48 protein-coding genes and 1 tRNA gene (2 of these 49 running past the window's edge) are annotated in these 57671 nt (G+C 56.8%); 22 read left to right on the top strand and 27 right to left on the bottom strand.

All coding sequences use genetic code 11. The features are described 5' to 3' along the window. Together AC2FIC_RS05500 and AC2FIC_RS05495 are read left to right on the top strand one after the other, a co-directional pair. Window positions 1-468, top strand: the end of a protein-coding gene (locus AC2FIC_RS05500) for a multiheme c-type cytochrome (protein WP_496692289.1). 1476 nt of this gene lie to the left of the window's left edge; the window shows 468 of its 1944 coding nt (coding positions 1477-1944); its start codon lies off the left edge, out of view; its stop codon occupies window positions 466-468. A 271-nt stretch (window positions 469-739) separates the two neighbouring features. Then, on the top strand, window positions 740-1090 hold the full coding sequence (locus AC2FIC_RS05495; protein WP_496692288.1) for a hypothetical protein: 351 nt from the start codon (window positions 740-742) through the stop codon (window positions 1088-1090). 988 nt (window positions 1091-2078) lie between these two features. Here the strand turns inward: AC2FIC_RS05495 and AC2FIC_RS05490 are convergent. From AC2FIC_RS05490 to AC2FIC_RS05465, 6 genes are all read right to left on the bottom strand, one after another. Beyond that, entirely contained in the window at window positions 2079-3257 is a 1179-nt protein-coding gene (locus AC2FIC_RS05490; protein WP_074738250.1) for an acyl-CoA dehydrogenase family protein, read from the bottom strand. 194 nt (window positions 3258-3451) lie between these two features. Beyond that, the gene (locus tag AC2FIC_RS05485) at window positions 3452-4471 is read right to left on the bottom strand and encodes an AraC family transcriptional regulator (RefSeq protein ID WP_074738248.1); all 1020 of its coding nucleotides are present in this window, start codon (window positions 4469-4471) and stop codon (window positions 3452-3454) included. A 129-nt stretch (window positions 4472-4600) separates the two neighbouring features. Continuing rightward, window positions 4601-5785 (bottom strand): acetyl-CoA C-acyltransferase, encoded by a 1185-nt coding sequence (locus tag AC2FIC_RS05480; protein WP_496692287.1) that lies wholly within the window; start codon window positions 5783-5785, stop codon window positions 4601-4603. After that, window positions 5782-7902 (bottom strand): 3-hydroxyacyl-CoA dehydrogenase NAD-binding domain-containing protein, encoded by a 2121-nt coding sequence (locus tag AC2FIC_RS05475; RefSeq protein WP_496692286.1) that lies wholly within the window; start codon window positions 7900-7902, stop codon window positions 5782-5784. The genes AC2FIC_RS05480 and AC2FIC_RS05475 overlap by 4 nt, the downstream gene beginning before the upstream one ends. Before the next feature lie 11 nt (window positions 7903-7913). Beyond that, a complete protein-coding gene (locus AC2FIC_RS05470; RefSeq protein ID WP_496692285.1) occupies window positions 7914-8600 on the bottom strand; it encodes a dimethylsulfonioproprionate lyase family protein in 687 nt (228 codons plus the stop codon). Next, entirely contained in the window at window positions 8597-10201 is a 1605-nt protein-coding gene (locus AC2FIC_RS05465; protein WP_496692284.1) for a fatty acid--CoA ligase, read from the bottom strand. The genes AC2FIC_RS05470 and AC2FIC_RS05465 overlap by 4 nt, the downstream gene beginning before the upstream one ends. Window positions 10202-10438: 237 nt before the next feature. Between AC2FIC_RS05465 and AC2FIC_RS05460 the strand changes: the two genes are divergently transcribed. Then, window positions 10439-11362 carry a LysR substrate-binding domain-containing protein gene (locus tag AC2FIC_RS05460; protein ID WP_496692283.1) on the top strand — a complete coding sequence of 308 codons (924 nt, stop codon included), beginning with the start codon at window positions 10439-10441 and terminating at the stop codon, window positions 11360-11362. A gap of 33 nt (window positions 11363-11395) precedes the next feature. On the opposite strand, the gene AC2FIC_RS05455 is transcribed toward AC2FIC_RS05460, so the two are convergent. The 4 genes from AC2FIC_RS05455 to AC2FIC_RS05440 form a co-directional block, all read right to left on the bottom strand. Next, window positions 11396-12454 (bottom strand): quaternary amine ABC transporter ATP-binding protein, encoded by a 1059-nt coding sequence (locus AC2FIC_RS05455; RefSeq protein ID WP_074738238.1) that lies wholly within the window; start codon window positions 12452-12454, stop codon window positions 11396-11398. A gap of 12 nt (window positions 12455-12466) precedes the next feature. Next, a complete protein-coding gene (locus tag AC2FIC_RS05450) occupies window positions 12467-13495 on the bottom strand; it encodes an ABC transporter permease (RefSeq protein WP_074738236.1) in 1029 nt (342 codons plus the stop codon). Window positions 13496-13562: 67 nt separating this feature from the next. Continuing rightward, complete coding sequence (locus AC2FIC_RS05445; protein WP_496692282.1) at window positions 13563-14534, bottom strand: ABC transporter substrate-binding protein; 972 nt, start codon at window positions 14532-14534, stop codon at window positions 13563-13565. A 582-nt stretch (window positions 14535-15116) separates the two neighbouring features. Continuing rightward, on the bottom strand, window positions 15117-17399 hold the full coding sequence (locus AC2FIC_RS05440) for an adenosylcobalamin-dependent ribonucleoside-diphosphate reductase (RefSeq protein ID WP_496692281.1): 2283 nt from the start codon (window positions 17397-17399) through the stop codon (window positions 15117-15119). A 128-nt stretch (window positions 17400-17527) separates the two neighbouring features. On the opposite strand from AC2FIC_RS05440, the gene AC2FIC_RS05435 reads away from it, so the two are divergent. Beyond that, a complete protein-coding gene (locus AC2FIC_RS05435) occupies window positions 17528-17959 on the top strand; it encodes a DUF1489 family protein (RefSeq protein WP_496692280.1) in 432 nt (143 codons plus the stop codon). Here AC2FIC_RS05435 and hisG read toward each other — a convergent pair whose 3' ends face one another. The 3 genes from hisG to hisS are packed head-to-tail and all read right to left on the bottom strand — an operon-like array spanning window position 17960 to window position 21264. Continuing rightward, entirely contained in the window at window positions 17960-18649 is a 690-nt protein-coding gene (gene hisG / locus AC2FIC_RS05430; RefSeq protein WP_496692279.1) for an ATP phosphoribosyltransferase, read from the bottom strand. Beyond that, on the bottom strand, window positions 18646-19734 hold the full coding sequence (locus AC2FIC_RS05425; RefSeq protein ID WP_142638892.1) for an ATP phosphoribosyltransferase regulatory subunit: 1089 nt from the start codon (window positions 19732-19734) through the stop codon (window positions 18646-18648). The genes hisG and AC2FIC_RS05425 overlap by 4 nt, the downstream gene beginning before the upstream one ends. 3 nt (window positions 19735-19737) lie before the next feature. Then, entirely contained in the window at window positions 19738-21264 is a 1527-nt protein-coding gene (gene hisS, locus AC2FIC_RS05420) for a histidine--tRNA ligase (RefSeq protein WP_496692278.1), read from the bottom strand. A 128-nt stretch (window positions 21265-21392) separates the two neighbouring features. On the opposite strand from hisS, the gene AC2FIC_RS05415 reads away from it, so the two are divergent. Beyond that, complete coding sequence (locus AC2FIC_RS05415; RefSeq protein ID WP_142638896.1) at window positions 21393-21587, top strand: SlyX family protein; 195 nt, start codon at window positions 21393-21395, stop codon at window positions 21585-21587. A 4-nt stretch (window positions 21588-21591) separates the two neighbouring features. Here the strand turns inward: AC2FIC_RS05415 and AC2FIC_RS05410 are convergent, their stop codons facing one another. The 3 genes from AC2FIC_RS05410 to dnaE all read right to left on the bottom strand — a co-directional run bounded on the left by AC2FIC_RS05410 (window position 21592) and on the right by dnaE (window position 25768). Then, window positions 21592-21945, bottom strand: a complete 354-nt coding sequence (locus tag AC2FIC_RS05410) for a hypothetical protein (RefSeq protein ID WP_496692277.1) — start codon at window positions 21943-21945, stop codon at window positions 21592-21594. A gap of 20 nt (window positions 21946-21965) precedes the next feature. After that, window positions 21966-22178, bottom strand: coding sequence for a YMGG-like glycine zipper-containing protein (locus AC2FIC_RS05405; RefSeq protein WP_282022354.1), 213 nt, complete (start codon window positions 22176-22178; stop codon window positions 21966-21968). A gap of 89 nt (window positions 22179-22267) precedes the next feature. Next, window positions 22268-25768, bottom strand: coding sequence for a DNA polymerase III subunit alpha (dnaE, locus tag AC2FIC_RS05400; RefSeq protein ID WP_496692276.1), 3501 nt, complete (start codon window positions 25766-25768; stop codon window positions 22268-22270). A 343-nt stretch (window positions 25769-26111) separates the two neighbouring features. On the opposite strand from dnaE, the gene xdhA reads away from it, so the two are divergent. The 8 genes from xdhA (at window position 26112) to AC2FIC_RS05360 (ending at window position 36296) form a co-directional block, all read left to right on the top strand. Further along, window positions 26112-27473: a xanthine dehydrogenase small subunit gene (gene xdhA / locus AC2FIC_RS05395; protein ID WP_496692275.1), complete on the top strand. Its 1362-nt coding sequence runs from the start codon at window positions 26112-26114 to the stop codon at window positions 27471-27473. Next, window positions 27470-29794, top strand: coding sequence for a xanthine dehydrogenase molybdopterin binding subunit (gene xdhB / locus AC2FIC_RS05390; protein ID WP_496692274.1), 2325 nt, complete (start codon window positions 27470-27472; stop codon window positions 29792-29794). The genes xdhA and xdhB overlap by 4 nt, the downstream gene beginning before the upstream one ends. Next, entirely contained in the window at window positions 29794-30729 is a 936-nt protein-coding gene (gene xdhC, locus AC2FIC_RS05385; RefSeq protein WP_496692273.1) for a xanthine dehydrogenase accessory protein XdhC, read from the top strand. The genes xdhB and xdhC overlap by 1 nt, the downstream gene beginning before the upstream one ends. Beyond that, on the top strand, window positions 30726-32243 hold the full coding sequence (locus AC2FIC_RS05380; protein WP_496692272.1) for an ABC transporter ATP-binding protein: 1518 nt from the start codon (window positions 30726-30728) through the stop codon (window positions 32241-32243). The genes xdhC and AC2FIC_RS05380 overlap by 4 nt, the downstream gene beginning before the upstream one ends. Before the next feature lie 35 nt (window positions 32244-32278). Next, window positions 32279-33361 (top strand): ABC transporter permease, encoded by a 1083-nt coding sequence (locus tag AC2FIC_RS05375; RefSeq protein ID WP_142638948.1) that lies wholly within the window; start codon window positions 32279-32281, stop codon window positions 33359-33361. Window positions 33362-33363: 2 nt separating this feature from the next. Next, window positions 33364-34284: an ABC transporter permease gene (locus tag AC2FIC_RS05370; RefSeq protein ID WP_142638949.1), complete on the top strand. Its 921-nt coding sequence runs from the start codon at window positions 33364-33366 to the stop codon at window positions 34282-34284. A gap of 34 nt (window positions 34285-34318) precedes the next feature. Continuing rightward, on the top strand, window positions 34319-35392 hold the full coding sequence (locus AC2FIC_RS05365) for a BMP family ABC transporter substrate-binding protein (RefSeq protein WP_496692271.1): 1074 nt from the start codon (window positions 34319-34321) through the stop codon (window positions 35390-35392). 145 nt (window positions 35393-35537) lie between these two features. Further along, window positions 35538-36296 (top strand): nuclear transport factor 2 family protein, encoded by a 759-nt coding sequence (locus AC2FIC_RS05360; protein ID WP_496692270.1) that lies wholly within the window; start codon window positions 35538-35540, stop codon window positions 36294-36296. A 15-nt stretch (window positions 36297-36311) separates the two neighbouring features. On the opposite strand, the gene AC2FIC_RS05355 is transcribed toward AC2FIC_RS05360, so the two are convergent. Next, window positions 36312-37544, bottom strand: coding sequence for an HlyD family secretion protein (locus tag AC2FIC_RS05355; protein ID WP_496692269.1), 1233 nt, complete (start codon window positions 37542-37544; stop codon window positions 36312-36314). Window positions 37545-37547: 3 nt separating this feature from the next. Further along, window positions 37548-37952: a hypothetical protein gene (locus AC2FIC_RS05350; RefSeq protein ID WP_496692268.1), complete on the bottom strand. Its 405-nt coding sequence runs from the start codon at window positions 37950-37952 to the stop codon at window positions 37548-37550. A gap of 145 nt (window positions 37953-38097) precedes the next feature. Here AC2FIC_RS05350 and AC2FIC_RS05345 point away from each other — a divergent pair, with 145 nt between their 5' ends. The 3 genes from AC2FIC_RS05345 to AC2FIC_RS05335 all read left to right on the top strand — a co-directional run bounded on the left by AC2FIC_RS05345 (window position 38098) and on the right by AC2FIC_RS05335 (window position 40219). Continuing rightward, window positions 38098-39165 carry an NAD(P)/FAD-dependent oxidoreductase gene (locus AC2FIC_RS05345; protein ID WP_496692267.1) on the top strand — a complete coding sequence of 356 codons (1068 nt, stop codon included), beginning with the start codon at window positions 38098-38100 and terminating at the stop codon, window positions 39163-39165. After that, window positions 39162-39815: a DUF938 domain-containing protein gene (locus AC2FIC_RS05340; protein WP_496692266.1), complete on the top strand. Its 654-nt coding sequence runs from the start codon at window positions 39162-39164 to the stop codon at window positions 39813-39815. The genes AC2FIC_RS05345 and AC2FIC_RS05340 overlap by 4 nt, the downstream gene beginning before the upstream one ends. A 68-nt stretch (window positions 39816-39883) precedes the next feature. Then, window positions 39884-40219: a carboxymuconolactone decarboxylase family protein gene (locus tag AC2FIC_RS05335; protein ID WP_496692265.1), complete on the top strand. Its 336-nt coding sequence runs from the start codon at window positions 39884-39886 to the stop codon at window positions 40217-40219. A 65-nt stretch (window positions 40220-40284) separates the two neighbouring features. Here AC2FIC_RS05335 and AC2FIC_RS05330 read toward each other — a convergent pair whose 3' ends face one another. The 5 genes from AC2FIC_RS05330 to AC2FIC_RS05310 all read right to left on the bottom strand — a co-directional run bounded on the left by AC2FIC_RS05330 (window position 40285) and on the right by AC2FIC_RS05310 (window position 48649). Continuing rightward, window positions 40285-42792, bottom strand: coding sequence for a GcvT family protein (locus tag AC2FIC_RS05330; RefSeq protein WP_496692264.1), 2508 nt, complete (start codon window positions 42790-42792; stop codon window positions 40285-40287). 141 nt (window positions 42793-42933) lie between these two features. Beyond that, on the bottom strand, window positions 42934-44280 hold the full coding sequence (locus AC2FIC_RS05325; protein ID WP_496692263.1) for a hypothetical protein: 1347 nt from the start codon (window positions 44278-44280) through the stop codon (window positions 42934-42936). A 97-nt stretch (window positions 44281-44377) separates the two neighbouring features. Continuing rightward, the gene (locus tag AC2FIC_RS05320; RefSeq protein ID WP_496692262.1) at window positions 44378-45790 is read right to left on the bottom strand and encodes an FAD-binding oxidoreductase; all 1413 of its coding nucleotides are present in this window, start codon (window positions 45788-45790) and stop codon (window positions 44378-44380) included. Between the two features lie 27 nt (window positions 45791-45817). Further along, the gene (ggt, locus tag AC2FIC_RS05315; RefSeq protein WP_496692261.1) at window positions 45818-47611 is read right to left on the bottom strand and encodes a gamma-glutamyltransferase; all 1794 of its coding nucleotides are present in this window, start codon (window positions 47609-47611) and stop codon (window positions 45818-45820) included. A 51-nt stretch (window positions 47612-47662) separates the two neighbouring features. Next, window positions 47663-48649 carry a 2-hydroxyacid dehydrogenase gene (locus tag AC2FIC_RS05310; RefSeq protein WP_281973630.1) on the bottom strand — a complete coding sequence of 329 codons (987 nt, stop codon included), beginning with the start codon at window positions 48647-48649 and terminating at the stop codon, window positions 47663-47665. 191 nt (window positions 48650-48840) lie between these two features. Between AC2FIC_RS05310 and AC2FIC_RS05305 the strand changes: the two genes are divergently transcribed. Both AC2FIC_RS05305 and AC2FIC_RS05300 read left to right on the top strand, forming a co-directional pair. Next, the gene (locus tag AC2FIC_RS05305; RefSeq protein WP_282022367.1) at window positions 48841-49308 is read left to right on the top strand and encodes an SH3 domain-containing protein; all 468 of its coding nucleotides are present in this window, start codon (window positions 48841-48843) and stop codon (window positions 49306-49308) included. Between the two features lie 437 nt (window positions 49309-49745). After that, window positions 49746-49820, top strand: a tRNA-Gln gene (locus tag AC2FIC_RS05300). Between the two features lie 187 nt (window positions 49821-50007). Here AC2FIC_RS05300 and AC2FIC_RS05295 read toward each other — a convergent pair. Together AC2FIC_RS05295 and AC2FIC_RS05290 are read right to left on the bottom strand one after the other, a co-directional pair. Then, window positions 50008-50211 (bottom strand): hypothetical protein, encoded by a 204-nt coding sequence (locus tag AC2FIC_RS05295; protein WP_496692260.1) that lies wholly within the window; start codon window positions 50209-50211, stop codon window positions 50008-50010. 508 nt (window positions 50212-50719) lie between these two features. Continuing rightward, window positions 50720-52315, bottom strand: coding sequence for a GMC family oxidoreductase (locus AC2FIC_RS05290; RefSeq protein ID WP_496692259.1), 1596 nt, complete (start codon window positions 52313-52315; stop codon window positions 50720-50722). Between the two features lie 109 nt (window positions 52316-52424). On the opposite strand from AC2FIC_RS05290, the gene AC2FIC_RS05285 reads away from it, so the two are divergent. The 4 genes from AC2FIC_RS05285 (at window position 52425) to AC2FIC_RS05270 (ending at window position 56543) form a co-directional block, all read left to right on the top strand. Beyond that, window positions 52425-53663 carry a TRAP transporter substrate-binding protein gene (locus AC2FIC_RS05285; protein ID WP_142638251.1) on the top strand — a complete coding sequence of 413 codons (1239 nt, stop codon included), beginning with the start codon at window positions 52425-52427 and terminating at the stop codon, window positions 53661-53663. 65 nt (window positions 53664-53728) lie between these two features. Then, on the top strand, window positions 53729-54394 hold the full coding sequence (locus tag AC2FIC_RS05280; RefSeq protein WP_496692258.1) for a TRAP transporter small permease: 666 nt from the start codon (window positions 53729-53731) through the stop codon (window positions 54392-54394). Further along, the gene (locus AC2FIC_RS05275) at window positions 54394-55752 is read left to right on the top strand and encodes a TRAP transporter large permease (RefSeq protein WP_496692257.1); all 1359 of its coding nucleotides are present in this window, start codon (window positions 54394-54396) and stop codon (window positions 55750-55752) included. The genes AC2FIC_RS05280 and AC2FIC_RS05275 overlap by 1 nt, the downstream gene beginning before the upstream one ends. Window positions 55753-55763: 11 nt before the next feature. After that, entirely contained in the window at window positions 55764-56543 is a 780-nt protein-coding gene (locus AC2FIC_RS05270) for an IclR family transcriptional regulator (RefSeq protein ID WP_496678596.1), read from the top strand. 712 nt (window positions 56544-57255) lie between these two features. Here the strand turns inward: AC2FIC_RS05270 and AC2FIC_RS05265 are convergent. After that, complete coding sequence (locus AC2FIC_RS05265) at window positions 57256-57507, bottom strand: DUF1194 domain-containing protein (protein WP_496692342.1); 252 nt, start codon at window positions 57505-57507, stop codon at window positions 57256-57258. 46 nt (window positions 57508-57553) lie between these two features. After that, a protein-coding gene (locus AC2FIC_RS05260; protein ID WP_496692256.1) for a hypothetical protein crosses the window boundary here: on the bottom strand, window positions 57554-57671 show its end. Its footprint extends 653 nt past the window's final position; only the last 118 of its 771 coding nucleotides appear in the window; the start codon falls outside the window, past its right edge — the gene reads right to left on this strand; the stop codon is at window positions 57554-57556.

Below are 57671 nucleotides of genomic sequence, written 5' to 3'. Positions count from 1 at the left end.
CTGCAGCGCCTTGCACCGCTTCAGGAAAGGGGCAAGCGCCTGGCCGATGTCTTTGCCGACCCTGCCCGCAATGTGCGCATGGCCGCTGCCCGCGCGATGCTGGGTGATACGGAGAACGGCCTCCAGAATGGAACCGCCAGAGAGCTGCAAGCCGCCATGGCTGAATGGCAGTATGCCATGGCAAACCGGCTCGATTTTCCTGAAACCCACCTCCAACTGGGCGGTGTGGCACTGACCATGCGCAACATGGGCATGGCCACATCCGCGTTCCGTGAGGTGGTGCGGCTGGATCCGCAACGGCTGGATGCATGGATGATGCTGGCCAGGATCACAGCGGCAACCCAAGGACGCGTTGCTGCCGCCGCGGTTGTGGCAGAAGCTCTGTCAGCCAATCCGGAACATCCCACACTTCTGGCCACACAGGCAGAGCTGGAAGGAAAACCTGCGCCGCAAGGAGATAGCGAGTGACTGCTCTTGCCAGAATCCGGAACCTCAGAGCGGACCGCTGAGCTGCTCAGCTTCTGCTATCTCTGAAGCCACCCGGCACACAATGAAATGTTAGCTCAAAAGGCACTGCCTATGAAAACGATCTTGACCGCAATCGTGCCGGCAGTTGCCGGCATCCGGGCCCGCGTCTGCTCAGAATACTGACTGGAACTACGAGGCAACGATCTACCTGTTCGCGCCCGAGACCAAAACCGCAATCGATACACCCTCAGGGCAGATCAAGGGCGCACTCATGTTTGGCGACGCGCTTGAGAATCTGGACTTTGCCTTTATGGGAGCCTTTGCCGCCAGTAACGGGAAATGGAGCTTTCTCACCGACTATATGTACACGGACCTGTCCTTCGGCAACGAGATTGTATCTTTGGTACTAGAGATGCGCCGCAACGCGTGCCAGCCCTCATTGGTGGCGGCAGACATCCACGGCATTTCTTCATGTAAAGAAGATACTGTCTCGTCCACCCAGTGCTCGCCTCTCGGCTCCACCAAGCGAACCTCATTCATTAGTGGGCGCAGTCGTTGGATTTCTTTCTCCGAGAGATGCCCAAGACCTGAGGCTTCAGCCCTGTGTTGTGGGATGCGCTGAACTAGATTTTTGATGCGCCGCTTGTCATCTCAAGTTAGCGCGACACTATCCGATAGTTCGCGAGCAACTTTATCGAAATCATCTCCGCCGAGATCGACCGAATGTTCATCGTCTCCGATGAATTCTCTGGCCAGCCGCGTTTTGCGCTATTTCTTCAAATATTCAGTGAATCGATGCGTGAGTGCACGATTTTCAAAGTTGGGATCCGTGGCAAGTAGGAGTTTGATGGTCTTCATAGCAGTTCCCTCATCTATCCAGTGAGACAAACCGACCGAAAACGAGCGCAAAAGAAGATAAATTATCAGCAGCTACCGGTCGGCCCTAACAGGGGCAGATCAGAAAAATCGTATGAGAAAGATATGCTGTGATGTCGTCATAGAATGAAACAGCCCTATTGCCGGACGCACGCTAATACCTTCGTACTATTGATACTGGCTGAGAAAGCATCTGTTAAGAAACATCAAACGCTTTCCCGCCCCTATGATAACAAGGGGATTTTGATACTTGGGCGACAAAGACCTTGTCTTTGGGCGAAAAAATCGCTGATTTGGGTCTCAATTGCTTGGTGTATCAACAACTGTGGCGCTCCATCTGACATTACCTATCCACACATGATAAACCTTTTTAATTCAAATCACTCATATCACAGCGGCACGGTATACTGACCAAAAAATTCGTAATGAACTACCTTCTTTTCATGGAGCGACCGATTGCCTCGTCGCACCCCTTTAAAGGCAAATCCCCACTCGGTTGCTCAAGAGACCGAACCGACAATCTGAATAGAAGCGCCTTATCAATGATCCGGCGAGCCGCCGTTCGACAAAACATTACTAAAAGTCAGCTGCGCGGACAAAGGGTGAATTCGCTGCAGTGGCACCAAGGTATGCAATCTCGAGTAACCGGCCGCATATGCGCGGCCGGTGTTTCGATTTTACCGATCTCTGAGGAGATTTTCAGGTCGGCTCCGCTTCACCGGTGGGTGGGATGTTCAGCCGGCCTCACCAAATCCTTTCGGTACTGGCAGATCAGACAATGTCGCTGCTCGTTTTTGTAGGGCCCGCCCGATGACCACGCGGCTGATTTCTGTCGTCCCGTCCACAATCCGCAGCATTTGTGCAAGACGGGACAAACGATCCAGTCCATAAGGCTGCAACAGCCCCATGCCGCCCAACACTTGCGTGCAGGTGTTCGCAGCCTTCACGGCGGCATCTGGCACAAACCGTTTGGCATGAGCGGCCATCAGAGGGCCTTCGGGTGTGCCAAGGGATTCTGCCGCTTTGCGATAAAGCAGCTTGGAGGCTTCAAGATCGGTTGCAACCTCGCCCAGCATCCACTGGATCCCGTCCAGATCGAGGTTCTTGCCGCCAAACATCTTGCGGTTCTTGGAATAGGACAGAGCCGTATCCAAGGCAGCTTGCATCAATCCACAGCATCCTGACGCAATCGACACACGGGCGATATCGATCGCCATGAGCGAGCCTTGCAAGCCCTGACCGATTGGCAGGATGATGTTGTCTTCGCTCACCACGACCTTGTCCATGTACATCTCGGCCAGAGGCAGGAAGTTGTAGGATGGGGTATCGTAGAGCGGACCAAAGCTGAGGCCCGGAGTGTCGGCCGGGATGGCAATCATCGCCATATCCTTGTGGCCGGGTGTGTCACTGGTTTTGACCACGGTGAAATAGATGTCAGCCTCGGTCGCCAAGCTGACCCATGCCTTCGCACCGCTGATCGTCCAAGTGCCGTCATCATTGATCACGGCGCGCGAATACATGTTTGTTGCGTCCGACCCCGATTGCGGTTCGGTCAGTGCAAAGTTCGCCAGCTTGCGGCCCGAGGTCAGATCCCGCGCCCATGTTTCCTTGAAGGTATCTGTGCCATAGCCGCAGCCCGCGAAGGTACAGATGTTATGCATCGACAGGGCAAAGGCATAGGCGCCATCGCCCAGTCCCAGTTGTTCATAGACCTGAATACCTTCTGACAGCAGCAAGCCCTGACCACCAAACTCCTCGGGGGCGTAGAGCCCCGTCAGGCCAGCGGCTCCGGCCTTGTCAGACGCATCACGGGGCCACTTCTTTGCGGCGTTCCAGGCGTCCACATTGGGCAAGATGACCTGCTCGGCATGGTCACGTGCGGCTTGGAGTATGGTGGCGAGTTTGTCTGACATTGGTCGGTCCTTTTGTGAGCGGCTCTTTTCACATGACGCCACACATCAGCAGCTGCTGAGCAGGCAGCGGGTCAAGCTTCTAGAGGAGAACCAGGTGAGAACGCCATGTATTGCGCAATATTTAGCAGGAGAAACTTCTTCACTCTATCTCGCGTGGTGACAGGGTATTGTCCAAAAGTGACAAAAAGCGCGTCTCAGATATTCGTCCTGCGATACGAACTGGGGGTGCTGCCGGTCCAGCGTTGAAAGGCCCGGTGAAAATTGGCTGCCGAGGAAAATCCGACATCAAGTGCGATGGCCTCAACGCTTTTGCGCCCCGCCTGCAGGTCGCGGATTGCGATGTCGCGCCGCAGGGCATCCTTTATGGCCTGAAACGACGTGCCATCCGAGTGTAGCCTGCGGATCAGGGTGCGCGGGGTCATGTGCATTGCGGATGCTGTCTGTGTCAAGGTCGCCGAATCCCAACCTGTCTGACCCAGATACGTGCGCACCCGCAGCGATTGGGTGTGTTCGCGGGAAGAGGTAAAAATCCAGTCTCGCGGCGCGTTTTGCAAAAACCGGTCAAGATCAGCTGTGCTTCGTGTCTGCACAGGGCCCATTACATTCGGATCAAACGCGATGGCGGTGGCGGGTTGGCCAAACCGCAGTGGTGCAGGAAAGATAATCGCGTAATCCTGATCAAAGTCCGGGCGATCAAACGCGAAATCAACGGCCTTAACCGGAACCTCATGCCCTGCCAGCCAAGACATGAGCCCGTGGGCAAGTTTGAGGATCAGCATATGTCCAAACCGCTGAAGCGGCACTTCGCCTTGTGGTTTCAGGGTAAGCACCAACGCGCCTTCAGCGTCATCCAGAACAAACTGATAATCATCCAACAGCAAGTTCCAGAAGGTCGAAAACCGGTAAAGAGCCGATGACAGAGACGTGGCCTCTCTGACAGTCGTCAGAAGGTGTTGTAGAGCCCTTGGCCGGACGGGTCTGCTCCAAAGCCCCATCATCTCATCACCGGTCTCAACTGCGGCAAGTTGATAGAGGCAAACGATCTGATCCAGCGTGACGCGACCATTCGGCGAGCGCGTATCCGCGTTCAGACCGGACCGGCTAAGCAGCGCCGCCATCTGCGCCTCTGGGCACAGGGCACGCAGCGCCGCCAGCCAGTCATCGACAAACTGGCTGGAAACCGTGGAAAGGATCGTTGGCGTAACATTGGTCATAACACGTCAGGAGGTATCACCAATTCCGGGTGACATGAAATGCGGCACATGCAGATGTCGACCTTCGCAGATGACAGAATGTCAATGTCTCAACCACATAACGCTCTGCTTGAACTCATTTCAGTGGGTTCAGGTGACTTCGAACAACGCTGCGGCCCCCATGCCTCCGCCAACACACATGGACGTAACCACGTATTTTACACCACGACGCCTCCCCTCAAGCAGAGCGTGCCCGACTTGTCTCGCGCCTGTCATACCATAGGGGTGGCCAATCGATATCGCACCGCCGTTCACGTTGTAGATTTCGGGATCGATCCCAAGATGGTCGCGGCAATACAGAACCTGGCAGGCAAAGGCTTCGTTAAGCTCCCAAAGGCCGATGTCTTCGATGCGAAGACCTGCATTCTTCAGCAGCTTTGGAATGGCATAGATCGGGCCGACACCCATCTCTTCCGGTGCGTTTCCTGCAACAGCCATGCCGCGATAGATACCTAGCGGTGTGAGACCCTGTTGCTCAGCCATTTTGCCTTCCATGAGCACACAAGCCGAGGCCCCGTCAGAAAGCTGGCTTGCGTTTCCGGCAGTGATCAGTCCTCCTTCGACAACCGGGTTCAATGCCCCGAGTGTTTCGGCCGTCGTACCCGGCCGGTTGCCCTCGTCTTTTGACAAGGTCACCTCTTCCAGGGTTTCCTCTCCGGTTTCGCGGTTCTTGACCCGCTTAATCGCAGTGATCGGGACGATCTCATCTTCAAACGCGCCAGCGGCCTGAGCCCGGGCGGTCCGACCTTGGGAAAGTGCAGCGTATTCATCCTGGGCGTCACGACTGATCCCATAGGTCCGCGCCACATTTTCCGCCGTCATCAGCATCGGCATATAGGCATGTTCAGACCTCGCGATAACGCTTGGATCTTTCTCATCGCCCGCCCATTTCAGATAGGCATTCTGCAGGGTAGAAATATTTTCCTGCCCGCCTGCCACGGAGACATTCTGACCATCCACAATGACCTGCTTTGCGGCCGTCGCAATGGCCATCAATCCGGAGGAACATTGCCTGTCGATCGTCTGTCCTGCCACCGTATTGGGAAGGCCCGCCGCCAGCGCCGACAAACGGGCGACATTCATGCCTGCTGTCCCCGCCGTAAGGACCGATCCGATGACGACATCTTCGATCGTACCGGGGTCCACGCCTGCACGTTCAACCGCGTGCTGAATGGCGTGCCCCATCATGGTAGGGGATTTGATGTTGTTCAGCGCACCTTTGAAGGCAACCCCAATAGGGGTTCGTGCGGTTGAGACGATAACGGCTTCTCTCATGATTTTTCCTTTTTGGCATCAAAATGTGCGTCAAGTGTCACGCCCGAGGTTGCAAGTTGTTCCAGCAAAGGCGCAGGCGTGAACCACATCTCACCATAGGCACCAAGCGACTGCCGATAGTGGGTCATGCGTTCCAAAATCTGACTTAATCCAATCTCGTCAGCATAGTGCATTGGGCCGCCGCGCCAGTTTGGGAAGCCATAGCCATTGACCCAGATCAGGTCGCAATCACCCGGGCGCGTTGCAATTCCCTCTTCAAGGATCAAAAAGCCCTCGTTGATCAGGGGATAGAGACATCGCTCAAGGATTTCCTGATCGTCGATGTCCCTGCGTTTCACGCCATGCAGGTCCGCCAGCTCGGAACTGATTTGAACCATCTCAGGGTCTTCGACCCGTGTCCGTCCCTCGTAGACATAGCTTCCACGCCCGGTTTTCTGACCCAGTCGGCCCAGTTCAAACAACATGTCCTGCACGGCCTGGTATGTGGGGTCATGTGCGATTTCACTTCGCCGCTCCTGACGCACGCGGGCACCCACATCGACCCCAGCCAGATCCGCCATCGCGTGAATACCCATGGCCATGCCGAAGTTCTCAAGGACGTCATCCACCTGTTTCGGCGTCGCCCCCTCAAGAAGCAGACGAGATCCTTCGCGAAAGTATGGCTCCAGCATCCGGTTTCCAACAAAGCCGTAGCACACGCCAACCGTGACTGGGAGCTTTCGGATCTTCTTTGCGACCGTGATTGCCGTTGCGATGACATCCGGAGCGGTCTTGACGCCGCGCACCACCTCCAGCAAGCGCATGACATTGGCCGGGCTGAAGAAATGGAGGCCAATCACATCCTCCGGGCGGGAGGAGACCGCGGCGATTTCATCAAGATCCAACGTCGATGTGTTCGAGGCCAGTATCGCGCCAGGTTTGGCGTGCTGGTCTAGGCTCGCGAAAATCTGGCGTTTGACATTCATGCTTTCAAACGCCGCTTCAATGATCAGGTCGGCCTCTGCGAGGTCGCCGTAGCTGAGCGTCCCGGTGGCGTTGGAAACGATGGTCTCTGCCCGATCGGCACTGAGCCGCCCTTTTTGGGCCGCGCGCTGGAAATGCTCCCGGACCATTTCCAGCCCCTGTTCAAGCGCACTTTGCGTGGTTTCCAGAAACGTGACCCGATACCCCGCCTGAAGAAAGGCGATGGCAATGCCGCGCCCCATTGTTCCGGCACCGATCACGGCAACCGATGAAATGCTACGTGGTTGGTCAGCACGGGTAACGCCGGGAACCTTGGTGCATTCACGCTCTGCAAAGAACAGATGCCGCCCCGCGCGCGATTGAGGTGTGTCGAGCAGTTCAGCGAAACCTGCCTTCTCTTGTGCCAACCCCTCGGACAGCGGCAATTCGCACGCGGCCTCGACGGACACCAAGCATCGTTCAGGGGCGACAAGGTATTTGGACGTGTGCGCTATCTGGTCTCGGAAACCCGTCAGATATCCCTTCGAATCAGGGTGTGTGACGGTTATATCCGCGCAACTGCGTTTCGGATCGCCCTCATGGCTGACACGGGTGGCGAAACCCAAAACATGCGCGCGAAAATCCTGGTTGTTTTCAAGCAGCGCGTCGACCAGCCCACAAGACAGGGCATATTCGCCTTTCACGGGATCACCCGAGAGGATCATTTGCGTTGCCGCTTCCAGCCCGGCAATCCGGGGTAGTCGTTGGGTGCCGCCGGCACCAGGCAGCAGCCCCAGTTTGATCTCAGGTAGGCCCATCACGGCATCCGGCGTGGCGACACGGTAATCACAGGCAAGCGCAATCTCCAGCGCACCCCCCATCGCAGGGCCTGCTATCGCGGCGATAATGGGTTTTTTGCTGGTTTCAATCGTTTCACACAGGGCTGGCAGGTCCGGCTTGTCCCAAACTGCCCCGGTACGGAACTCGACGATGTCAGCGCCGCCGCAAAAGAGCGGCAGAGCCGAGCATAGAACGATAGCTTTGACCTGTTCATCGGCGTCCAACTCGTGGATGGCCGAGGAAAGCGCCTGCCGCATCTTCAGGCCAAGAGCGTTCACTGGCGGGGCATTCAGCTCAATGAAAGCGACACCCTCGGTGTGTTTAATGGAAATCATGTTTGGAAACCTCAATTGGACTGTTTGGCAAGATCTTGTTCGATCTCTGCCCAATCGTCGAAGTGGATTACATTGCAGGGTGAATTCACGTTCTCGAGCCAGACAAAGACCGAGATGAACGGCTGGTCATAGACCCGGGTGGCATGGGGCTCGCCAGCTGCGTTCCATATAAGTGATCCAGCCGGATAATCCTGCCAATCGCGAGTGCCAAACCGCCAACCAGATTTCTCGGACAGGTTCAGATAAAGCTCTGGCGCATCGTGGTTGTGGTCCCGATACAGCGTCCGTGGACCCAACATGAAAATGCCAAGGTTGAAATCGGGATGGTGATGTCCACATGCGTCTGGCCCAATCAGCAGAGTATGTAGGTTACACTTTGTGTATCCCTCGCCCAATTCGGCACCAGGGGGATAGAATTGGGCGTTGTCTTCGCGCCAGATCAGATCATCCTTGGCCGCTTTCAGACAACGTGCGATTTCTTGCAATTCGGGGGCGACAATCCCGGCGATGGCGTTCTTCAGAACCTCATCGTGCCGGGTTCCTTGGGGAGGTAAATCAATGAGCCGCTCGTCGGACAGGTCCATGGCTGCCAGCTTGTCCAACGTCAGATCAACGCCGCGCGGGGCAGCTCTATGTGCCTGCAGATAGGTGACAATGGAATGAATAAGCGCCTGAATACGACGTTGCTTGTCTGTCATGATTTTAGGCCCGCGCGAGTTGAAATGTCTTGCCGCACGAGCTTCTTGTCGAGCTTGCCGACGCTGGTTTTAGGAAGGCTGGTGACAAAGAATATACCGTCGGGAACTGCCCATTTTGAGATCTCGCCTGCGTCGACGCGCGACTGGATTTCTTCAATGACTCTCAAGCGCACAATATCCGGATCGGCATCCTTTGCGGCTTGAGCGACCAACACTGGCCGCTCGCCCCACTTCGCGTGCGGCAGCCCGATCGCGGCGACGTCCTCGATGCCACCACAAGACGATGCTATGTTTTCCAGTGCCAGTGAGGAAATCCACTCGCCGCCGGTCTTGATCACGTCCTTGAGGCGGTCAGTGATCTGCAACGACCCATTCTCGCGGATATACCCAACATCCCCGGTATGCAGATACCCACCATCCCAAAGTTCATCTGAGGCTTGCGCGTTGTCCAGATAGCCTTGTGTCAACCAGGGAGCCCGAGCAACAACTTCGCCGGTTGTTTCGCCATCATGTGGGACCTCCTGCATATCCGGTGTCACAACGCGAAGGTCGACAAGCGGGCCGGGAAAGCCGGTTTGCGCCTGCACCTCTGGATCGTCGCTGGACAAATCGGCCACTGTCAAAAACGGACAGGTTTCGGACATCCCATATGCCGCATGCAAGGATATGCCTGCCGCCGCCGCCCGGTCCTGTAGAATGCGCGGCAAAGCGGCCCCGCCAATGATGACCTTCCATTGGCTTAGGTCAGTTTGCGGGCAGTTGGGATGGTCGAGCACCATTGACAGAACCGTGGGCACGCAATGGGAAAAGGTGACGTTTTCGTCTTCAATCAATCGCAAGATTGTTTCAGGGTCATATCGACCGGGATAGACCTGACGCAGCCCCAGCATCGTTGCGGCATATGGAAATCCCCAGCCGTGGACGTGAAACAAGGGCGTCAGCGGCATGTAGACGTCGCCGCGATGAAATCCGGCATTCCCGGGCCATGCGCCGAAACCTGCGATCAAGCCCAATGTGTGAAGGACCAACTGCCGGTGTGAATAGCTCACCCCCTTGGGATTGCCGGTGGTCCCGGTCGTATAAAACAGGGTTGCCGTTTGGTTTTCATCGAAGTCCGGGAAGTCAAAGCAGCCTGGGGCCTCGCCTATCCACTCTTCATACCCTTCTCCGTCTCCAATCGGCACGATGATGATGTCCCGATCAAAGCCCGATTTGATACCCTCAATGAGCGGCATGAAATCGCGGTGCACGATGATCAGATCCGGTTGCCCATGGTTGATCGTATAAAGAACCTGAGCAGGAGACAGACGCACGTTGATCGTGAAAAGGGACGCGCCCATCATCGGGATCGCGAAAAAACACTCAAGATAACGGTGCGTATCCCAATCCATGACACCGACGCGCATGCCCTCATGTATCCCGCTCGCCTTTAAAGAATTGGCAAGTTGGCGCACGCGTTTGCCCAAGTCCGCGTAGCTCAGTCGCATTTCGGTGCCGCTGACGATCTCTTGGCTGGCTGACGCGAGCTGGGATCCGGCCAGCAAGTGTTTAATCAGCAACGGATAGCCATATGCATTTGGCGAAGGTGAAAGTGGTGGCATGAAGGTGGAATCCCATAACATCTCTATCTGCTAATCTGGCATTTCTCACCCAGTTGAAGAATTGAAAGAAATTTCCTTTCATCAAGAAATTCTAACCGATCACATCGCACCGCGAATTGCGTGCTACCCCCTGACAGGTTATGAAAAAGAGTATCAATACCCTGCTATATTCGCGCCCGTCGTCGGATAACTCTGCTTGAGGGTAAGCAGAATTGATTTCATCGAGGAGATGCAGCAATGACCACTCACATGCCCACGCTGGTTTCACTGCGCGCTTTTGAGGCGGTGGCGCGTCACAAGAGTTTCCGAAAGGCCGCTGACGAGATTTGTGTGACGCATGCGGCAGTCAGCCACCAGGTCAAAGCATTAGAAACAACAATCGGTGTTAAACTACTGGAACGCACAAGCCGTTCGGTCGAGCTAACACCGGCTGGCGAGCAATATTACCCGCCAATACGCGAACACATTCAGGGAATCATCAAAGCCACTCGGCGCATCCAGACACCTGAGGAACCGGACGTGTTGCTCGTTCAGTCCTACGCAAGTTTCAATACAATGTGGTTACAGCCCAGATTGGCAGACTTTCTTCAGGAAAATCCGGACACACGCGTGCGCATCGTCTCTACCTTTGAAGACGGTGATTATGACATGCACCGGTTCGATGTGGGCGTGTTCAACGCGCCACCATTTGACAAACGGTTTGACTATAGCCCCTTGTTCGAAACGGATATCTACCCGGTATGTGCTCCGGAGGCCTTGAAAGCCGCAAGCGGTGGAATGCCGCTGGAAGAGCTAAGAAATTTCCTGTTGCTGAGTGTCCCAAACACATGGAATGAGCCGGATGACTGGGACTGCTGGTTGGATGCGGCGGGCTTAGATCGCGAAACGATGAAATTTGGCTCTGTTTTCGACAATTACCCGCTGGTCCGTGAAGCTGTTCTAAAAAATCACGGTATCAGCGTCGCAAGAGCACCGTTTTGCACGCGTGACCTTGAAAGGGAGCGCCTGGTCAAACCGTTTGATATTTCGGTGCCCGAGCCAGGCAGCTGGTATCTGGCGACGCAAAAAGAACGTGCACCCAACCCAAAGCTCGATACGTTTGTTGACTGGCTGTTCGAACAGATCGAAGCCGACCCAACCATGCGGCTATTTCGGGCCTGATCTGATGAATTCCAGCTTTGTCGTCAGCGCGCGTCAGGACTGACGTGCGCCTGCTTCGGATGCGACGCGAGGGACGAGTGCGCGAACCAGTTCAGTCATATCCAGTGAGCCGACTGTCTTCTCCCCATCCTTGACGACATAGGCGTGTGACGTATCCCCGCCGGACCGCGCGATCATGCTTTCGAGCGTGTCGTTCACGTCCACTTCGCCATGGGCATCTTCTGGCACTTGGCCACCGTCCAGCGGGGTCATGATCGAGCGGACCCGCAGAACCCGTGCTCGGTTGATGTCGCTCACGAAGTCTTCGATGTAAGGATCGTTGGGGTTCAACAGAATATGCTGCGGCTCGCCCTGCTGCACGACAAAGCCGTCTTTAAGGATCACAAGGTGATCGGCCAGCTTCAACGCCTCATCTAGATCGTGAGTGATGAAGATGATGGTCTTGTGCAGCTCTTTTTGCAGCTCGAGCAGCAGGTCCTGCATGTCGGTTCGGATCAGTGGGTCAAGAGCCGAGAAAGCCTCGTCCATCAGCATGATCGGTGTGTTCGCGGTCAGCGCCCGGGCAATGCCCACACGCTGTTGCATCCCACCGGACAATTGCGCTGGATAATGGTTCTCGAACCCGCTCAGACCCACGCGATCCAGCCACTTGGCGGCTTCACGGTCGCAAGTCGCCTCGTCCTCGCCGCGCACCGAGAGCGGCATGCCTGCGTTCTTCAGCACGGTCTTGTGCGGCAATAACGCGAACTTCTGGAACACCATCGACATCTTTTCCTGTCGAGCATGGCGCAACCCGTCCTCGGACAGTTGCATCACATCCTCACCCTGCACGATGATCTCGCCCGCAGTGGGTTCGATCAATCGGTTCAGGTGGCGGATCAGCGTGGATTTGCCCGAGCCTGACAGGCCCATGACAACTGTGATTTCGCCCGCCTGCATATCGACGTTGATGTTGTTGAGACCCAATACGTGCCCGTGCCGTGCCAACAATTCTTCCTTGCCCATGCCTCCTTTGACATGCTGCAACACGTCCTTGTCGCGGGTGCCAAAGATTTTATAGAGCCCGGACAGGCTGACCATTGGTTGTGTCATCGAACAGGCTCCTTAGTGTTTGACTTGGGTTTTATCGACCCGTGTGAGAGCTGCTTTGGACACGCGATCAAGGATCACTGCGAGCAGCACGATGCCGATGCCAGCGACGATGCCCACACCCAGTTCAAGGTTCCGGATACCGCGCAACACGTTCACGCCCAGACCGGGTGCCGACACCAGGGAGGCGATCACGACCATGGCAAGGCTCATCATGATGGTCTGGTTTATTCCGGCCATGATATTGGGCAACGCCAAAGGGAGTTGCACCCGCAACAGTTTCTGGCGATCTGTCATGCCAAAGGCATTGGCCGCCTCAATCACGTCCCTGTCGACAAGCCGGATGCCCAGATCGGTCAGGCGGATCACAGGGACAATCGCGTAAAGGATGATTGCAATCCCGTAGAGTTTGGATTCCGTGACCGAGAACAAGAAAATCAGAGGGATCAGGTACACGAAGGTCGGCAGGGTCTGCAGCAGGTCGAGTAACGGAACCACGCTTTTTTGCAATCGGTCAGATTTCGACATGGCAATGCCAATGGGTACACCGAACAGCACCGATATCGTCGTACATACAAAGATGATCGACAGAGTCTGCATCGCCACATCGTAGTGGTCTACGACGGCCAGCAGCATAATCGAGACGGCGACGAAGATCGTCACAGGGCGCGAACGCGACGCGTACCAGGAAATCGCCACCAGAAGCGGGACCATGATGAACCATGGCGTCGCTTCAAACAGCCAAAGTGCGCCATCCAATATCCAGCTCAATGGCTGTGTGATCGGGTCCAGAACGGTTTTCAGGACCGGTTTGGCTGCCAGAAACCCTTCTTCGATCCCGTTGGTTACATCGCGCGACTGCCATATGCGGTTGCAGCTTTCGTGCAGATTATCAAACGAGGGAATTGGAATGAGCGGCCCAGAGGCCTCTTCTCCTCCTGCTTGCGCCGCAAGGTCCGCCAGCGAAAGAGGCGCTTTATCGTCTGGCGTGCCACACCATTCGCTCAAACCCAATGCGCTGAATAACTTGTCATAGAAGGCCATTTATCCCACTTTCCGATCTTCTTCAGTGCGTTAGGGGCATCACTGAGGATGCCCCTGTTCGTGCAGTTTACTGCAGCAATGCGGAAAGTTTGTCGCGCGCAGCATCGTTAAGCCACGCCCCCCAGACATCCTTGTAGGTCGTCAGAAAGTGCACAGCACCTTCATCGTAGGAGGCATTGTTGTCCTCGACCCATGCCAGCGTTTCGCCCATCTGTGCGTTGGTGAAGGACAGATTTGTCATCAGTTCAGAGATTTCTGCGTTTTCGGCCATGAATTCCTTGGAAAGAACTGTAACCACTTCGCTGCGGGGGAAGGCGCTCATTGCTGGCGTCTCGCATTCCGCCGTGATGTTGCAGGCATGCTTTTCAGGGTCATGGGGGCCCATTTCGACCAGGGTCATCGGGTATTTGCCCAATACCGATGTCGGTGCCCAATAGAAGCCGAACCACGGCTCTTTGTTTTCGTAGGCGGCCGCGATCGAAGCCGCAAGGGTTTCGCCTGATCCATGCACGAAGTTTTCAATGCCTGCATCAATCAGCCCGCCTGCCTTCATCAGGTTGGTGCTGACATTCAGACAGGTCCATCCCTCGGGGCAATTGTGAAAGCGATTTCCGACGAGTTCGGGGTTGGCTGCGATGCCTTCAATTGTTGCCAGTTCCGGATGCTCCTCCACAAGGTAGTTCGGAACAAAGAACCCTTCGACACCGCCATCTGACAGAACTTCGGTCACAGGAATGATTGCACCTGAGTCAACCAGCCCTTGGTAAGCCGGCGCGCCGTTTGTCCAGATTTCAGTCAGAATATCGGGCTCTCCTGTCTCGGAAACGGATGCCAGCGCAGGGTTGCTCGAGAGCGGAACCGTGGTCACTTCGCAACCATAGCCTTGCTCCATCAGAAACTTCGAGACCGCGGTCACAATTTGCGCTGACCCCCAATCGGCCTGCATCAGTGATACTTCACCGCATTCGTTTGCCTGGGCCGCCGAAGCGGTGATTGCCGCAGCAAATACACACCCGAGACCCGCTGATATCTTGAACATTTCTTTCCTCCTTGTCATCGGCGAAACAGGGGCAGAGAAACGCTCCAATCCAAAATTCGCCTTATTTGTAGCGATGATTTGTACCGATAGGCCCAAGAGTAAAAAACTGAAAAGAATTTTGAATCATGTACAATTGCTTACAGGTAGAATGTCACAGCCAAGCTCGTGCACAGTGAACATCGTTCCAACGAATACGTGTTAGATGCAATTCTTTGTGTGACATATGCAGGTGAGTTCTCAGATCTTTTTTAAGAGACAGAACGAGGTGTCATCACACTCAGGGATGCCCATTCAGGACACGTCACTTTCATTCGAGCGAGATGCAGCATTGAGTCAATGTGGGCGCCCTACGGTCATTTGCTTCTTTTGCGATGAATGTCCGATATGGCCCGCTTCACTAAATTCAGCAGTCAGAACGGATATCATGACCGAACGCTGATTGGGCTTTCTTCACTCCCAGAAAGGTATTTGCCACCGCCCGATAGAGGCGATGGCAAACTTTTAGTGGTCAGAATTGCAATTTAAGCTGGTCAAATTGCAAACTGTTGTTGGTTTTCACAACAACAAACCCACTACTTCAGATCACCCGCATTTAGAGTGACCGCAGCTACGGCAGGTCATGCATCCTTCGATCATCACCATGTCGAACTGACCGCAGGACGGGCAGGCTTTGCCGCGGGGGCCGTCGAGGTTGACCACTTGCGCCTGAGGGTCGGATTTCAGCCCCATCCCTTCGCCCTCAAGGAAGCCTATATTGATCAGGTGCTGCTCGATCACTCCGCCAATCGCGGCCAGGATCGAGGGGATGTATTTGCCTTTCACCCAGGCCCCGCCACGCGGGTCGAACACCGCCTTGAGTTCCTCGACCACAAAAGACACATCACCGCCCCGACGGAACACGGCCGAGATCATGCGGGTCAGCGCAAGCGTCCATGCATAATGCTCCATGTTCTTGGAGTTGATGAATACCTCGAACGGACGACGGCGGCCGCCAATGACAATGTCATTTATGGTCAGGTAAATCGCATGCTCGCTGTCGGGCCATTTCAACTTATATGTTGACCCCTCTAGCGATTGTGGGCGGTCCAGCGGTTCGGACATATAGATGACATCGCCGCCATCAACCTCGTGCGGCGCATCCGCACTTTCTCCAGGAGCTTTGTCGGCACTCTCTGATACGGTCAGAACCGACCCCGTCACATCGTTGGGGCGATAGGTCGTGCACCCTTTGCAGCCCTGATCCCAGGCCTGCATGTAGACATCTTTGAAAGCGTCAAAGCTGATATCCTCGGGGCAGTTGATCGTCTTGGAAATCGAGCTGTCGATCCATTTCTGTGCCGCCGCCTGCATCTTGACATGATCAGACGGAGGCAGCGTCTGCGCGTTGACGAAATAGTCGGGCAGGTCCTTATCACCAAACTTGTCGCGCCACATCTGAACGGCGTAATCCACGACTTCTTCTTCGGTGCGTGAGCCATCTTTTTGCAGGACCTTGCGCGTATACGCATAGGCAAAGACCGGCTCGATCCCCGAAGAGACGTTGCCCGCGTACAGGGAAATCGTCCCCGTCGGGGCAATCGACGTCAGCAGCGCGTTGCGGATGCCGTGTTCGCGGATCGCATCGCGTACGTCGTCATCCATCTGCAGCATTGTGCCGCTGGCCAGGTACTTCTCGGCTTCGAACAAGGGAAACGCCCCCTTTTCCTTTGCCAAATCGACCGACGCCAGATACGCGGCGCGGGCGATTGCGTGCAACCAGCGCTCGGTCTGACGCGCCGCCTCGTCAGAGCCATAGCGTAGACCCAGCATCAACAGTGCATCGGCCAGCCCGGTGACACCCAAACCAATGCGGCGTTTATCTTGCGCCTCGGCCTCTTGTTCGGCCAGCGGGAATTTCGAGGCGTCGACCACATTGTCCATCATGCGAACGGCGGTGGCGACCAGCTCTTGCAGCGCGGCCTCATCGAGATGTGCGGCATCCTCGAACGGTCCGGCCACCAGACGCGCCAGGTTGATCGAGCCCAACAGACAGGCGCCATACGGCGGCAGGGGCTGTTCACCGCAGGGGTTCGTCGCCGCGATGGTCTCGACATAGCTGAGGTTGTTGGCCGCATTGATCCGATCGATGAAGATCACACCTGGCTCGGCATAGTCGTAAGTGGCCTGCATGATCTTGTTCCATAGATCGCGGGCCTGGATGGTGTGATAGACCTTGCCATCAAACACCAGTTCCCACGGGCCATCGGCCTTGACTGCCTCCATGAACGGATCTGTCACCAGAACCGACATGTTGAACATGCGCAGACGGGCCGGATCGGATTTGGCTGTGATGAACTGTTCGATATCGGGATGATCGCAGCGCATGGTCGCCATCATCGCTCCGCGGCGCGACCCCGCAGACATGATCGTGCGGCACATCGCGTCCCACACATCCATAAAGCTCAGCGGCCCCGAGGCGTCCGCCGCCACCCCGTGTACATCCGCGCCACGCGGACGAATGGTTGAGAAATCATAGCCGATCCCCCCACCCTGCTGCATGGTCAGCGCGGCCTCTTTCAACATATCGAAAATACCGCCCATGCTGTCTGGTATGGTTCCCATGACAAAACAGTTGAACAGGGTCACCCGGCGTGCAGTGCCCGCACCGGCGGTGATGCGTCCGGCGGGCAGATATTTGAAATCCTCCAACGCCTCAAAGAACTTGTCTTCCCAATGAGCAGTGTCCTGTTCCACGCGGGCCAGATCGCGAGCGATACGGCGCCAGCTGTCTTCAACCGTTTGGTCGATGGGTGTTCCATCCGCCTGTTTAAAGCGGTATTTCATGTCCCAGATCTGCTCGGCGATGGGGGCGGCAAAGCGGCTCATTGGTGATTCCCTGTCTTGAAAGAGGTATCCAGATTAGCCCAATTCGCACCTTCACCACAACACCTTGATGAAGCGGTGCAGAAGGCTACAATATAAAGGTAGCCTTGGGACGACTCTGTGGGAAAGCTGTGGATAAGTACGTAAACCTCATAAAACTGTCCGTCGGATCAGAAAGCGTCGACACGCTGATCGCATGGCAGGAGAGTCGCATGCCTATGTACGAGGACGGATTGCCGCGCCACGTGACACGCATGTGGCCCAAACGCGAGGCAGAGATTCTGAATGGCGGATCAATCTATTGGGTGATCAAAGGCGTTGTGCAATGCCGTCAGCGCATCCTACGTATGGACGAAGTGATCGGGGATGACGGCATTCGCCGCTGCGCCATTATTCTGGATCCTGAGGTTCATCGCACCCAGAACGCCCTGAAGCGCCCCTTTCAGGGGTGGCGTTATCTCAAGCCCGAGGACACCCCCGCCGATCTGCCAAAAACCCGCGCGCAGGACGATGCCCTGCCCGATGATCTGAACCGCGCGCTGGCGGATATCGGCGTGCTGTAATCAGGCCAGACGGTCGAGCACCTCAGTCAGAACATCCTTGTCTTCGTCCGTATACTTGGCCACCCGGCTGCGCCATAGGGTTGCTTGCGATTGCAGGATCAACCCGTCTGTCAGGATTTTCAGGTGGTTGGCGCGCAGGGTTTCCCCCGTTGATGTGATATCGGCAATCGCTTCGGCGGTTTCATTCACTACCGTGCCTTCGGTCGCCCCCTGGCTGTCGACCAGCGTATAATCGGCCACGCCCGCATCTGTCAGAAATTCACGCACCAACCGGTGGTATTTGGTGGCAATCCGCAGGCGGTGGCCGTGGGTCTTGCGAAAAGCCGCTGCCGCCGCATCAAGGTCATCAAGCGTGTCCACGTCGACCCAGCAGGCTGGCGTAGCGATGATCAGATCGGCCTTGCCAAACCCAAGCGGAGATACTTCTTCGACCTGCTGTTCCCAGCGCGGCAGTTTTTCATGCACCAGATCAATTCCGGTGACGCCAAGATGAATGCGACCAGCGGCCAGTTCACGCGGAATTTCCCCCGCCGATAACAGGATAAGCGAGACACCCTCGATCCCTTCCACCTTACCGGCATATTCGCGGTCCGACCCACTGCGAGACAGCGTGATGCCGCGCATTTCGAACCACGAAAAGGTCTTTTCCATCAACCGGCCCTTTGAAGGCACGCCCAGTTTCAGGCTCATTGCGCGTCCTCCTCAATCTCCAGCATCAGGTCCGGGCGCAGCACGCCGCCAACGGCCGGAATTTCTGCCCCTTTGCCCAAGTGGCGGGTCAGTGCATCATAGCGCCCCCCAGTGGCAATGGGCGGCAAATCCGGCCGGCCCTCGGCGTAGAAACCAAAGACAAACCCATCATAATACTCCATCGAGGTCCGGCCATAAGACGCTTCGAAATCCAACCTGTCCACATCCACGCCGCGCGCTTGCAAGGCCGCGATCCGCGCCTCAAGCCGGTCCAGTGCCGGGGTGATCTGCGGCAAGTCCACCGCCACGTCGCGCAGCTGCTCAAGCGCAAAGGGCATGGTTTCTCGGACGTTCAGCAGGGTTTCCAACCCGGCCAGTTCGTTGTCGGAAATCGGTGGCGTATCGCGATCCTCGCGCAGGGCTTCGATCCGCGCCTGAATTTCAGAGGCGCGGCGCTTGCCGATCATAGGCGCGTCGGTTGCCAAAGGGTCAGCAGCCTCGAGTAAGGTCTTGCGTCCTTCAGGCCCCGGCTTGCGCCCAGCGAAACGGTCCAGCAAGACGCGAAAACGGCGGGGCCGCCACAGATGGCGCATCAGGGCCGCCTTGCGCCGGTCGGAAGTCCTCAGCCCCTGGACAGCAGCGGTCAGGATACCGATATCTCCGGTTGCCGCCCGCAGGGGCAACCCACGCAGTTGCAGCGCAAACAGCGAAAACACTTCGGCATCGGCACTGGCCGGATCGGTGCGATCAAACACCTCATACCCGACCTGGATATATTCATTCGCGCGATCCGGATCGTGTTCCTGCCTTCGAAACACCTCACCCGAGTAGGTATAGCGCGCCGGTTCGGCACCGTCGGACATGTGCATCTGCACCACCGGCAGCGTGAAATCCGGGCGCAGCATTTGTTCACCATGCAGCGCATCCGAGGTCACGTAAGCACGGGCGCGAATGTCTTCCCCATAGAGGTCCAGCAACGTTTCAGCCGGTTGCAACAGAGGCGGATCAACAACCCGGGCACCTGCGGTCTCAAAACGCACCCGCATCATTGCTGCGCGCGTCTGTATCTGAGTACGGTTGGCCATGGCTCAGTCCTGATTGTCCAGAATTTCGCGCACCTTGGCGACCAGATTACCGCGCGGCACTTCGAACTGGCTTGGGCGTTCTTTCCATTCCTCAAGCGTGGCGCTTTCGGCGATCTTTGCACCAAGGATCAGGTCCTTGATCTGCACGATCCCGTTCGCCTTTTCGTCACCACCTTCGATGACCGCAATGGGTGAATTCCGCTTATCCGCATATTTCAGCTGATTGCCAAAGTTCTTGGGGTTGCCCAGATACACCTCGGCCCGGATACCTGCATTGCGCAGCTCGGCCACCATGGCCTGATAATCCGCCATGCGGTCGCGATCCATGACGGTGACAACCACCGGCCCCTTGGCCTGTGCGCTGATCCGCCCCTTTTCGCGCAGGGCGGCCAGCAGACGGTCAACCCCGATCGAGACGCCGGTCGCGGGCACTTCCTGCCCGGTGAACCGCTTGACCAGATCGTCATAGCGCCCTCCACCTGCGACGGAGCCAAACTGGCGCTTGCGGCCTTTCTCGTCAAAGATTTCAAAGGTCAGCTCGGCCTCATAGACCGGGCCGGTGTAATAGCCGAGGCCACGCACGACGGATGGGTCGATTACGATACGGTCTCGGCCATAGCCTTGAGCAGAAAGCAGATTTACTACTTCCATCAACTCTCTTACGCCATCTACGCCTTCACGAGAATCCGATACCAAACTCATAATTGTGTTCAAGACAGATTCATTGTAGCCGAAGTCTGGATCGTCATCAGGGCCGAGAGCATCCAGCCGTCGTCGCGCAGTAAGAAATTGGGCGACGCGATCTATTTGCTCTTCTTGAAGCCCGACGCCATCGATATATGCACCCGATGCGTCCAGACGCCCTTTGCCTAGTAACTCTCGCACACCGGCCTCGCCCACCTTATCGAACTTGTCGATTGTGCGCAGGACGTTTTCCCGTGCCGCCGGATCATCACCCAGCCCCATCACTTCAAGCACGCCATTCATAATCTTGCGGTTGTTCACCCGCACCAGATAGTCGCCGCGCGGGATGCCCACGGTTTCCAGTGTGTCCGACAGCATAGCGCAAATCTCGGCATCTGCCGCCATCGAGGCCGTGCCCACCGTATCCGCATCACATTGATAAAACTGGCGAAACCGCCCCGGCCCCGGCTTTTCGTTGCGCCAGACCGGACCCATCGCATAGCGGCGATAAGGTGTCGGCAGATCGTTGCGGTGTTGCGCATAGACGCGGGCCAATGGCGCGGTCAGGTCATAGCGCAGGGCCATCCAATCGCCCTTGTCGTTCTCATCAAATTCCTGCCAGGCAAAGACGCCTTCGTTCGGACGATCTACGTCAGGTAGGAACTTGCCCAGCGCTTCGACCGTTTCGACCGCGCTGCTCTCCAAAGCATCAAAGCCATAGCGATGATAGACACCCGCGATAGTCCGCAGCATCTCGGTGCGCTGCGTGACTTCCTCGCCAAAATAGTCGCGAAACCCTTTCGGCGTTACGGCCTTGGGGCGGGGCTGTTTCTTGGGCTTGGCCATTTGGGGCGTCCTTGGGCGTTAAGTGTTCCGCGCGCGGTCTATCCCATGGCCGGTTTCGGGGCAAGGCGCGCTTTCGCTGGCCTTGCACAGCCGGTGCCGTTATGACCGGCCCGAGACAGGAGTTTCCAATGCAACATCTGGAAGAGCAGATCGCCCATCTGACCCGCACGGTCGAAGATCTGAACACAATCGTCACGCGCCAGCAGGATGAGATCGACAACTTGACCCGCCGGGTTGAGGTGCTGATGCGCCGCGAAGGTGAACGGGCACAAGAAGGATCAGGCGGCATCATCCTAGGAGACGAACGCCCGCCGCATTACTGAGCGATTACAAGCCGAGCGTCGTTTTCACCGCATTGTCGACAACCCCGCCCAACAGGGCATGCTGGTCCTCGGCGCAGCCCTCTCTCAATGCGGCTATGAAGGTCTCGCGCAGTTTCGCTTTGTCCTCGTCCGTGCTTGCGTGATCATTGATATCAATCTGGCGGTTATAGATCGACAGCGCTGTCATCTTCTCGACAACCGCATAGATATAGGCCTCATCACCGTCCGACTCTTCAACCACCGTTGCACAGGTATGATACATGACGGGCAATGCGTCCTGAACCATTTGTTCAGCAGCTTCGTCGGCGATGGCCATGCCCGGAACGATCATGCACAGGCTTGCGAGAGCGGTTTTCATTTGGGTCAAACGCATCGTAGTCATTTCCAGTTATGTCCAATAAGGGCCCCGGCCACGCCGCCGATTGCCGCGCCCTTGCCATCACCAATCAAAGCACCGACGCCCGCCCCGATCAACGCGCCTTCAATCGTTTGTTTTTTCTTCTTGTTGTCCGCCACACCTGCTGAGGCTGTGACCAAGGCCATCGACGCGGCCAATATCAATGTTCGAAAACCGAAATGTGGGATCGTCATATGGTTGCCCTCCTGTGGCATCACCAGAAAATCTCTTTCAGTCCTCAGCCTACCCGGCGGGCGAATATCAGGCAACTTTTCCGGGGCGGTCAGATTTCCTCGACCGACATCACACCGTCCAGCGACTTGATCGCCCCTTTGATCTGCGGGTTGATCGGGAATTCCTGGCCAAGGTCCATCTCGACATCTCCCGGCAGGCCAGGATCAAGCAGGCACAGATGGATAGGCCCTTTCGCAGCCCCCTTGGCTGCGCCAGCGGCATCTTCCAGAACTTTGGCAACTGTGGGCAGAACCTGCGGCTGATCAACAAAAATGCGCAGCCCGGTCGCCCCTGCCTCGGCCACGACTGCATCTACCGGCCCGACGGACCGGCCTAGCAGTTTGAGTTGATCGGCCTCCATCGTTGCTTCGGCGGTCAGCACCACCTGTGCACCGGTTTCCAGAAACTCACGGGATTTCTCCAGCGTTTCGGAAAACAGTGTGACCTCATAGGCACCTGTAGGGTCAGAAAGTTGGGCAAAGGCAAACCGGTTTCCGCGCGCAGATTTCCGTTCCTGCCGCCCAGCCACTACACCGGCCATCTTGGCGATCAGCGGACCCGAGCGTGCCTTTTCCATCACCTCATCCAGTGTCAGTACCTGCTTGCGTTTTAGGGCGGGCATATAATCATCCAGCGGGTGGCCGGACAGGTAAAATCCGATGGCCTTGAACTCTTCGCTCAAACGCTCGGCAGGCAACCAGTCCGGCGTCGGCGAAAGGCGTGGCTCGGGCAGGTCGTCGCCCGCCTCGCCGAACAGCGATACTTGGTTCGAGTTCTTCTGATCGTGGATCGCAGCTGAATATTGCACCAGCGGATCAAGGCTTTCGAAGACGCGGCGGCGGTTCTTGTCGAGTTCATCAAACGCGCCAGCACGCGCCAGCATTTCCAAGGGCCGCTTGCCGACCTTCTTCAGATCAACGCGGCGGGCAAAGTCGAAGAGGTTGACGAACGGTTTGCCTGCACGTCCTTCTACTACCAAATTCATCGCCTCAACGCCGACGTTTTTCAACGCGCCCAGCGCGTAAACCAGATGCTGATCCACCACGTCAAACGTGGATTGCGAGCGGTTCACGCAGGGCGGTATGTAAGGCAGTTCCAACCCTTTGCGGACTTCCTCGAAGTAAACCGCCAGCTTGTCAGTCAGATGGATATCGCAGTTCATGACCCCGGCCATGAACTCGACCGGGTGGTTCGCCTTCAACCAGCCGGTCTGATAGCTGACCACGGCATAGGCGGCAGCGTGGGATTTGTTGAAGCCATAGTTGGCGAATTTATCCAACAGGTTCCAGACCTCGGTCGCCTTAGCCTCGTCCACGTCATTCTCAGCAGCGCCTTTGAGGAACTTAGGCCGCTCGGCATCCATCGCCTCCTGAATTTTCTTACCCATCGCGCGGCGCAACAAATCCGCTCCGCCAAGGCTATAGCCCGCCATTTCCTGAGCGATCTGCATAACCTGTTCCTGGTAGACGATAATGCCTTGGGTTTCGTCCAGGATATGGTCGATGGAAGGATGCAGCGTGTCCCGTTCGCTCAGCTTGTTCTTGACCTCGCAGAACTTGGGGATGTTCTCCATCGGGCCCGGACGGTATAGCGCGACGAGGGCGATGATATCCTCGATACAATCCGGTTTCATCCGCTTGAGCGCATCCATCATGCCCGAGGATTCCACTTGGAACACCGCTACGGTCTTGGCCGCTGAGTAGAGTTTGTAAGTCGCTTCATCATCCAGCGGGATGGCGTTAATCTGGTTCGCGGCCCCTTCGGCGGCTTCGTACAGCTCGGTGCCATCAGCAGCGATATGCAGGTCGCGCCCGGATTTGAAGATCAGATCCATCGCATTCTGGATCACGGTCAGGGTTTTCAGACCCAGAAAGTCGAATTTAACCAGACCGGCCTGTTCTACCCATTTCATGTTGAATTGGGTCGCAGGCATGTCGGAACGCGGATCCTGATACAGCGGCACCAGCGCATCCAGCGGACGGTCGCCAATCACCACACCAGCCGCGTGGGTCGACGCGTTTCGCAACAGCCCCTCGACCTGCTGGCCATAAGTCAGCAGACGGTCCACAACCTCCTCGTTACGCGCCTCTTCCCGCAGCCGGGGTTCATCTTTCAACGCCTTCTCGATGGAGACGGGTTTGACGCCTTCCACCGGGATCATCTTGGACAGACGGTCCACCTGCCCATATGGCATCTGCAAAACCCGCCCGATGTCACGCACGGCGGCCTTCGACAGCAGCGCGCCAAAAGTTATGATCTGCCCAACCTTGTCGCGCCCATATTTCTGCTGCACGTATCGGATCACCTCTTCGCGGCGGTCCATGCAGAAGTCGATATCGAAGTCAGGCATCGATACCCGTTCGGGGTTCAGGAAACGTTCGAACAGCAGCGAATAACGCAACGGATCAAGGTCGGTGATCGTCAGCGCATAGGCCACCAGCGACCCCGCGCCCGAGCCCCGCCCCGGCCCAACCGGGATGTCCTGATCCTTTGACCATTGGATGAAATCGGCAACGATCAGGAAATAACCCGGAAACCCCATGCCCTCGATGATGTCCAGTTCGAAATCCAGCCGCTTCTGATACTCTTCAGGGGTTACCGCATGCGGGATCACGGCCAGACGTTTCTGCAGACCTTCATTGGCGATGCGGCGCAGCTCGGCCACCTCGTCATCGGCGAATTTCGGCAGGATCGGATCGCGGCGATAGGCCATGAACGCACAGCGCCTGGCGATCTCGACCGTGTTTTCGATTGCTTCGGGCAGATCGGCGAACAGGGTCGCCATTTCCTGCTGCGACTTGAAATAATGCTGTGCAGTCAGACGGCGGCGGCCATCCTGCTGATCGACATAAGCGCCCTCGGCAATACAGATCAGCGCATCATGCGCTTCGTACATGTCCGTGGTCGGGAAGTAGACATCGTTGGTAGCCACCAGCGGAAGGTTCTTGGCATAGGCCATTTCAACATGGCCGCGCTCGGTCAGACGTTCGGCCTCGGGCTGACCACCTTCGCCTGGATGGCGCTGTAGTTCGACATACAGACGATCCGGGAACATGGTTGCAAGGCGATCCACCAAGACCTCGGCCGCTGGGCGCTGCCCTTGCTGCAACAAGCGACCCACCGGTCCGTCAGGGCCGCCAGACAGGCAGATCAGACCATCCGAGCGCTCTGCCAGTTCATCCAATGTCACCTGCGGCAACTGCCCGCCCTTGTCCACATATAGGCAAGAGCTGAGCTTCATTAGGTTTTCATACCCGACCTCTGACTGCGCCAGCAGCACCAGCGGCGCGGGGGCTTTCGCTTTCTCGCCCGGTTGCGCCTGCAGATAGGTCAGATCGACCTGGCACCCCATGATCGGCTGAACACCCGCCCCGCTGGCGGTGACCGAAAACTCCAGCGCAGAGAACATGCTGTTGGTGTCCGTGACGGCGACGGCGGGCATCTCAAGCTTTTCACACAGACCAGGCAGCTTTTTCAGCCGCACGGCGCCTTCCAGCAGGGAATATTCGGTGTGAACGCGGAGGTGGATGAATCGTGGAGTGCTGCTCATGCCGCCCACGCTATCGCAGCCAGTGGTGGTACAAAAGCCTGAACCGTAGGTTCGGATTGCCAAAAAAACATGCGTTGATTGTTCGGGAAATCCATAAGGTGCTTCGGACTCTGAGGGTGAAACATGCTACAAAACCTTTTAGTTTCAAGGTGATGAGCATCGAAACCACATGAAACACAAGGATCGGACCAATGAAATGATACATCAGAAGCGCGGTTTTTCTTGCCAGATTGGCTGCGCTGTTTCTAACATCTAGTGGCAAGCTATCCGCCCGCACTCTTTCTACGTCGCATCGAAGGAGAGCATTCAGAGGCGCAATTCGGTAACGCGACGGGTTTCACGAATGGATATCACGTTTCTTCTGAACGGAGAGACAGTGGAGTTGGCGAATGTCGATCCGACAGTCACCTTGTTGGATTGGCTGCGCGAGGGTCGCTCTCTGACCGGCACCAAAGAGGGCTGCAACGAAGGTGATTGCGGTGCCTGCACTGTCATGGTGACGGATCAGGGAGGAGCCAAAGCTCTGAACTCCTGCATTCTATTCTTGCCTCAGCTCCACGGCAAAGCGGTGCGCACCGTCGAAGGCGCCAGCAGCCCGGACGGGAAGGCCCACCCGGTTCAGCAGGCAATGGTTGATCTGCACGGGTCGCAATGTGGCTTTTGCACCCCCGGCTTTGTAATGTCGATGGTGGCCGGGCATGCGAATGGTGCAACCGATCACGACACACAGCTGGCCGGGAACCTGTGCCGCTGCACGGGCTATGCGCCGATTATCCGTGCCGCCAAAGCCGCCGAAAAGCACCCTGTTCCCGTCTGGGTCAAGGACAAGCCTGACGCAGCACCCGCCGCGTCTCCTATGCTGCCGCGGTCCTCGGACGAGCTTGCCGCCATTTATGCCGAACACCCAGAGGCCACCCTGGTCGCTGGCGCGACCGATGTAGGTCTTTGGGTCACCAAACAGTTGCGCGACCTGAAAACAGTAATCTTCATGAACGGTTGCGATGATCTGAAACAGATCACGGTTACTGACAATGAAATTCGTCTTGGTGCCATGGTCGATATGAACCGCATGGGCGAAGCGCTGGGGGATCTGCACCCCTCTTATGCTGAAATGATCCGCCGCTATGCCAGCGTACAGGTGCGGCACGCCGCAACCGTAGGCGGTAATATCGCCAATGGGTCACCAATCGGTGACAACCCGCCTGCACTGATTGCCCTGGGCGCCAGCCTGCACCTGCGCAAAGGCGACACAAGGCGAACGCTGCCCTTGGAAGAGTTCTTCATCGACTATGGAAAACAGGATCGCGTACCCGGAGAATTCGTCGAAGCCGTAAGCTTCCCGCGCCAGGCGGATCGGTTGAAATGCTACAAGCTCAGCAAGCGGTTTGATCAGGATATTTCGGCCGTTTGTGGGTGTTTCAACATTACCGTTGCAGAAGGTGCCGTCACTCAGGCGCGCATCGCATTTGGCGGCATGGCGGGCGTTCCGAAACGCGCCACTCAAGTCGAAGCTTCGTTGACCGGCAAGCCATGGACAGCTGCTACCGTTCAATCCGCTCTGACGATGTTTGCCGAGGATTACGCGCCAATGTCAGATATGCGCGCCTCGGCTCATTACCGCCTTGAGACGGCGAAAGCGATGCTGGAACGTTATTTCCTTGAAGATCAGGGCCAGGTAACCAATGTGCTGGAGGTGTCGGCATGAGCGTGACAAAACCACTGCCTCATGACGCCGCGCCGCTACATGTGTCCGGTTCGGCCCGCTATGTGGACGATATCCCAACACCAAAAGGCACGTTGCATCTGGCCTTTGGTCTCAGTCCCATCGCCAAGGGCACAATCGCCGCGATTGACCTGTCTGCAGTCAAAGCCGCCGACGGTGTCGTCATGGTGATGACCGCCGAAGACCTGCCCTTTGCGAATGATGTCTCACCGTCCATTCACGATGAACCTTTGTTGTCGGACGGCTCTGTCCACTATATCGGGCAGCCCGTATTTTTGGTTGTCGCCACCAGCCATCTGGCCGCGCGCAAAGCTGCACGACTGGGCAAGATCGACTATACTGAAGAAACACCAATTCTGACGATTGAAGAGGCGCTGGCCGCCGACAGTCGGTTCGAGGACGGCCCGCGCATCTACACCAAAGGTGATGCAGACGCCGCCATCGCAGGCGCGGCGCATGTGATCGAAGGCAGTTTTGAGCTTGGCGGGCAAGAGCATTTCTATCTGGAAGGTCAGGCTGCACTGGCGGTGCCGAATGAGGGTGCTGATATGCTGGTCCACAGTTCAACCCAGCACCCGACTGAGATTCAGCACAAAGTGGCAGAGGCTCTGGGCGTTCCCATGCATGCTGTGCGCGTTGAAACCCGGCGCATGGGCGGCGGGTTCGGGGGCAAGGAAAGCCAGGGCAACGCTCTGGCTGTTTCCTGCGCAGTGGCTGCGCGGGCAACCGGCACAGCCTGCAAGATGCGCTATGACCGCGATGACGACATGATCATCACCGGTAAGCGGCATGCCTTTCGCATTAGCTATAGGGCCGGGTTCGATCAGGATGGGCATATTCAGGGGGTATCCTTTCTGCACCACGCCATATGCGGATGGGCACAAGACCTGTCGCTGCCCGTCGCGGACCGGGCGATGCTGCATTCCGACAATGCGTATCTGCTGCCCAATGCGCGGATCGAAAGTCACCGGCTGAAAACCAACACCCAATCTGCCACCGCCTATCGGGGGTTTGGAGGCCCTCAGGGTATGGTTGGAATCGAACGCGTCATGGACCACGCCGCGCATGAGCTGGGTCTGGACCCGGTCGAACTGCGCCGCAGGAACTATTACGCTGCCCCGGCGGGTACCGATGACCATGCCCCTGATCGCAATGGCGGCGATACGCCAAACACCACCCCTTATGGCATGGAAGTCGAAGATTTCGAACTTCACGGCATGACCGAAGCCTTGTTGAATTCCAGCGACTATGCCGCGCGCAAGGCAGCAATTCAGAAATGGAATGCCGAGAACAGCGTGATCAAAAAGGGCATCGCCTTCTCTCCGGTCAAGTTCGGCATTTCCTTCACCCTGACCCATCTGAATCAGGCCGGCGCGCTGGTGCATGTGTACCAGGACGGGTCCGTGCACCTGAACCATGGCGGCACCGAGATGGGCCAGGGCCTGTTTCAAAAAGTGGCCCAGGTTGCCGCCTCACGCTTTGGTATTCCGCTAGAGATGGTGAAGATCACCGCCACAGACACGGCCAAAGTGCCGAACACCTCGGCAACGGCGGCATCCTCGGGAAGCGATCTCAACGGCATGGCGGTGAAAGCCGCCTGTGACACAATCCGCGACCGGATGGCAGAGTATCTGGCCGAGCGACATCAGGCCGACCCGTCGGCTGTCGCCTTCGGGGATGGTCATGTATCGGTTGGTGAGGAACGCTATACCTTTGCCGAAGCGGCTGCGCTGACCTATCAGGGCCGCATCAGCCTTTCGGCCACCGGCTTCTATAAGACACCCAAGATCGAATGGGACCGGATCAAAGGCCAAGGTCGTCCGTTTTTCTACTTCGCCTATGGCGCCTCGATCACCGAAGTTGCCGTGGACACACTAACCGGTGAGAACCGCATCTTGCGCACGGATATCCTGCATGACGCGGGCGCGTCGCTGAACCCTGCGCTGGATATCGGTCAGGTCGAAGGTGGCTATGTGCAGGGCGCGGGTTGGTTGACGACCGAAGAACTCGTCTGGGATGGCACAGGCAATCTGCGCACCCATGCGCCATCGACCTACAAGATCCCGGCTTGTTCCGACCGCCCCGACATCTTCAACGTTGCGCTTTGGGAGGCTGAAAACCGTGAGGACACGATCTATCGCTCGAAAGCGGTAGGCGAACCTCCATTCATGCTTGGGATATCCGCTTGGCTGGCACTGTCGAATGCGGTGGCGGCCTGCGGAAACAGCTACCCCGCATTGGATGCCCCCGCCACGGCAGAAGAAGTCTGGCATGGTGTCCAAAGGATGAAGGGGGACGACTGATGGGATTTGACCTTGAGACTTTGAGGGAGGCGGTCAAAACCCATGGGCGCGTGATCCGGGTAGTCATCGCCGGGATCAAGGGCTCGTCCCCACGTGAGGTTGGTGCCGCAATGCTGGTCTGGCAGGACGGGCAATCCGGCACGATCGGCGGCGGCACACTTGAGTTTCAGGCAGCCGAAGCGGCGCGGATACAAACCGCCCAAGCGCGCCTGACCCATCACGCGCTTGGCCCCGACATGGGCCAGTGCTGCGGTGGCGCTGTTTCCTTGCTAAGCGAGGTCTATGACCGCAACAACATCAACGATCTGGACGACAGCATCATCGCGCGACCAACATCGGGCCAGGACATGCCACTGTCGGTCAAACGCCTGTTGACCGAAGCCCGCGGACAGGGGATTGCACCAGAGGCACAGCTGATCGAAGGCTGGATGGTCGAGCCGGTCCACAAACCCGCGCGTACACTGTGGGTCTGGGGCGCGGGTCACGTCGGTCGCGCCTTGGTGGATGTCCTGTCACCGCTGCCCGATCTCGCAATCACTTGGGTCGATACAGGATCCAAGCGGTTTCCGGAAACCGTACCGAACGGAGTCACCGCCGTCCCTGCCGCAAAACCAGCGGAACTGGTTCGGCATGCGTCGCGTGATGCTGAACATCTGGTGCTGACTTATTCACACAATCTGGACTTGGAATTGTGCAACCGTCTGCTTTCGCACGATTTCCGCTTTGCGGGGCTGATCGGCTCGGCTACGAAATGGGCGCGGTTCCGGTCTCGGCTGGCGGCGCTGGGGCACTCGCCCGATCGGATCAGCCGGATCACCTGCCCGATTGGCGACCCGGGCCTGGGCAAGCACCCGCAGATGATTGCCGTGGGCGTCGCAGCACAACTGCTGCGCCCGATCGGGCAAAACAATTTGAAGAAGGATCTGAGCGCGTGACCACTCCACTGCTAAGTTTGCAAGGACTGACCAAAGCCTATCCCGGCGTCGTGGCCAATGATCAGGTGTCCTTTGACATCGGTGAGGGCGAAGTTCATGCCCTGTTGGGCGAAAACGGCGCGGGAAAATCTACACTGGTCAAAATGATTTATGGCTTGGTGAAGCCAGACAACGGCACAATGCTGTTGCGTGGCCAACCCTTTGCTCCGCCCGAGCCGCGCGCCGCGCGTGCTGACGGAATCGCGATGGTATTTCAGCATTTTTCGCTGTTCGACGCGCTGAACGTGGCCGAGAACATCGCATTGGGGATGGAGAACCCGCCGCCAATGGGCGACCTGGCCTCGCGCATTCGGGAAGTTTCGGAAACCTACGGCCTACCGCTGGACCCCTTTCGTACAGTCGGCGACCTGTCTGCGGGGGAACGCCAACGGGTTGAGATCATTCGCTGCCTTCTGCAGGATCCAAAGCTTTTGATCATGGACGAACCAACCAGTGTTCTGACTCCGCAAGAAGTCGATATCCTTTTCGAAACGCTGAATAAATTGCGGTCTGAAGGCACATCGATCCTGTATATCTCGCACAAGCTTGAAGAAATCCGCACCCTATGCGACCACGCTACGATCTTGCGTCTGGGCAAGAATGTGGGCGAATGCGTTCCGTCTGAAACCTCGGCCCGGGAGATGGCCGAGTTGATGGTCGGTTCAACCCTGCAAACACCTGAGCGCGGAGGCCGCGAGTTCGGCGAGGTCGCGCTGGATGTCAGCGGGCTTTCCGTGCCCTCACCGTCTGAATTCGGCACCGCGCTGAAGAATGTCCACATGACAGTTCGCAAGGGCGAAGTGCTGGGAATTGGCGGTGTTGCCGGCAACGGACAGGACGAACTACTGGGTGTCCTGTCTGGCGAAATCCAGACAGCTGCCGATGCGATCAAATTCGATGGCCAGCCGATTGGCAAACTGGGCCCAACCGCACGGCGCAAGCTGGGCGTGCTGACCGCCCCCGAAGAGCGGTTGGGACATGCAGCCGCCCCAGACATGAGCCTGACCGAAAACGCCCTACTGACCGGATCGGTCCGCGAAGGGTTGGAAAGAAACGGGTTCTTGAAATGGGCAGAAACCAAAAGCTTTGCTGAAAAGATCATCAGCGCCTTTGATGTGCGCACGCCGGGGCCCGAGAATGCGGCCCGGTCGTTGTCAGGCGGCAACCTACAGAAATTCGTGATCGGACGCGAGGTGTTGCAGAACCCCGATGTACTGGTCGTGAACCAACCCACATGGGGGGTGGACGCCGCTGCCGCTGCGTCGATCCGACAGGCCATTCTGGACCTTGCCGCCAAGGGCACGGCGGTGGTCTGCATCAGCCAGGATCTGGACGAATTGATGGAAATCTCGGACAGCTTTGCCGCCCTGAACGAAGGCAGGCTCAGCGCGCCACGCACAACCACGGGTCTGACCGTGGATGAGATCGGCCTGATGATGGGCGGTGCACATGGCATGGAGGTAGCCCATGTCTGATGCAAAACAAAATATGACGACGGGGGTGTAAGCAGATGATTGTATTGGAGAAACGACCACAGCCGTCCAAGGCGTGGTCTTATGCGACCCCGCTTGTGGCGGTACTGGCGACGATGCTGTTTGGCGGCATATTGTTTGCCGTCCTGGGTAAAAACCCGGTTCAGGCCATCGGCACCATTTTCTGGGAGCCTCTGTTCGGTGAATTCGCCTTTTATTACCGCCCGCAGCTGCTGGTGAAGGGCGCGCCGTTGGTGCTGATTGCGATTGGCCTGTCGTTAGGCTTCCGCGCCGGTATCTGGAACATCGGCGCCGAGGGTCAGTATATCATGGGCGCCATCTTTGGCGCGGGCGCCGGGCTGGCCTTTTACCCGCTGGATGCCTGGTATGTCTTTCCGATCATGGTGATGGCAGGTGCGCTTGGCGGTTGGCTCTGGGCCTCTATTCCGGCCTTTCTGAAGGTGCGCTTTGGCACCAATGAAATTCTGGTCTCGCTGATGCTGGTCTATGTGGCTGAACAGATGATGGCCTCGGTCTCGCTGGGACTGCTGAAAAATCCCGAAGGGTTCGGTTTTCCGGGTTCACGCAATCTGCAATCCTATGAGAGTGCGCATAATGCCGAGCTGATCGCAGGATCGGGGATGCATTGGGGCGTTGTGACCGCACTGATAGCCGTGATCTTTTCCTATATCCTGCTGAACCGGCACATGCTGGGCTTTCACATCCGCCTGACGGGTGAGGCCCCGCGCGCAGCCAAATTCGCCGGGGTAAACCCAGCACGACTGATCCTGTTCTGTCTTGGCCTGTCAGGCGCACTGGCCGGGCTGGCGGGGATGTTCGAAGTCTCGGGCCCCTCGGGTGTTGTCAGCATCGACTTTAACGTCGGCTATGGCTTTACCGCGATCATCGTGGCCTTTCTGGGTCGACTGCATCCGGTGGGCATCCTGCTAGCCGGTGGCCTAATGGCATTGACCTATATCGGTGGTGAAATCGCGCAGTCCCAAATGGGTCTTCCTGCCGCGGCTATTCAAGTATTCCAGGGGATGCTGCTGTTCTTCCTGCTGGCCTTCGACCTTTTGACCAACTACCGCATCCGTGCGGCCCGTAGCGAGGTGGCGTAATCATGGACCTTGGTGAGATTAATCCCGTACTTCTGGTCGCGTCACTGATGGTGGCTGCAACTCCCCTGCTTCTGGCCGCGATCGGTGAATTGGTCGTAGAAAAAGCAGGAGTTCTGAATCTTGGCGTAGAGGGCATGATGATCGTTGGCGCGATCAGCGGTTTTGCGATCTCGGTCGAGACTGGGTCGCCCTGGCTGGGCTTTGTCGCCGCGGCCATAGGCGGTGCAGTACTGTCCCTGCTGTTTGTGCTGCTGACGCAGGTGGCGCTGGCCAATCAGGTTGCCAGCGGCCTGGCGCTTACTCTGTTTGGTTTAGGGTTCAGCGCCCTGCTCGGTCAAAGCTATGTGGGTGTCAAACCCCCCAGCATGGGCGATATCCATATCCCTGTGATCAGCGATATTCCGGTGATTGGCCCGATCCTGTTTCAGCATGACCCGATCCTTTATGTCGGCATCGCTTTGACAGCGGCTGTCTGGGCTACGCTTAAATACACTCGCGTCGGACTGATCCTGCGCGCGGTAGGTGAAAACCACGATGCGGCGCATGCGCTTGGCTATAAGGTGATCAAGATCCGCATCATGGCGATCCTGTTCGGCGGTGCCTGTGCCGGGCTGGGTGGGGCCTATATCAGCTTGATCCGGGTGCCACAGTGGACCGAGGGCATGACAGCCGGTGTCGGCTGGATCGCCCTGGCCTTGGTCGTCTTCGCCAGTTGGAAGCCATGGCGCGCCCTGCTGGGTGCCTATTTGTTCGGCGGTATCACCGTGTTGCAGCTGAATTTGCAGGCAGCGGGCGTTGCCATCCCGGTCGAGTATCTGGCAATGTCGCCCTACATCATCACGATCCTTGTGCTTGTGATCCTTTCCGCCGACAAAAGCAGCGCACCTGCCTCACTCGGCCGGATATTCCATGCCTCGCACTAGACGGGGACAACTGAACCAACTTGGGGAGTAACACATGAAAATTACCACATTTCTGGCAAGCGCTGCCATGGCGCTGGGTTTGGCAACTACTGCCATAGCCGAAGACAAAACCAAGGTCGGCTTTGTATTTGTCGGCCCGGTGGGCGACGGCGGCTGGACCTATGAACATAACAAGGGCCGTCTGGCGGTTGAGGAAGAGTTCGGCGACAAAGTCGAAACCGTGTTTGTTGAATCCGTGCCCGAAGGCCCGGATGCAGAGCGGGTGATGACCCAGATGGCGCTGGAAGGTGCAGACCTGATCTTTACCACCTCGTTCGGATACATGGATCCGACCATCAACGTGGCCAAGAAATTCCCGAACGTGAAGTTCGAACACGCGACCGGCTATAAAACAGCCGACAACGTTTCGGTTTATTCGGCACGTTTTTATGAAGGTCGTGCGGTACAGGGCCATATCGCGGGCAAGATGACCAAGTCGAACATTGTTGGCTATATCGGGTCCTATCCGATCCCCGAAGTGGTCCGCGGAATCAACTCGGCCTATATCCACGCCAAGAAGGTCAACCCGGATGTCGAGTTCAAGATCATCTGGGCCTACACTTGGTTCGATCCGGCGAAAGAAGCAGATGCCGCCACTGTTCTGATCGAACAGGGCGCGGACGTGATCCTGCAGCACACCGACTCGACCGCACCGCAAGCAGCTGCGCAAGAGGCGGGCAACGTCATCACTTTCGGCCAGGCCTCGGACATGAGCGAATACGCTCCGTACCCGCGCGTCTCGTCGATCATCGATGACTGGGCGCCCTACTATATTGCACGGACCCAGGCCGTCATGGATGGCACATGGGAAAGCGCCAATACATGGGATGGCATCCGCGAAGGCATGGTTGCAATCGGCGAAATCTCGGACGCGGTTCCCGCTGACGTCAAAGAAGAGGCACTGGCGCTGAAAGCGGCCATGGCCGCGGGTGAATACCACCCCTTCACCGGACCGCTGAAAAAGCAGGACGGTAGTGACTGGCTGGCCGAAGGCGAGGCTGCAGACGACGGTACACTGGCTGGCATGAACTTCTATGTCGAAGGCTTGGAAGGTGAGATTCCGCAGTAAGGCGGCACAGGATAACGCAGAAAGGCCCGCCATGTGCGGGCCTTTTTTGATTTTGCCACCTGTTTTATGCCACTCTTGATCTTCGATAGCCCGAAACCAGCGCCAAGCACATTGATCCGCGGCTCTACCGATCAACGAGGACCAGATGAATTCAAAACGCGAATTGCTGCAGAAACTGTTGAAAGGTATCGAAACCGGGGATGCCGAGGCCGCAGCCGTCGTCAACGAAGAAAAATACATCCAGCACAATCCCCAGACCCATGAAGGCAGCGAGGGGCTGGCCACGTTGTTTGCCCGCCTGTCGAAAACAAATCCCAAGGTTAGATTTGTTCGCGTTTTTGAAGATGGCGAATTCGCTTTTGCCCATAACGAATATGATTTTGCCGAAGTTAAGGCCGCGTTCGAGGTCTTTCGGTTTGAAGACAGCAAAGCTGTTGAGCACTGGGATAACATTCAGCCCCTGCGCGGCCCAAACGCTTCGGGACGCGGCATGCTTGATGGGCCAACTGAAATCACGGATATTGACAGAACCGAACAGAACCGGGAATTGGTTGGCAACTTCTCGCAAACGGTCCTGATAGACCGGAAAACCCAGCGGATGAAGGCGTTTGTTGATGCGAACCTGATACAACACGATCCCGATGGCGTTGACGGCATCGACGCCTATCGCATGGTGCTTGAAGCTAGATCAGACGCGGAGTTGATCGTTCAGTATCACCGCGTCCATCGTGTGCTGGCAGAAGGGAATTTCGTCCTGTGCATGAGCGAAGGTGCCAGTCACGGAAAACATACCAGCTTTTATGATCTGTTTCGGGTCGCTGACGGCGTGATCGTCGAGCATTGGGGCACTATGGAAACCATAGCGCCCCGTAGCGAGTGGAAGAATGACAACGGCAAATTCTGATCTACGTAAGAGCCGTTAATGCCCAGTCAGAACCAGCGTGTTCACCGGCATCAGGATCAAACGCAGGCGCAGACCCGCCGCATGAACCACGCCGATCGTGTCAACCAAATGCAGGAAAGCAGATTGCCAAAAGCCCAAATCTTCATGCTCCAGCCGCTCGTGGTTATCGGTGTAGACATTCGCCAGACAGTTGCTGCCGGGCGGGATATCATCCGCCATGCCCTTATAAAGCGGTTCAAAATAAACCAGGATCGAGCCCGGCACCTTGTTGGACTGCACGTCTCTAAGCTCGTCTGACGGGCGAATTTGTCCCGAAGGGATCACATCCTGAACTTCGACCACCACAACCGGAATAACCGTGAACGGCTTGGTCATGCAGCCCAGCTCTCCGACCATGCCGGGTTTGATAACCTGCGCCGACATCTGATTGAACGCAGCCTGAAAGCGGTCATGCCCGGAATTTGACGGCACAAGAATACCTGCTGGACGTAGCAGAGGACTGACGTAATCGCCAACCTGCAAGCCGAACTGTTCGATCCTCCCCGTCACACCCGCGTTGATCACAGTCTTGTCCAGCTCGGTCAAAGCAGCATCCAGGTTCGCATTGGCGCTGGCCAGTTGGGCCGGGATCAGCTCTTCGATTTGCTGTACGACGGCAGCGCGTTGCGATTCAGCCGCAACCAGCTTGGCCTCTCGTTCGGCGACAAGGTTTTCCAGCCGGTCAATCTCGGCCAGGCGGACGGCGCTTGACCCTTCGTCCCGCAGGGTCGTATTGCGTTGCAAGTCCTCTAGCGCCTGATCCAGCGCCGCTTTTGCGCCCGCGATCCCAGCCGCGGCCTCGGCCAGATCGGTCTCCGCGACTTTCAGTGACGCCTGAACTTGCGCGATCTGCGCATGCGCTGCCTCAACCATTGCAGTCTGAGTAAAGTCCTCGATCCGGAAGATTGGCTGCCCAGCAACGACCTGTTGGTTGTTGGAGACATAGACCTCGGACACTCGCCCACCCAGTTGCGGCAGGATCGTCACCGTGCGGAAATACGAGGCCGCAGTTTTGCTGGCCGGGTGAAAATAGAACAGAGTGGTGATCACGGTCAGCGCCATAATGGCACAGGTTGTCAGACCCCAGCGCAGCTCGTACCACATGGTGAACAATGTGATCTCATGCCCGATACGTTTTCCCTGCACAAAGCGGCGGAACAGAAAATCGGGCAGCACCGTGACCAGCGCGCACATCAGTGTTTCAAGCATGTCTTATTGCTCCTGCTGCGCGACGGGTTCGGGGGATGAAACGGGATCGGGATCAGCAGGCGGTTGCGGTGCCAAAGATCGGATCGCATCGGCAATGGCACGCAAGGGCGCACCTATGTCGGGAAACTGGAATCCGGCGACCAGAATGGCTGCAATCCAGAACAATCCGTTATGAGTGAACAAAGCCAGCAGCGCAAGAATTCCGACTAGCTGAAACTGAGGGTGGTTGGATTCATGCGCGAGCTTTTCGGGGATCGAATGCAGGGTGAAATAGCCAACGCCGATCAGGATGATCACCACAACCGTGAAAATGAACATGACCGTCAAAAGAAAATCGCTGCCATCCGCCTGGGTCACGTAAGACGGAATGTGCCCCGTGGCCAATGGGTGTAAATCTGCTGTGCTCACCCTGCCCTCCTCTAATTGCTTTCCACTTCTTTGGATGGGTTGATGCGCAAATTCAACCCTGCTTAAAGTCTCAATTAGAATTCTACGGTCGTGCAGGGCGCATTCGACGTCAGAAAATCACGACTGCGGCCAGCAAAGGGGCGACATGATAGATTTCCTGATTATCGGCGGCGGTATTGCCGGGCTTAGCGCGGGCGCGCGGTTGTCAGAGCGCGGCCAGGTCACCGTGCTCGAAGGCGAAGAGGCGCTGGGCTATCACGCATCAGGCCGGTCCGCGGCTATGTTTGCACCCGCCTATGGTCCGCCTGCTGTTATTGCCCTCAACTTTGCCAGCGCAGCACATTTTGAGACGAATGACTATCTGTCGCCACGCGGCTGGGTTCTGATCGGCGGGAAAGACCAACACGATGTGTTTCACCGGGATGCCGATCAACTTGGCGGCCGACAGATTTCCTTTGACGCGGCACAATCCCTTATCCCGATCCTGAACCCCGAAACCGTCGGGTTCGCGGCGCACAGCGACAGTGAACAAGATATAGATACCGACCGCATGATGCAGGATTTCGCCCGGACGATCCGTGGGAATGGTGGATCCGTTCTGACCCGGCAAAGCGTCACGGCAATTCGCAAACATAGGCACTGGATCGTCGAGGCCACTGAGAGCTTTGAGGCACGACACATCGTCAATGCAGCCGGCGCCTGGGTTGACGAAATCGCGGCGATGGCCGGTATCGCCCCGATTGGTATCCAGCCGCGCCGCCGCTCAATGGCCCGTATCCCGGCCCCCGGCGGGCATGACTTGCGCGCCTGGCCCATGATGTTGGGTGCGGGCGAAAGCTGGTATGCTAAACCCGACGCGGGCAAATTGCTGGTCTCACCTGCCGATGCCGATCCGACCGCCGCCCATGATGCGTTTGCCGATGACATGGTTCTGGCCGAGGGCTTGGCCCGGTACGAGGCAATGGTCACCGAGCCTGTGACGCGGGTCGAAACCAACTGGGCGGGCTTGCGCAGTTTCGCACCGGATGGCAGCCTGGTTTTGGGGCCCGATCCGACCGATCCTACGTTTATCTGGTCTGCCGGTCAGGGCGGTTACGGGTTTCAGACGGCCCCTGCTGCATCCCAACTGGTAGCGGATCTGACAGTCGGCAACCAATCAAGTCTGGACACGGCGACCATCGCCTCTCTGAGACCAGACAGGTTGCACAGATGAACAAGCGCCCGTTACCCTCCAACGCCAGCGTCGCGACTGTAGGAGAGAACGGTCAGATGGTCGCTCCGGCAGCCAGCCGTAACGTTGGGGCTTTGTGCGACCTTCTGGACCGGTTCGCCCCTTTGACCGGACAAGCGCTGGAATTGGCAAGTGGCACCGGTCAGCACATCGCAGCCTTTGCCGAATGCCGCCCCGGCATGCATTGGCAACCCAGTGAGGTTGAATCCGAACGGCAGGCCAGCATCAATGCCTACACCGCGGGCCTGCCGAATGTGTCTAAAGCAGTCGCTCTGGATGCAACCATCGAGGGTTGGCATCAGCCGTTTGGCGGCAGGGATCTGATCGTTCTGATCAATCTCTTGCACCTGATCAGCTGGGCCGAAGTGGAAACGCTTGTCGGCGAGGCAGCTCAAGCACTGAACGCGAATGGCCGGTTGATCCTTTATGGTCCCTTCATGCGCAACAATCGCCTGACCAGTGCGGGGGATCAACGATTTCATACAGCTCTGGTCCAGCAGGATGCTGAAATCGGATATAAAAACGACGGAGACGTTTCTGAGCTTTTGGCCAATCACGACCTGAAAATCCTGGAAGTCGCGGAGATGCCTGCAAATAACCTGGCCTTCATCGTGGAAAAATCTGACACCTGATCCAGATCAAAGCCCGACCGAGGCCAACTAAACATATTCCAAACACACGATGTTAAATGGAATGTAGCATGCCCTGGCAGGAAAAGATCAACGACACGCGAAAAGGTCTTCGCAATTTGAACGGCGCAATCCCTGATACCGCCCGCGCCTTCGGTGCGCTTGGCGCGGCGGCCAAGCAAGGCGGAACGCTGGACTACAAGACCAAAGAATTCATCGCTCTTGGCATATCCATAGCGGACCGATGCGAACCCTGTATCATGCTGCACACCGAAGCTTTGATCAAAGCCGGCGCGTCACGTGACGAGGTTTCGGACGTTCTGTCCATGGCGGTTCAGATGGGGGGCGGACCGTCGATGATGTACGCCTCTAAGGCGCTGGACTGTTTCGACGAGCTGAGTGCATGAAAAAAGCCCGCGTGCTGCGGGCATTAGAAGGCGGCACCAAAAAGGTGCCGCCGTTCTTATCCAGATCAGCCGTCCTTGCGGATGACCTCGTTTTTCGGATCATAGGGGCTGTCGCAAGTGACGACCGCATCCCACAATTTGTCCTGAAGCTTGACCTTCAGCTTGGTGCCTTCGACCGCCAGATCGGGTTTCACATAGCCCATGCCGATGGATTTTTCGAAGGCTACTGAATAGCCACCCGAAGTCAGACGACCGACGCGTTCACCTTCCGGCGTATACAACACTTCACGGCCCCACGGATCGGCATCCTCCGGTCCGTCGATCAGCAGGGTGCAGCATTTCACGCGCACGCCGGTCTCTTCCAGCTTGGTCTTGCCATAGAAGTCCTTGGACAGGTCAACAAAGCGTGGCAGGTCGGCTTCCAGCGGGGTCGCGTCGCGGCCCAGTTCGGTGCCGAAGGCGCGATAGGATTTCTCCTGACGCAGCCAGTTCTGGGCGCGTGCGCCGACCAGCTTCATGCCATGCTTCTCACCCGCTTTTTCCAGCAGGTCGAACAGGTAGTTCTGCATTTCAATCGGGTGGTGCAGTTCCCAACCCAGCTCACCGGTATAGGCCACACGGATCGCGTTGACCGGGCACATGCCCAGTTCGATCTGACGGGCCGACAACCATGGGAAGCGCTTGTTGGACAGTGCGGTTTCCGGATCGGCGTCTTTGATGACCTCTTTCAGAACGTCCCGCGATTTGGGTCCGGCAATGGCAAAAACGCCCCACTGAGTGGTCACATCCTGGATCTCGATGTAACCGAACTCCTCCATCTTGTCCTCGGCCGCCTTGCGCAGGTAATCGGCGTCGTACTCAGTCCAGGCACCGGCAGAGACGATGTAGTAGTTGTTCTCGCCGTTACGGACGATGGTGTATTCGGTGCGGGTGGTACCGTGCGAGGTCAGCGCGTAGGTCAGGTTGATACGACCGACCTTGGGCAGCTTGTTGCAGGTGAACCAATCCAGGAACTGGGTCGCACCGGGGCCTTTGACGACATGCTTTGTGAAGGCCGATGCGTCGATCAGGCCAACGCCTTCGCGGATCGCCTTTGCTTCGTCAACGGCATGCTGCCACCAGCCACCGCGGCGGAACGAGCGGGCATCATGGTCGAAGTTTTCGGGTGCATCCAGCGGACCGAAATAGTTCGGGCGCTCCCAGCCGTTAACCCAGCCAAACTGTGCGCCACGCGCTTTCTGACGGTCATAGGCCGGAACAGTCCGCAGCGGGCGGCAGGCAGCACGTTCTTCATCGGGGTGGTGCAGGATATAGACGTGCTCATAGCACTCTTCGTTCTTGCGCGCCGCGAACTCGGTGGTCATCCAGTTGCTGCTATAGCGTTTGGGGTCCAGCGAGGCCATGTCGATCTCGGCTTCTCCATCGACCATCATCTGGGCCAGATAATAACCGGTGCCACCCGCAGCGGTGATACCAAAGCTGAAGCCCTCGGCCAGCCACATATTGCGCAGACCCGGCGCGGGTCCAACCAGCGGGTTACCGTCGGGGGTGTAGCAGATCGGGCCGTTGAAATCGTCTTTCAGACCGGATTCAGCACAGGACGGCACACGTTCGGCCATCGCCATGTACTGATCCGCAATCCGGTCCAGATCGAGCGGGAACAGATCAGCACGGAAGCTGTCCGGCACGCCGTGTTCGAACTGCGCCGGCGCACCATGTTCATAGATCCCCAAAATCCAGCCGCCGCGTTCCTCGCGTGCGTAGGATTCGTTGTCGGCATCGCGGACAACAGGGTGTTCGGGGTTGCCCGCTTCACGCCATTTGACCAGCTCAGGGTCTTTGTCCATGACGATGAAGGTGTGTTCGACCGGGATCGCGGGCATCTTGATGCCCAGCATTTTCGCGGTCCGCTGTGCGTGGTTGCCCGATGCGGTCACGACATGCTCGGCGGTGATAACCACCTGCTCATCCGACGGAATGAGGTTACCGCCCTTCTCGACCATTTTGGTGCAGGTGACTTCCCAATGAGTGCCATTCCAATGGAAGGCATCGGCCTGCAGCTTGCGAACGATCTCAACACCGCGTTGACGCGCACCCTTGGCCATCGCCTGTGTCACGTCTGCTGGGTTAATATAGCCGTCCTCGGTGTGATATATCGCGCCCTTCAGGTCCGAGGTCTCGATCAGCGGCCAGCGTTCCTTAATCTGGTCCGGAGTCAGCCATTCATAGGCAACGTCACAGGTTTCGGCGGTGGACGCGTACAGCATGTATTCGTCCATGCGCTCCTGGGTCTGCGCCATGCGCAGGTTGCCAACCACGGCGAAACCCGCGTTCAGGCCGGTCTCATCTTCAAGCTGCTTGTAGAAATCGACCGAGTATTTGTGGATATGCGTGGTCGCATAGGACATGTTGAACAGCGGCAGCAAACCCGCCGCATGCCAGGTCGAACCTGATGTCAGTTCGTCCCGCTCAATTAGCATGACATCGTCCCAGCCTGCCTTGGCCAGATGATAGGCAATCGAAGTGCCGACGGCGCCGCCGCCAACGACCAGTGCTTTGACTTGGGTTTTCATAGCCGGGTGTCTCCCCTTGGAATCTGTTGCCACCATATGGCGCAATCAGCGCCCACCGCGCGACATTCATCCGACCAGTGATATAAAAAAAACGACCCTCAGACATCTGGGGGTCGCTTTTCCTAAAAGTTTTGAACTCTCTCAGCCGCCAGACAGCGAGCAGGTCTTGCGCGCATCGTTGAAGGCACATTTGCCCGAAGACCCTGCTCCACCCTTGTTCACACGAATCTCGGATGCTTCGTTCACACGTTTCCCAGAAGCATCGGCAGTTTCTGAACCTTTAAAAAACGACTTCAGGCCGCCGAACAAACCGCTCGAGCTTTTCGGTTCGACCTCTTTTTCTTCCGACCCACCCGTTAGCTTCCCGAAAAGTCGCCCAAAAACACTGCCGCCAGAACCATCCGCATCTGCGTTTTCAATTTCCAGGCCAGCCAACCCTTTGCGATACCCGATCTGGATCAAATCATCCGGGGATTGGATATTGTTTGCCGTCAGATCGAAAGCATCAGATGGCAACCCGTGTTGTGCCGCCATTGTATTGGCAAGCAAGGCCAACCCGTTGATGTTTTCGATCCGCAACTGAGCAATCTCGCTGCGCAGCCGGGTGAACTCGGCCCGGACTTCGGCCATTTGCAAGGCGCGCTCAATGCCGCCATCTGGGTCGGTAACCGCCTCGTTTCCTACACCAGGCACCGGCCGGCTAAGCAACGCGTTCATCCCATCATAGTCAAGCTGGCTGAGGAATATGCGCACATCCTGCTCCGGGGCATCCGTGTACATCTCAACACGTATTTCCTCACCCAGACCCAGGGTGCCCGTATAGATCTGGAACCCAACCGGCTGAGTCAGATCCGTCACTTTGGCAGTGATCATCGACCAGACTTTACGGACATCGAGATGGATCGGGCTGTACTCAGCTTCGACGAACTGAAAATAGGCAACGCCCCCGATCACACCGAACGGAGCATAGTTGCTGGCGCCGAAATCCATCGAGTCGATCGATCTTGCGATATTGCCCGCAAGTGAATCCGCGGAAGCCTCCTGCCGCAGTTTGATCTCAATCCAGTAAGTGTGACCAGCCTTTTCATAAACCCAGCTTGCCTTATCCAGTTTTTTGGCCTGTATTTCAGCTTTTTGAACAGCCACCTTACTGGCAAGCGGGCGCGCGGCCTCACTGACTGATTTCAAGCCCCCCCCTTCACGCGCATCGAGCGTGAAGTCACTGTCCATTATTGCCCGACGCGAAAGCACTGAATCCGGGACCGGCATATAGGGCTTGCCCCCTGCGCGCCAACGCTTCTGGCGGTCGCGTTCTGCCGCTTCGGCATCCAGTTCTTCATGATAAAGGGCGAACCGCGTTTTGAGCGTTTCCACATAGCCGTTTGCCGACAGCGTACCTTCGTGTTTCTTATCCTGCTGGTAGTAATCCAGCCCGGCGACAACCAATCCAACAATCAGCGTAAACCCGATCAGCCGCAACGCGTCCATTAAATTACCTCAATATTCATTCACTGCTTATTTCGCGCAGAATCTTTGAAAATTGAGGCATCCTTGTGGCCTAGATACGGAATAATCCGCGCGGTTTTTACCCGTCCCGAGCCGGAAATATTTTTCCCGGGTTCATGATATTGTCGGGATCAAGCGCCTTTTTCACCGCCTCCATAAAGGTCAGCGCTGCCCCTAGCTCCTTGGCCAGGTATGACCGCTTTCCTTGCCCGATCCCATGTTCCCCGGTACAGGTTCCCTCCATCTCGATCGCAAGGTCATTCAACCACCCAACAAACCCGTCCGCTTTGGCCACTTCGTCGGCGTTTTCCATGTCGATCAACAGCAAGGTGTGAAAATTACCGTCCCCTACATGCCCGACAATCGGCGCCAAAAGCCCAAGTTCCTTGGCCTTGTTCCGGGTCGCAGTCACGCATTCTGCCAGTCGCGAGATCGGTACGCAAACATCGGTTGATATGCCCCGCGCACCGGGGCGCAACTGCAAGCTGGCCCAATACATATCATGGCGTGCCTGCCAGAGTTTGTTGCGTTCTTCGGTTGTCGAAGTGGCCGCGAAATCTGTGCCGCCGAACTCTTCGGCGATCTGACCAAATGTCTCAGCCTGCTCGACCGCACCACCAGTTGATCCATGAAACTCCAACAGCAAAAGCGGGGTTTCCGGTAAGGCCAGTCCCGAATAGGCGTTTGCGGCCTTCACCGACACCTCGTCCAACAACTCGATCCGGGCCACGGGAACGCCGTACTGGATCGTCATCATTACAGCCTGACATGCCGCGTCGACAGAAGGAAACACACAACGCGCCGAGGTGATCGCTTCGGGGATGCCTTGCAGACGCAGAGTGAGTTCTGTGATGATGCCCAGCGTGCCCTCTGCGCCTACCATCAGGCGGGTCAAGTCATACCCGGCCGACGACTTTCTGGCCCGCTGCCCGGTTCGGATGATTTGCCCGTCCGGCATCACGGCCTCAAGGCTAAGGATATTGTCCTTCATCGTGCCATAGCGCACCGCATTGGTTCCCGAAGCACGGGTCGCCGCCATACCGCCCAGCGAGGCGTTCGCACCGGGATCAATCGGAAAGAACAGACCCTGATCACGCAGATGAGTATTCAGCTCCTCTCGCGTTACACCTGGTTGCACGACACAATCCAAATCATCGGAATGAACGGCCAGTACCTTGTTCATCTGAGACAGATCGACCGAAATGCCACCGGCTGGCGCGTTCACATGCCCTTCCAGCGAGGTTCCGGTGCCAAAGGCAATCACAGGGACCTTATGCGTGGCGCAGGCCTTGACGATTTCCGAGACTTCCTGGGTCGAATGCGGAAACACCACCGCATCAGGGGGCTGGTTTTCGATCCATGTGGTCGTATGCCCGTGCTGCTCGCGGATCGCCTGACTCGTTTGCAAACGGTCGCCGAATTGCTGTTTCAGAATGCCGACGACCGTTTCAATCCCCGCCTCGTTTCGCCGAAGCGACTTTGCCTGCACCATGCTTTCCCTTTCTGACTGGCCGCTAGACTATTCGCCCAGCGCAATGCCCTCACGTCGCGGATCGGCACCGCCTGTCAGCATGTCCCCGATCTCGATGGCATGAAGACCTGATGTCAGATCACGCGCGTTGACCTCATAGCCAAGTTCGGTCAGCGCATCCGAAAGCCCTTCGGCCCCGGTGCCCTGTTCCACGTCGAACGTGCCGAAACGATTGACCAGATGCGGCAGTGCCAAGGCCTGTTGCACATCCATATCCCAATCTGCCCAGGCGATGATCGACTTGGCAACATAGCCGATAATCCGGCTTCCGCCCGGCGACCCGATGGCCAGAACCGGTGCACCGTCCTGCATCACAATGGTCGGACTCATAGATGAGCGCGGACGCTTGCCCGGTTCCAGACGGTTGGCAATCGGAACGCCATCACTGTGGGTTTTGAACGAGAAATCGGTCAGCTCATTGTTCAGCAAGAACCCGTTGGTCATCAGCCGCGATCCAAAGCCGTTTTCGATCGTCGTGGTCATGGACAGCACATTGCCATACTGGTCCACGATCGAAATATGCGAGGTCGACGGAAGTTCCAGCGAGATATCATCCGCCCAGTTCGAGGCATGGTCAAATTCGGGATTCCCCGGAACGGCGTCGATCAATGCGGCCTCACCGCTCAGCAACGAGCCCCGTTCGGACAAATAGGCAGGATCGACCAGCCCCTGTGTCGGCATCGGGACAAAATCATGGTCAGCCATATAGCGCCCACGGTCGGCAAAAGCCAAACGCGAAGCATCCCCGATCAGCCGCCAGGATCTGATATCTTCGGGGCCTGACGCTGCCAGATCATAGCCGTTCAACATGCCCAGAATCTGCCCAACCGTCAGCGCCCCTGAGGATGGCGGGCCCATTCCACAGACTTCATAAACGCGGTAGGTGGCGCAGACGGGGTCACGTTCGATGACCTGATAAAGCGCCAGATCTGTACCAGACAGCACGCCCGGATTCCCAGGCGCGTTGCGAACCGCGCTGACGATCCCGGCGGCAATCTCTCCTCCGTAGAATCCAGCCGATCCTTCCGCAGCCATGATGCGCAGCGTTTCCGCATAGGCCGGGTTCGTCAACCGCTGCCCCTGTGCAAGCGGCTGTCCTTCCGGCAGGAAATACGCGGCTGTCTCGGGAAATCGCGACAGGCGTTCCGCGTCATTCTCAACAAGGCTGGCCAATCGAGGGGAAACCAAAAAACCCTCATCAGCCAACGTAATGCCGTCAGAAAACAGGCCGGGCCACGGGCTGCGGCCCCAGCGGCGATGCGCCTCTTCCAACAAAGCCGGGGTGCCGGGTGTGCCGACGGAAAGTCCCCCGACAACCGCATCAAAGAATTTCAGCGGTTCGCCATTCTCGTCCTGAAACAGACGATGGGTGGCCTCAAGCGGGGCGGCTTCACGTCCGTCCAGTGTTGTCAACTTGCCAGAGGCCGCATCATACCAGACCAGAAATGCACCACCACCAAGGCCCGAGGATTGCGGCTCGACCAAACCAAGTACAACCTGCACGGCAACCATCGCATCAGCCGCCGAACCGCCTGCCCGCAGCACCTTGGCCCCAGCCTCAACCGCCAGAGGGTTGGCCGCGGCCACCATCCAGTTCTGCGACGTCACGGGTTCACCGGCCAATTTCGCTTCGAGTGAGGCTATGACTTCTGCGGTCAGGCCTTGAACCTGCCCGTCAGTACCACCCTCAGGTGCAACCGCATCCGCAGCTTCCTGAGAGGCCAACGGCCCGGCAAAGGTCATGGTTGCCAAAAGCAATCCCGAAATCAGACTTCGTTTCATAGTATCCTCCTGAAAAATTGACTTTGTATCGTCCGGCCACCAAGCCGCGTACTATAACATGGACGGAACAACCTGGTCCGGTGGTCGGTGGCCGTCTTCGAATGTCTTGATATTTATGATAACTTTTTCGCCCATTTCGATCCGCCCCTCAAGCGTGGCAGATCCCATATGCGGCAACAGAACCACGTTCGGCAACTGCCGTAGGCGAGGGTTAACCTTCGTTCCGTGTTCGTAAACGTCAAGACCTGCACCTGCGATATCGCCTGACCGGATTTGGCGGGTTAGCGCGTTTTCATCGACCACTTCGCCACGTGACGTATTGACGAGCACTGCACTGGGCTTCATCAGCTTTAGCCGCCGGGCATTCATCAGGTGAAAAGTCGAAGGCGTAGACGGGCAGTTGACCGAGATCACATCCATCCGTGCGACCATCTGATCAAGGCTTTCCCAATAGGTCGCCTCAAGCTCTTGCTCTGTCTCCGGCCTCAACCTACGACGGTTGTGGTAATGTATCTGCATTCCGAAGGCACTGGCACGACGGGCAACCGCCTGACCAATCCGGCCCATCCCCAAAATGCCAAGACGCCGCCCACCGATCCGCCCACCCAGCAACGCGTTGGGTGACCATCCTTGCCAGTCCCCCTTTTGCATGACGGACAGCCCCTCGGGGATGCGGCGGGTCACGGCCAATATCAGCGCCATGGTCATATCCGCAGTATCGTCGGTCAGCACTCCGGGCGTATTCGACACAAGGATGCCGCGCTGACGGGCGGTTGCGACATCGATATTGTCAACCCCTGCCCCATAGTTGGCGATCAGTCGCAGCCTTTCACCCGCCCGCCCCAGCAATCCGCCATCAATCGAGTCTGTAACCGTTGGTACAAGTACATCCGCTTCTTGTACGGCCGCTACAAGCTCTTCTCGGGTCATGGGTGCGTCGTCCGCACGCAACCGGACATCGAACAGCTCGCTCAATCGGGTTTCAACAGCCTCGGGCAACCGTCGCGTAACGACAACACTCAGACGTTCTCTAGGCACCTGTGTACTCCCACTGCTTTGCAAACTTTCGCGCGTCATGGCATCGTGGCGCAGGATAAGGCGGGGCACAAGAACCCCTGGGCATTGATCCAACCTTTTTTCGAAGCAAAATTAACAGGCATAAGAGCAGACTGTCAGTGAGTGTTCTCCTACCAGTAAATCGCCGGATTCTGGCGCTTTTTTCAGTAATTATGCTTGTGCTTGGTCCCTTGGTGGCCAGCGCACAGGATAAGCGTGGCCAAGTCACGAATCTGCCTTTGCCACGGTATGTTTCCATGAAAGCGGCCGAGGGAAACGTGCGCAGAGGACCATCCCTGTCGCATCGAATCGACTGGGTGTTCAAACGGCGTGGGATGCCTTTGCAGGTGACAGCGGAATATGGCAACTGGAGAAAGGTTCAGGACCGCGATGGCGCAGGGGGTTGGGTCCATTACGCCTTGTTGTCTGGCGTGCGCACAGTACTGATCGAATCCGACTTGCTGCCGGTCTATTCCAACCCGGACCCAAACTCGCAGGTCAGTGCGCGGTTTGAAACCGGCGTTGTCGCGCGGCTTGGAACCTGCACGATCGAGTGGTGTCGCATCTCTGCAGGTGGCTATCGTGGCTGGGCCCTGAAATCCAACCTTTGGGGCGTCGATCCCTCAGAGATTCGCGAGTAGCGCTGATCTCAGAGCAACCGGCAATGAAGTTCCCGATCCGCCACTCTCGAACTTGCTTATTCTTGTTATCTGCTTCGGCATTGGGCCGCCCTACGTAAGCAGGAGGCGCAACAAAGGAGTGCAGCGCCAGAAAGACCACATTCGCGACTGCCACTCGCCCTCGTTAAACCAATCGAAAACCTGCTTCCTGTCCGCCTGCCAGACGAATCCTCGCCCGGCCCAGCCGTTCAACATCTGTCCGCAGAGTCATGCTTCATTGGCGGAAGGGCCAATTCACAGCCGTTGCCGTCAAACCATGTTCAACACCTTCTGGCAGGAAGAGGTGCTGCTAACATGACCCGTGAAAGATGCTCTGAATTTTTTTTATAACTGGCCTAATTTTTTACCTGAAAGCTCTTGAACCCTACCAACAACAATCGTAGATAGCGCCTCACCGTTGGGGTGTAGCCAAGTGGTAAGGCAGCAGTTTTTGGTACTGTGTATCGTAGGTTCGAATCCTACCACCCCAGCCAGTTCATCAGATCATAGAACGACAACAGGCTCTTGGGGCTAAACCCTCCGAGAAATGCCCCCGTTTATGCCCCAGCCACCCGAACCACCCGTTAACAATCATAGCGGGTTCTGCGGGGGTGCCCCTCCCACGTTGCGGGAGGAGCGGGTTAGCTGTTCCGAAGTCGAGATTTCTGCATAGCCACAGGTCTATAGCATATCCCAATCGACCCCGTTCGCCTGCCGGTCACGCTCATCCTCAAGGTTATCACGGCGGTCACCGATGGTCAGATGGCGCGGGTTCACACAGCGACGGTTATGGCAACGATGCCGGATCGTCGTCAGGACAGCCTTGGGCGGTGGGTGCAAAAGAAAACCCCCGGCGAGAACGCCGAGGGCAGACAGGTACTTCATGGATCAAACTCCTGCAGTTGCTTCTTTATTTAGATGCAAGGGGTTGCTCGGTTTAGATGAAAGCGGACGTTGGGTGAAGACTGGTGAATGACCGGGTTGCGGGACTTAGCGGCCAATAGGGTTCACCGACGCAGTGCCCGTAGCTAGGCTCAGGCTCGCGACCCAGAGCTGTGTATATCTCTCTGCAAGTGAAGTACTTGTACGCCAAAAATAGGAAAGTGGACGTTCCGATTTGAACTATTGGAAAAGCAAATAGCGTCCGCGACCGCTTATGCATGTTTCGCGAGATTGGTTTGATGTCAAAATCTGAGCTGGATGCAGCACAGATCGTTGGCCAAGAGTCGCCCTCCCAGATCACGGTCAGTCATGAGACAAGAGTTGGCAAAGTGCGAGTTGCGATCAGACATAATCAACAGAACAGCTTGAGCTTGCGCGACTGGCACACCGATCCATCGGTTGCGAGTGTTTTGGGCATTCTGCATCGCACACAGGCAAGATGGAGGGCCTGTCAGGCATCCGCGATTATCAAATCGCTCGCCTTTTCCCCGATCATTATTGCCGGTGCGTTGGTGTTGCCACTGACGATTTCGGGCATGATTGAACAATCGGCCACGCGCAGATTTTCTAGCCCGTGAACCCTTAGTTTAGGATCGACAACAGATGCCTCAGAGCTTCCCATCGCACAGGTGCCGGTTGGGTGGTAGATTGAGGTCGAATTCGACCTGGCCCAATCCAGCGTAGCGTCATAGTCGTTGCAATTCAGATCTGCTGTTGGTCGAAACTCTTCCGAAATCTTCGAGGCCAAAGGGTTTTTCTTGGCAATTCGCCGCGCGATATTCACGCCATCGACTATGGTCCTGCAATCTGTTTCTGTGGACAAGTAGTTCGGTATGATCTTGATATGTTTGGACGGATCGGGGCCGTTCAGGCACAACTCCCCCCTGCTTTCCGGGCGCAGCTGGCAGACCGACATTGTAAAGGCCGAGAACGGGTGTACGCCCTCGCCCGGGCTGTCAGCGGACCAGGGTTGGACATGAAACTGTATATCGGGTGTCTCTACATCCGGGCGCGTTTTCATAAAGCCGGTGGCGAGGCTGGCCGCCATTGTCATAGGCCCTGCACGGAACAGTGCATATTTCAGAGCGATGCGCGCCTGATTGAACAGGCTGCGGACTTCATCATTCAGTGTTGGTTCATTGCACTTGAACACCAGGCGCGCCTGTAAATGATCCTGCAAGCCCTTACCGACGCCAGACAGGGTGTGAAGCGGTTCGATTCCGTTTTCTTTGAGGTGGTCCGGGTCTCCAATCCCCGACAACATCAGGATCTGGGGCGAATTGATCGCGCCGCCAGACAGGATAATCTCGCGTCGAACCTTCAGAGTTTGCTCGACCCCTGACCTGTCCCGGTAAACCAGCCCGGTCGCCTTTTTCCCGTCCAAAACCACGCGCGTCACAAATGCGTTGGTGATGATGTTCAGATTCTGACGACTTCGAATGGGTTTGAGATAAGCCACAGCCGCGCTGCAGCGACGGCCGTTGCGGGTGGTCAGTTGGAAATACCCCACGCCCTCTTGTTCAGCACCGTTGTAGTCGGGGTTGAACGGGTAGCCTGCGGCCTGTGCCGCGGCAACCCAGGCGTCGCAAATGGGGCGTTGAATGCGCATGTTCGAAACAGACAAAGGCCCGCCAATGCCGTGAAACTCATCTTCACCGCGTTCTTGATCTTCGCAGCGTTTAAACAGGGGCAAGACATCGTCCCACCCCCATCCCTCATTGCCCATTTGCCGCCAGCGATCGTAGTCTTCTTTCTGGCCGCGGACATAAAGCAGCCCGTTCAGCGAGGATGAGCCGCCCAGCACCTTGCCTCGTGGCCAGTCTATGGATCGTCCATTAAGCCCCGGATCGGGTTCAGTGCGATAGCACCAGTCAACCGACGGGTTGTGCATTGTTTTAAAATAACCGACCGGAATGTGAATCCACGGGTTGGTGTCGCGACCGCCAGCCTCCAGCAATGCGACGGTCGTATTGGGATCAGCACTCAAACGGTTGGCAATGACACAGCCCGAAGATCCTGCTCCGACTACCGCATAATCGACTTCCATAACTGTCTCCTCCCGACGCGACTGAAAAAAACTCTATGCAAGATGCGAGAAATATACTAGCCTTTTTTGATAAAAAACGTCTCATTAATTGCGATCAGGGAGGTAAGCAATGGAGATCGGTAAGAAACTAAGTGGCATTTCCCGGCGAGATTTTTTTCGTGTGGCCGGGCGCTATGGCATGAGTTCGACACTGCTGGCGGCAGGTGGGTTCGGTGGCGCGATGAGCCTGGCGAATCTGGCGCAGGCAGCCGAATCAACCTATGAAAAGCGCTTCTCGAAAGAGCCAAAGCACACGCTTAAATTCGGCGCATCGGGCTTTAACACCCGCAATCTGCTGATCGAACGCGCCGGCGCGATCGAGTTTGCACGCGATCTGGAAGAGCGCACGGACGGTGAAATTCGGATCGAGTTCATTGGCGACAACCAGATCTGCGGCCAGCTGAGCTGTGTTGAAAAAACCCAGCAGGGCATTGTTGATATTTACGCGGCCTCGACCCAAAACTCGGCTGGAGGCGCGCCGTATCTCAACGTGCTGGACTATGCTTACATGTTCCCTAGCCGGGCAGCGCAGTATCACTTCTTCTACAGCCCGGCGAGCCAGCGCATTCTGCGTGATCCGCTTGAGAAACGGCACGGCCTGAAGTTCCTGTTTACCCACTGTGAATTGCGCGGCCTGCAAATGGGTTCAACCTTTGCCGACAAGCCGACCGTCACCAAACTGGAAGAGCTGTTCGGTACAAAGAACCGTGTGACGGGTACGCAGCTGGGACGCATTGCGATGCAGCTGTTGAACCTGAATCCGGTACCGGTTGCATGGGAAGAAACTCTGGATGCGTTGAAGACTGGTCTAATCGACGGGGCTGAAACGTGGGCATCGGCCGTCGCATATGCCAACATGGCTCCAGTGGTGTCGCAGTCAGTCAACCTGAAATTCTTCTGCGGCACTGAACATACCTCAATGTCGGCCAAAGTGTTCGACAGTCTGGGCGGGGAGCTGCAGGATGCTGTGATGGAGTCTTCCTACTTTACGCAGGCTTTGATTCAAGGTGCCAATGAGGCGGCTTTGCTGAACACCGTCGGTTTCTCGGAACCGCAGCTGCCTGATACTATCTTCGCCGAAAATGGAGTACGTCCGGCATTCCTGCCAGATGATCAGATCAAACTGGCCGAAGAGATGTGCGCCCCGAACTACAACCCCGAACCCTGGGCGCAGTGGCGTGAGCGTTTGAACAAATGGGCCGGTGGCATCGATACCTATCAGGAAATTTACGACATCGCGCGCGAGATTCCGGCTGACACCCTGCCGGAAAACGTCGAACCGCGCCGTTGGTGGAAAGGCGAAGCCTGATACAAAAGACGAACCGGCCCCAAGCGGGCCGGTTCTAATACACACCGACTGGGAGGACGGGGTACATGTCGTTTTGGGCAGACACAGGCGCGATCTTCAGTGCCTTTCTCAGCCAGGATTCGTTCGAGATTCAATCAGCGCTGGAATCGGACGCCGCATGGGTGTTGGGCGCGGTTGTTTCAGCCATGGGCGGATTCGTGATCATGCTGATCTATCGGACAGTGCCGTTTATCGAGCGCCATCTGGAGCGGTCGGTGATGGTATATTCTTACCTCGCGATTGCGTTGATCATTTTCTGGGGCGTGATCGACCGATTCGTGTTCAACGATCAAGAACCGTGGTCCACCACTATCCCTCCCTTGTTGTTTATGGTGATGGCGTGGTTCGGGGCTACGTACAATGTTCGCCTGCGGACGCATCTGAGTTTCAATGAGTTCCGCACCGCAATGCCCCGAGGCGGGCAGTTGGCCTGTTTGATCCTTGATGCGGTGCTGTGGTTCATCTTTGCGGTGATCGTCATCGTGACGACCACGCGACTGGTTGCGTTATCGGCGTCGAATTTTCAGATCGTTCTTGGCACGGACAATATCATGCAGTGGTGGTTTTTGCTGGCCGCGCCTATTTCGTTCTTTTTGATGATCGGGCGTGTGTTTCAGAACCTCGCCGACGATCTGCAAAACTGGAAAACAGGTGAGCCGCTGATCAAGCAGGCCGTGATCGGAGCAGACTGATGACAGACGGAACTTTGGTTACACTGATCTCACTTGGGGTTACCTTTCTGTTCATGCTGGGCGTGCCGGTGTTTTTGGTCATCGGCTATTGGGTGATCGGCTGCTCATTCGTCCTTGGCTTGACGCTGGACAATATGGGGGCCGAACTGTTGAACGTGTTCAACAAAGGCTTTGCCCTGCTCGCGATGCCGCTCTTTATCCTGACTGGAGACCTGATCAACAAGTCTGGTATTGCCCGAAGGCTCAGCGATTTCGCCTATGCCTGTCTGGGCTGGATACGTGGTGGGTTGGCGATGGCATCGCTTGGTGCCTGCGGGTTATTCGCGGCGATTTCGGGATCAAACTCGGCGACGACAGCCACAATTGGTTCGATGCTGCACCCCGAGATGGTCAAAGGTGGCTATGACGAACGGTTCAGCGCGGCGACCGCTGCGGCAGGGGGTACTGTAGGGATCATTATCCCGCCTTCCATTATCTTCATCGTCTATGGCTTCTTGATGAACCTTCCTATTTCCGAGTTGTTCGTGGCGGGCATTCTTCCGGGCGCGCTCATGGTCTTTGGTATGCAATTCGCGTGCTGGATCATTTGCCGCATGAACGGGTGGGGCCATCTGATCCCTTTGCAGCTCAACCGGATACTGAAAACGGCATTTGGCGCCTGGCTTGGATTTTTCGCCATTGGGCTGGTGCTGTGGGGCATCTACACAGGCAAGTTTTCCCCGACAGAAGCCGCGGGCGTGACGGTTGGCTTCTGTGTGATCGCTGGTTTGCTCAGCTATCCGATCAATCGGATTATGGGGGCCAGAAACGACATATCGCCAACCGAGAAGAGTTACGCCGAAATGTTCGTGGTCGAAGGCTTTACGATCCCCGAGATCCCCTCGATCGTGATCCGCTCGGCCCAGATCACTGGCATCCTCGCTCCGCTGATCGCGATATCAGTTGTGATGCAACAGATCTTGTCATTGCTCGGCGCGCAACAAACCATTGGAGATTTTGTAACCTCGATGGGTGGGTACTATGCGGTTCTGTTCACGTCGATGGTGATTGTCTTCTTCTCGGGTATGGTTCTGGAAAGCCTACCTGTAACCATAATTCTCGCCCCAATTCTTGCGCCAATCGCGGCCTCGGTTGGGATTGATCCAATCCATTTCTCGGTGATCTTCCTTGTGGGGGCGTCCATTGGATTCATCACACCACCTTATGGGCTGAACCTCTATGTGGCTTCAGGAGTAACAGGAGTACCCTATTTCCGGTTGCTTCGGTATACGGTACCCTATCTGGTGGCGCTTCTTTCGGTTTGGATTTTAGTGTCGCTTGTGCCCGATCTGGCCTTGATACTGCTGCCAAATAGCTAGACTGTTGCAGGATGGCCGAGACGGAAACACAAGAAAAAGAAACTCAAATACCGACCAACCTCCGCCTCCTGCTGATCCTTGAGGAGGTGGCGCGGCGTGGCGTTTCCGTAAAACCATCGGATCTGATTGAGGCATTAGGTCTTGCCAAGCCAACAATTCACCGTCTGCTGCAAACCGCAGAAGCCGAAGGGTTTCTGCAGCGGGATCTCGATGGCAGATCATATGGCCCGGGGCACCGGCTGCGACTGCTATCGGTCAACACCATGTCGTCCGAGCATTTGCGCACTGCGCGACTGGCGATCTTGCGCAGTGTGGCTGAAACTGTTGGCGAGACATGTAATCTCGCCATTCCAGACCGCGAGGGCATGATCTATCTCGACCGGGTGGAAACGAAGTGGCCCCTGCGAATTCAACTGCCGGTCGGAACACAGGTGCCCTTCCATTGCACGGCCAGCGGCAAGATGTACCTGTCCACACTACGGCAAAGAAAGCTGGATGGGTTTCTTTCGGCAGGACATCTACAACCACAAACCGAACGCTCGCTGACCGATCCCAAGGCATTGCGATCGGAGATCCGACGTATCTCTGAGAATAGTTATTCCACCGATGACGAGGAATTCATGACCGGAATGACTGCCCTAGCAGTACCCGTTCAGGATGGACAAGGCCGATTGGTAGGCACGCTTTCGGTTCACGCGCCGACACAACGTCATGACGTCAACAGTCTGATGTCGTTTCTGGGCATACTTCAGAAGGGAGCGAAGCAGCTTTCGGCTCTTTTGAGCGAGTGACTAATGCTTCAGATGACAGTCAAAGCCTGATTTTTTTCACCAGCTGCGAATTCGATCATCGACCGGTTTGGAGAATTCTGCACCAGAACGGATGAGAGCGCGATAAAAGTTCCGTGTACTCCGTTCGTTCAACTTTGCAGAGTCGACATTAGCGCACCGCTGCCATTCCTAGCTAGCGCAGCATCTGTCACTCTGGGCTCTAACCAGTTCCTGGCAGTACTACGCGTGAACGTCCGCTCCCCACCCAACCCGCCAGCACCAGCGACCAGTCTTCAGCCCCCGGAATCGATCGTCAGCGGTCGTCTTAACGGCAGTGAACGGTTGATCTAGCAGTTGGAAATGCCCGTCGCAGAGCTTAGCGAAATAACCATAAGCGTACAAATTTCGCTCGGTTCGTACAAATCGATGTCAATAAGTTTGTCTACTCACACCGTATCGAAGATTCACCATCATTTGTGTGGTTCCATTGGAAGCGCGGAAAACTAGTTTCCCTTAGAATATTGCTGCTGGCTTTTTTGTATCGAGCCACGGCTGGTTGATGCAAAGGCCGATTCTAGGGTTCGCTCCAGATATGTTGGTTCCGTTCCCAGATCTTCTCGCCAATCAGGCAGTCTGAGGGTGAGGTCAGTTGTGCCTTCATAACCTCTCCTATTGCTGGCGCTGACCCAATTTCCAGTACCAGTTTTCATCGTACGGCCTCCGCAAAGCCCTGCTAGTCAAGCACCGGGATTACGAATGAACCAGGTCCGCCTGTCACACAGTTCTGGTAGTAGACGTCAAGATCGTCGAAGTGCCACTGACTCCCCAGACCTTCGCGGGTCATCAGCGGTAACCCATTTATAATAATCGACTTCGACAATACTGCCTCACGGGCCCGCAAACCGGGCGGAAGTTGCGAAACATCAGCCGCTACAGCTGATGAGGTCCAAACTAGACCCGAAACAAGCACAATCCCGAAAACCATACCTTTCAACTGGCGCACTATTTGGGAAGCTGGTTGGAGGCTGGCATCAATTGCATTGATCATACCTGTAGTCCCCGTACTCCAGCCAGTTTGCCGAGCCTTCCCTAAAAATCAGAAATTCGGACCTGTCTTCCCCAAGCATGGCGACGACAAATCCGGCCGGT

The sequence above is a fragment of the Ruegeria sp. CDSC079 genome, from assembly GCF_059610505.1.
The sequence above is the reverse complement of the archived record's forward strand: the minus strand, read 5'-3'. Positions and strand labels throughout refer to the sequence as shown.

Coding starts and splice junctions, on each gene's coding strand:
- AC2FIC_RS05335 (WP_496692265.1), top strand. CDS start 39,884: ATGCCCTGGCAGGAAAAGATCAACGACACGCGAAAAGGTCTTCGCAAT.
- AC2FIC_RS05425 (WP_142638892.1), bottom strand. CDS start 19,734: ATGGCCAACCGTACTCAGATACAGACGCGCGCAGCAATGATGCGGGTG.
- AC2FIC_RS05320 (WP_496692262.1), bottom strand. CDS start 45,790: ATGGTGCAGGCAAAGTCGCTTCGGCGAAACGAGGCGGGGATTGAAACG.
- hisS (WP_496692278.1), bottom strand. CDS start 21,264: ATGGCCAAGCCCAAGAAACAGCCCCGCCCCAAGGCCGTAACGCCGAAA.
- AC2FIC_RS05485 (WP_074738248.1), bottom strand. CDS start 4,471: ATGACCAATGTTACGCCAACGATCCTTTCCACGGTTTCCAGCCAGTTT.
- AC2FIC_RS05290 (WP_496692259.1), bottom strand. CDS start 52,315: ATGGAAGTCGATTATGCGGTAGTCGGAGCAGGATCTTCGGGCTGTGTC.
- ggt (WP_496692261.1), bottom strand. CDS start 47,611: ATGAAACGAAGTCTGATTTCGGGATTGCTTTTGGCAACCATGACCTTT.
- AC2FIC_RS05495 (WP_496692288.1), top strand. CDS start 740: ATGTTTGGCGACGCGCTTGAGAATCTGGACTTTGCCTTTATGGGAGCC.
- AC2FIC_RS05280 (WP_496692258.1), top strand. CDS start 53,729: ATGTCGTTTTGGGCAGACACAGGCGCGATCTTCAGTGCCTTTCTCAGC.
- AC2FIC_RS05470 (WP_496692285.1), bottom strand. CDS start 8,600: ATGACAGACAAGCAACGTCGTATTCAGGCGCTTATTCATTCCATTGTC.
- xdhB (WP_496692274.1), top strand. CDS start 27,470: ATGAGCGTGACAAAACCACTGCCTCATGACGCCGCGCCGCTACATGTG.
- AC2FIC_RS05325 (WP_496692263.1), bottom strand. CDS start 44,280: ATGGACGCGTTGCGGCTGATCGGGTTTACGCTGATTGTTGGATTGGTT.
- AC2FIC_RS05295 (WP_496692260.1), bottom strand. CDS start 50,211: ATGAAGTACCTGTCTGCCCTCGGCGTTCTCGCCGGGGGTTTTCTTTTG.
- AC2FIC_RS05480 (WP_496692287.1), bottom strand. CDS start 5,785: ATGAGAGAAGCCGTTATCGTCTCAACCGCACGAACCCCTATTGGGGTT.
- xdhC (WP_496692273.1), top strand. CDS start 29,794: ATGGGATTTGACCTTGAGACTTTGAGGGAGGCGGTCAAAACCCATGGG.
- AC2FIC_RS05445 (WP_496692282.1), bottom strand. CDS start 14,534: ATGTTCAAGATATCAGCGGGTCTCGGGTGTGTATTTGCTGCGGCAATC.
- AC2FIC_RS05440 (WP_496692281.1), bottom strand. CDS start 17,399: ATGAGCCGCTTTGCCGCCCCCATCGCCGAGCAGATCTGGGACATGAAA.
- AC2FIC_RS05330 (WP_496692264.1), bottom strand. CDS start 42,792: ATGAAAACCCAAGTCAAAGCACTGGTCGTTGGCGGCGGCGCCGTCGGC.
- AC2FIC_RS05490 (WP_074738250.1), bottom strand. CDS start 3,257: ATGTCAGACAAACTCGCCACCATACTCCAAGCCGCACGTGACCATGCC.
- hisG (WP_496692279.1), bottom strand. CDS start 18,649: ATGAGCCTGAAACTGGGCGTGCCTTCAAAGGGCCGGTTGATGGAAAAG.
- AC2FIC_RS05285 (WP_142638251.1), top strand. CDS start 52,425: ATGGAGATCGGTAAGAAACTAAGTGGCATTTCCCGGCGAGATTTTTTT.
- AC2FIC_RS05410 (WP_496692277.1), bottom strand. CDS start 21,945: ATGAAAACCGCTCTCGCAAGCCTGTGCATGATCGTTCCGGGCATGGCC.
- AC2FIC_RS05275 (WP_496692257.1), top strand. CDS start 54,394: ATGACAGACGGAACTTTGGTTACACTGATCTCACTTGGGGTTACCTTT.
- AC2FIC_RS05270 (WP_496678596.1), top strand. CDS start 55,764: ATGGCCGAGACGGAAACACAAGAAAAAGAAACTCAAATACCGACCAAC.
- AC2FIC_RS05375 (WP_142638948.1), top strand. CDS start 32,279: ATGATTGTATTGGAGAAACGACCACAGCCGTCCAAGGCGTGGTCTTAT.
- AC2FIC_RS05405 (WP_282022354.1), bottom strand. CDS start 22,178: ATGACGATCCCACATTTCGGTTTTCGAACATTGATATTGGCCGCGTCG.
- AC2FIC_RS05455 (WP_074738238.1), bottom strand. CDS start 12,454: ATGACACAACCAATGGTCAGCCTGTCCGGGCTCTATAAAATCTTTGGC.
- AC2FIC_RS05340 (WP_496692266.1), top strand. CDS start 39,162: ATGAACAAGCGCCCGTTACCCTCCAACGCCAGCGTCGCGACTGTAGGA.
- AC2FIC_RS05460 (WP_496692283.1), top strand. CDS start 10,439: ATGACCACTCACATGCCCACGCTGGTTTCACTGCGCGCTTTTGAGGCG.
- xdhA (WP_496692275.1), top strand. CDS start 26,112: ATGGATATCACGTTTCTTCTGAACGGAGAGACAGTGGAGTTGGCGAAT.
- AC2FIC_RS05360 (WP_496692270.1), top strand. CDS start 35,538: ATGAATTCAAAACGCGAATTGCTGCAGAAACTGTTGAAAGGTATCGAA.
- AC2FIC_RS05475 (WP_496692286.1), bottom strand. CDS start 7,902: ATGATTTCCATTAAACACACCGAGGGTGTCGCTTTCATTGAGCTGAAT.
- AC2FIC_RS05465 (WP_496692284.1), bottom strand. CDS start 10,201: ATGCCACCACTTTCACCTTCGCCAAATGCATATGGCTATCCGTTGCTG.
- AC2FIC_RS05265 (WP_496692342.1), bottom strand. CDS start 57,507: ATGGTTTTCGGGATTGTGCTTGTTTCGGGTCTAGTTTGGACCTCATCA.
- AC2FIC_RS05365 (WP_496692271.1), top strand. CDS start 34,319: ATGAAAATTACCACATTTCTGGCAAGCGCTGCCATGGCGCTGGGTTTG.
- AC2FIC_RS05450 (WP_074738236.1), bottom strand. CDS start 13,495: ATGGCCTTCTATGACAAGTTATTCAGCGCATTGGGTTTGAGCGAATGG.
- AC2FIC_RS05355 (WP_496692269.1), bottom strand. CDS start 37,544: ATGCTTGAAACACTGATGTGCGCGCTGGTCACGGTGCTGCCCGATTTT.
- AC2FIC_RS05305 (WP_282022367.1), top strand. CDS start 48,841: ATGCTTGTGCTTGGTCCCTTGGTGGCCAGCGCACAGGATAAGCGTGGC.
- dnaE (WP_496692276.1), bottom strand. CDS start 25,768: ATGAGCAGCACTCCACGATTCATCCACCTCCGCGTTCACACCGAATAT.
- AC2FIC_RS05415 (WP_142638896.1), top strand. CDS start 21,393: ATGCAACATCTGGAAGAGCAGATCGCCCATCTGACCCGCACGGTCGAA.
- AC2FIC_RS05370 (WP_142638949.1), top strand. CDS start 33,364: ATGGACCTTGGTGAGATTAATCCCGTACTTCTGGTCGCGTCACTGATG.
- AC2FIC_RS05345 (WP_496692267.1), top strand. CDS start 38,098: ATGATAGATTTCCTGATTATCGGCGGCGGTATTGCCGGGCTTAGCGCG.